Below are 57324 nucleotides of genomic sequence, written 5' to 3' on the forward strand. Positions count from 1 at the left end.
CCTGCCGCTCAATGAAGCCATTGGCCGCGTAACTGAAGGCACAAACAATCAATTTCAGGCCGACATCAAGGCGTTGGGCAATCTTGAGCCTTCTAGCCAGCCACGAGCAACGGAACACCTTGATGATATGCGCAATATTATCGAGAAACTCATTGAGCGCGGCGTTGCCTATGTGGCTGTTGAGCATGTGCTGTTTTCCCCGTCGGCAATGAATGCTTTGGGCGGCGCACGCTATGGCGCACTTTCCCATCGTCCATTCGATGAAATGCTGGCTGGCGCACGCGTCGATGTCGCTTCTTACAAACGCGACGAGATGGATTTTGTGCTTTGGAAGCCATCGCGTAATGGCGAACCGGGCTGGCCGTCACCTGCGGGAATTAAAACACTTGGTCGTCCGGGCTGGCATATCGAGTGCTCCGCCATGTCTATGGCCAAGCTGTTGGCACCGTTTGGCGGCGGTTTGAAATGCGACGATCCGTATAAAAATCAGTTCGACATTCATGGCGGCGGCATTGATCTCGTCTTTCCGCATCATGAAAACGAGCTTGCTCAGTCTTGCAGTGCTTTTGGCACCGAGCGCATGGCCAATATCTGGATGCATAACGGCTTTCTTCAGGTCGAAGGGCAGAAGATGTCGAAGTCTCTCGGCAACTTCATCACCATTCGCGATGTGTTGAATGATGGATTGCCGCAGATAGGGATTTGGGACGACAAGGATGCACGCGATCGCTGGGTTGGTCTTTCTGCCCGTCTTTCGATGCTGCAAACGCATTACCGTGAGCCAATCAACTGGACAGCGCAGCGTCTGGCGGAATCGGCCGAGGAACTGCGTCGCTGGTATGAGCTCCTTCGCGATACAGGCTTTGCAGCGCCATCTAAGCTATCTGCGGTCACTGAGGTTGAAGACGCACTGTCCGATGACGTGAACACCTGGCTTGCGATTACGGCACTGCGCAAGGCATTCAAGGCCAAGGACAGTGCAGCTTTGGGCGAAGGCATGGCACTTCTGGGCCTGTTTGATCCTTATTTTGTGACAGAGCAGGACGTGCCGGTCTTTGCAAAGGCATATGTTGATACTGCTACAGTTGAAGCACTGATTGCTGAGCGTCTTCGGGTAATTGCTGACAAAAACTGGGGAGAAGCCGACCGGATTCGCGATGAGCTTTTGGCGCAAGGCGTGCAGTTGAAGGATGGGAAGGATCCTGCCACCGGCGAACGCATCACGACATGGGATGTGGTAAGCTAACAAGCTTGCGGAGTAGGGAGGATGTCACGATGCTCGATAACAGGCCGTTTTATAGCGGGGGATGCCAGTGTGGTGCGGTGCGCTTTCATGTCGAGGGCGCACTTGGCTCTGCATCCATTTGTCATTGCCGCATGTGTCAAAAAGCCTTTGGCAATTTCTATGCGCCGCTGGTTTCCCTGGGTGAAGCAAAGCTCATCTGGATGCGTGACGAGCCGAAGCGTTTTCAGTCGTCCAATCACGTGAAGCGCGGCTTCTGTGCTGAATGCGGAACCCCGCTCACATACGAAGCACCGGACGGTGTGGCGCTTTCCATTGGCGCTTTCGATGCGCCGGAAGAGATTGAGCCTACAGTGCAATGGGGTGTCGAAGTCAAGCTTCCCTATGTCGATGACCTCGCAAAACTGCCCGGTTTTGAAACCGAGCGAGATGAGGAAAGTATCGAGTTTGTACGAACGATGGTGTCTTACCAGCACCCCGACCACGACACTGAAAACTGAAAAGCCATAAATTATAACGGCATATACCCACCGACAGGCAGGCAAAATGGCACGCGAACGCATCTATATCTACGACACGACTTTGCGGGACGGACAACAAACCCCCGGCGTTGATTTCTCGGTCGAAGACAAAAAAGCGATTGTCATTTTGCTTGAAGAGCTGGGCGTGGATTATGTCGAAGGCGGTTATCCGGGTGCAAATCCGACTGATACGGCCTTCTTCAAAAAGCGGCAGACATCGCATGCGAAATTTGCTGCTTTCGGTATGACCAAACGCGCTGGCGTCTCCGCTTCCAATGATCCGGGACTGACCGCGCTCTTGCAGGCTTCAAGCGATGCAGTCTGTTTTGTTGCAAAGAGCTGGGATTATCATGTGCGGATCGCACTTGGCTGCACCAATGAAGAAAATCTGGAATCGATTACTGCATCGGTGACCGCCGTTCGTATGGCTGGTCGTGAGGCGCTGGTTGATTGCGAACATTTCTTCGATGGCTATAAGGCCAACCCGGAATATGCATTGGCTTGCGCTAAGGCGGCTTACCAAGCTGGTGCACGCTGGGTTGTGCTTTGCGACACCAATGGTGGCACGCAGCCATCGGAAGTAGCTGAGATTATTGATGCGGTTAAAGCTGTCGTTCCGGGTGAAAGCCTTGGTATTCATGCACATAATGATACTGAACAGGCAGTGGCCGTCTCGCTTGCGGCCATTGATGCCGGTGTGCGCCATGTGCAGGGAACGCTCAATGGAATTGGCGAGCGTTGCGGTAATGCAAATCTGATCTCCCTGATCCCGACACTAGCATTGAAGCCTTACTGGTCTGATCGTTTTGAACTGGGCATTAAACCAGATGCCTTGAAAGCCATTACTCGCATTTCGCGTGCTTTTGATGATATTCTCAATCGCTCACCAGTGGAGCAGGCACCATATACTGGGACTTCCGCTTTTGCGACCAAAGCGGGCATTCATGCGTCTGCGTTACTCAAAGACCCGCAGACCTATGAACATGTTCCTCCTGAAACAGTCGGAAACCGTCGTCGCGTTATGGTGTCTGATCAGGGTGGTAAGTCGAATTTTATCGCTGAACTGGAACGTCGCGGCATTATGGTCGCAAAAAATGATGCCCGGCTCGATACTCTGATTTCACTGGTCAAAGAGCGCGAAGCCGAAGGTTATGCCTATGAAGGTGCGGATGCGAGTTTCGAGCTCCTCGCGCGCAACATGCTTTCCCCGCAGCCAGACTTTTTCAAAGTCGATTCCTTCCGCTGTCTCGTCGAGCGCCGGTTCGATGCCAATGGATCCTTAAAAACTGTCTCCGAAGCCGTAGTGAAAGTCGAAGTTGATGGCGAAATGCATATGTCGGTTGCCGAAGGTCACGGTCCGGTGAACGCTCTCGATATTGCGCTGCGTAAGGATTTGGGTCGCTATCAGGATGAGATCGAAGACCTTGAACTGGTGGACTTCAAGGTTCGTATTCTCAATGGTGGCACCGCAGCTATCACCCGAGTTTTGATTGAATCCGGTGATGGAACCGGTGCTCGTTGGCGTACAGTCGGCGTTTCCGACAATATCATCGACGCATCGTTTCAGGCACTGATGGATTCGGTCAATTATAAACTGATGAAGAACCGCTCTCTGGCGGGGCTGGTCGCGGCTGAATAGCTCGCTCCATTCACTAAGATTGATGCTTTGATCAGTTTAATTGAATAGATTTTATGGATTGATCAGCGCATAGCAGTTTGACTATCTCGGCAAAGTTTTTCGCTTCTCCGAGTGATTTCTTAATGCGGAGATGAAAATGAGCGAGCAGACCTTATCCGGAGGCCAGCTTTCAGATGGAAGTCGTGGCTTCATGATGGCTTTGGCCGCTTATGGTCTTTGGGCTGTTTTGCCATTCTACCTCAAGGCGTTGTCACATCTTCCGGCACTTGAAATCGTAGCGCATCGTGTGATCTGGTCAGTGCCCGTCGCGGCTATTCTGCTGGTTTTCATCGGACAATTCCGTACGATCCTTGAGGCATTGCGAACGCCGCGCATGCTGGCAATGGCAGCGCTGACTGCGGCACTCATCACGATCAACTGGTCAGTTTATGTATGGGCCGTTGCGCATGATCAGATCATTGGCGCAGCTCTCGGCTATTATATCAATCCCTTGTTCAATGTGGTTTTGGGTGGCCTGTTTCTCGGCGAACGCTTGACCAAAATTCAATATGTAGCGGTTGGTTTTGCTTTTGCAGCGGTTCTTGTTCTTACCTTCAATGCAGGTGGTCTTCCATGGATTTCGCTGGTTCTGCCGGTGACATTCGGACTTTATGGGTTCTTCCGCAAATCTCTACCAATGCCACCTTTGCAAGGCTTCACGCTTGAAGTTGTTATTCTTTCTATTCCAGCGATCGGATACATAATCTGGTTGTTGGTCAACGGGCAGGACCACTTCTTTTCAGGCTCCGCATCGGACATTTCCCTGCTCTTGTTGGCTGGTCCGTTTACCGCAATTCCTCTGATCCTCTATGCAGGTGGCGCGAAGTTGCTGCGTTATACGACTCTTGGCCTGATGCAGTATTTAACGCCGACATTGCTGTTCATTTTTGCGATTTTCATTTTTCACGAACCGTTCTCAAACGCGCAGCTTGTTGCTTTTGTGCTCATCTGGACCGGCCTGATTATTTACTCTTGGTCGTCTCTGTCCGCCCATCGCAAAACACGTGCCAGCGCCTGATAAACTTAACTCGAGCATTTGTGCTTCTATCTCCGGTGGATGATATCCGCCGGAGCCATAATTTAGCCGCGCTCTGGTCTTCTGGTCCGTTTGTCATTTCAGATGGAATTTGGAGCCGTTCACTGCATGCTGTTTCGCACTGCCCGCAGAGATAAGCAGATTCATGTTGTCGTATCGCCAGATCTTATGGTTCGGTCGGATGGCACGCATAGAACTGCATTGGCTGAGCAAGCAAGACTTGCGCCTCTTTCTCAACGTGTGCTCAAGCCCTTAAAACGCGTCCGTTTTTCAATTCACACACATCGGCGTGCCTGCATTGCGCTTGCATCAGCGACACTTCTTGCAGGTGGTGCAATGACACTGATAACGGCGAGCCTTGTACGTCACGGACATGCTTCCCAACCGGTCATGGTTGATCCGGCCTCGCTTGTTCACAGCCATGCGGCTATGAAAGAAGCACGACTGGTTCCGCAAAACGGCGTTGATGAGAACCAGCGAATTGCTAAGCGCATTGATATTGCCGAAGGCACGGATGATGGTGAGGCGACCCTCTTCACCTATCAGCACGTCATCCTTAATCTGAAAAATGGTCCGAGCGGGCAGGGGCTGCGCAATTCAGCCTCGACACATATCAAAGAGAGTGGTGTTGCAGCCGCTGATCCGGCAGATAAAATTTCGGCGTTGGCCAATCAAAATGGGGTGCCGCTGAATGTGAGCTTTGCCAAGCCCGCGGGCACGCCTCATCCAAAAGCGCATGAAATTGTTCTCGCTCCGCAATCACGCGAGAAACTGGGTGTTCTGATGCAGGCAGCAGATGTTGCTGCTGAAGATGCTGAGCATCTCGAACAGGCATTGGGGCGAAAATACCTCTTTCCCGGTGATAACCTTGTTCTGCTTCTTGATCAGTCTGTCGGCAAGCCTGCGCATATCACTATGGCGCGGTTCAGGCATGGCAGTGCGTCTGATTCTGTTTATGGTCGAACTGACGACGGTGTGTTTCGCGCCAATGATAATCAGCGTCTTTTCGCACGCCTCTCTCGCGATGCAATGCTTTCGGCAACACGTAGGCCAGCCAAAATCCGGACAGATGGATCTGTTCAGTCAGAATTGATTGCAGCCGGTGCACCGCGCACCGTTGCGGATGATGTGAAAAAGCTCGCCGCCGAAAACAATGTATCGCTTCAAAAAGGCAGCAACGGGGTCGATAAAATCGACCTCCTGTTCCGCGAAAGCGTCGATACTGATCCTGAACTGGTATTTGTCGAGTTTACCACGAGTGGTCGCGCCAAGCGACTTTACCGGCATGAGGTTGAAGGAAACGCGGATTATTTCAACGAGGATGGTTCCTCGATGACAAAATATTTGATGCATAAGCCTCTGCCAAATGGCCGTCTGAATGATGGATTTGGCTGGCGTGTGCATCCGGTTTTGCATGTACGAAAACACCACAATGGCGTTGATTATGATGCGCCTATTGGCTCGCCCATCGTCGCTGCGGGTGATGGCGTTGTGGAACTGATTTCGTCACAAAAGGGCTATGGCAAATATGTGCGTATTCGTCATCAGGGCGGCTATAGTACCACTTATGCGCATCTGTCCGGCGAGGCCAAAGGGCTGAAAATCGGCCAACATGTGAAACAAGGTGAGGTGATCGCCTATGTCGGTTCGACAGGCTATTCGACCGGCCCACACCTCTATTACGAGCTTAAAGTGGGCGATCAATATGTCGATCCACTCAAAGCGCAGCTAAATGCTGGTGAGAAGCTCACAGGTTCATCTATGTCGAGTTTCCGCTCGGAAATGGATCACGTCGACAAGGTTTTCAAGCAGATGAATTTGGCGCCAATGGCAAGTGACGCCAAAAATGGGTTGAATCAAACAGGCCGGTAAGCATTCGCCAGTGCGACGAACTCTTCAACGCTCAACGTCTCTGCGCGGCGCGTCCCGTCGATTCCGGTCTTCTCCAGCAGTTCAGCGCCGCTAACAGGTTTCAGGCTCTGACGCAGCATTTTGCGGCGTTGGCCAAAAGCGGCTTGCGTAATCTGCCCCAGCGCGTCTGCACGGCACGGCAAAGGCTCTTCACGTGGCGTGATATGCACAACGGACGACATGACTTTGGGCGGCGGTGTAAACGCCTGAGGCGGTACATCGAATGCAATGCGAGAATGCGTACGCCAGCCCGCAAGAACGCCAAGACGTCCATAATGGTCGGTGCCCGGTGCAGCCACAATACGCTCACCCACTTCACGCTGGAACATCAGCGTCATTGAGGAATAAAACGGTGGCCATGGCTCAGACAGAAGCCAGTTGAGCAGCAACTGCGTGCCAACATTATAGGGCAGGTTGGCGACGATCCGCGGCTTTGGACCTTCGGGAAACAAAGCTTTGAAATCCTGTTCCAATGCATCGCCGAAGATTATGCGTAACCGCCCCGGATAATGCGCTTCGATTTCTGCGAGCGCATCAAGGCAGCGTTCATCGCGTTCAATCGCGGTTACGATAGCACCCTGAGCAAGTAAGGCGCGGGTTAGTCCACCCGGCCCCGGGCCAACTTCGATGACCGGCTGATCCTGAAGGTCGCCAGCCTGACGCGCAATTTTAGATGTCAGATTGAGGTCGAACAGAAAGTTTTGTCCGAGCGACTTTTTCGGCATCAGATCGTGCCGTTCGATGACCTCTCTGAGAGGCGGAAGATTGTCGATGCTCATGATTTCCGCCTTGCTTCGTTTTCTGCAAGTTCCTGCGCTAGCCGGATTGATGCGATGAGACTATCAGGCCGGGCGATGCCCTTTCCAGCAATGTCAAAAGCTGTCCCATGATCTGGCGATGTTCTGATGAAGGGAAGCCCAAGCGTAACATTGACGGTTTCATCAAAGGCAAGCGCTTTTGCCGGGATGAGTGCCTGATCATGATACATGCAAATCGCTACATCATAGGTCACACGTGCTGGCGCATGGAACATGGTGTCGGCTGGCAGCGGACCCCATGCATTGATGCCTTCGCGTTGTAATTCCTCGACCGCTGGTCGAATAATCGCATCATCTTCTTTGCCCAGCGCTCCGCCTTCACCTGCATGAGGGTTGAGGCCGGAAATCGCAAGGCGAGGGGCGCTAATACCGAACCGGTCCGTCAACTCCTGCGCGGTGATATAAGCCACCTCCAGAATATCGTCCTTGGTCAGTAAGCGCGGCACATCAACTAGCGGAATATGGATCGTGACGGGGACGGCACGCAGTTCGGGACCGGCCAGCATCATCACAGGGATCACAGTGCGTCCAAGATACTTGCTGGCAAGTTCGGCGAGAAACTCTGTGTGACCGGGATGTTTGAAACCAGCATCATAGAGCGGCTTTTTGGCAATCGGGCAGGTGACGACAGCCGAAGTTTCACCTTTTAACGTCAGTTCTACGGCGCGTTCTATTGCTTCAATAACGCCGGCAGCGTTTTCTGACAGAGGTTTGCCGGGACTCTCTGTGTGCTTGTTTTCAAGTGCCAAAACAGGAAGCTTCGTATGAAAGATATCAAGAGCTTCTCCTGGAGTGTGGATTTCAGCCAATGGAACATTCAGACCAAGGTGCTTCGCTCGGGCAGTCAGTTGATCTGGATCGGCAATCAATAAAAACGGTGGCAGTGAGAGGCCTCCGCGCTGCAGCCATGCGTTTAGAGCAACGTCCGCCCCAACACCTGAGGGATCGCCAATGCTGATCGCAAGCGGAACAACTGATTGCCTGGTCATATTTTTTGTCTCAATTGATGAAATAAGGGGGCAAAAGCCCCCTCGAATTAAGCACTCAGCTTTGCTGAGAAATGCGCTACATTAAAGCTTAGCGATTGACGATGCTGGCTTTCGCACGAAGCTCTTCAACATACTTCTTGCTCAATGCGTCGGCCTTCTTTTCCTGACCAGCTGCAGAATCAGCGCCTTCCATCGAGAAAACAAGCTGCGCTACACGATCATCGGAAACCTTTCGTGTTCCGCAAACCGTAAGAATCTCGACGCCTTTTTCGGTGTCGCGTGGCGGCGTCGCACGATTAGGGCTGGTCGCCTTCACATCCTTCGCCCATTCACCCGGTAACTGCTGCTCGATGATGCGTCCAAGATCGCGTACCGTGACGTCGATCATACCTTTGGTCAACTGACGCGTCGTATCACAGCTTTGAATGCGCGAACGCAGTGCATTGGCTTCCTGACGACGCTTGGCCAATAGAGCTGGTGAGCGCTTTGCATTTGGCACAACAAAGATAACTTGCTGCAACTGGTATTCGGTTGCGCTTGGTTTCTTTCCACCATCTTTCAGCATGCGCTGAACAGCGTCCTGCTCACTAACCATTCCAGTTGCACGGAAACGCGCAGCTACGAGGCGCCCCCATCCCATCTGAACCATAATGTATTTCTTGAAATGGTCAGGTGTTATGCCAGCCTGATTCAATACCTGATTAAGTTGGGCAACGCTCATGTTGTTGCGCGTTGCGAAGCCCGCATAGGCTTCATCCACTTCCTTGTCAGAAATGTTGATGCCGCGCGTTTTCATCTCAATGCGCTTAAGCATTTCATCCGTCAACTCTTGGCGAGCCGTCTGATTGAGATTGCCACCTTTGCGCTGCAACTTCAGGAAATTCGCACGACGTTGAATGTCACCATTGGTAATTGCATTGCCTGATACAATGATTTTAGCTTCAGCCGAGTTTGATGCGGCGAGTGCAGGGCTCAGACTCGCAGCCGTACCAAGCGCCGTAAAACAAACAGCGGCGCCCATCATGGTAGCGAAAAGAGGTTTTGCAAACATCATCTGTCTTTCCCGATTTCCTTCAGGTCGGCAATGCATAGCTCGCCGTATGTGCCATATTGTTATGCCTCGAAAGTTACGTCCTGCTTAGAGCGCCCCAATCAAATGCCAATCACATTAAGATGACTGTATAAATGAGGCAGTACGGCGAAACAATGACCCTCACGTATTTTACGGGACTAAGCGTGAATAATAACGAAACAAAAGTGATGAAAATTATCGATATGTGAGTAAATAGGACACATCTAAGATGTAAAAAAACCGGAAGAAATCTGGTCTCTTCCGGTTTGCAGCGTTCCTATAAAGGTTGAGAACCGCTTTGAATTTCTCCAAGCGTACGGAACGATATTTTAAAGCCTACTCCGTAAGACGACCTACTCTCGCCGGGATTCCGTGTCTGGGTGTAAGACATTGCATAAGTGAAACATTCGTCATCGTAAGCCAGGCCAGTTGATGCACGAACCAATGTATCAGACACCAGATCGTATGTACCGGAACCAAAGGTACTCCAATTTTTATTGATCTTAAGTGATGCTGTTCCACCGACTTCTTGCCGGATATCTGAATAACCATAAGCTGGCTGAGCAGCGATATAAGCATATCGAGCGGAAACGGTAAGACGTGACCAGTTCTGTCTGGCTTCTAGTTCACCACGTTTGAGGCTCAGATCGTCTTTATCAAACCGCCCGCGCGCTGCCATTGTAAAGCCGGTGGTGTTTGAAGTGCCGATCATGCCGACATAGTCAGAGCGGGCATCCTGCAGGCCAGAATCTGCGCCTACATTGACGAAGTCACTTGTGCCGAACGAGTTCACGCCACCGAGTTGAATGGACTGACCACCAAGCGCGTAGAGGTTCCAATCACTGTTGTCGAAGCTACCAGAATAGCGCAGGCCAAAGTTGGCGCGAGTGCCCCCTTCGACGCGATCATATCCAGAGAACTTGTCACGTGAGAAAAGATTTGTTGCGTCAAAGACGAAGCTTTGTGCGTCCTCATTCGGCAACTGACCAGCATAAGATTCGTTATTGCGCATATAGATTTGGGCGATTGGCTCAAGAATATGCGTAGAACTGGTCGTCGAGAACAGAATTGGCCAACGAAGCTCAAGTCCGGCGGTTGCCATAGCACGAAGAGCTTCAGACTTGACCACTGCATCCGTAAAACCAGCATCGGCTGGATCAAAGTTTGTGTTCACATTAATTGCGTCAGCGCGTAGCGCAAGCAAAGGTGTGATCACTAGACCTGAATCTGTGATGATTGTGCGTTTCCACTCAACCTCACCTGTCAGACGCGTATTGGTGCCGCTAAAGCCTGGAATACGTGGGTATTCAGGGATTAATTTACCCCAAGTACCATCAGGTAGCCGACCATAGGTATAAGCGTAATTCGCGTTCTTGCGGTAAAGCGCCTGCAAGTTAGCGGTAAAATTCAACTCGCCACCATAAACGGGTTCAGGCGCAGTATAAGAATAGTCGAGACTTGGGAAAACCCAAGGCTGCTTCGAATGCATTTCCACATCGCTGTAATCTGATGTAATCGGATAAGATTCCTGCACATTGAAGCGGTAGAAGTTCAGATCGAAGTAATTGCGATTGTTAATTCCGCGCAGATAGATCTTTGAAACCTGCGTTTGACCAGAATAACCCGTCAGGCCGTAGGTGCGGCTGAAATTACGATCCGTCTGGGCCATGATATCCCAGCCAGCGTTCCAGCGTGAATTGATTTCAAAATCGCCTTTTGATGCGACCATTGCACGATTTTCTTTATCGTGATCAATCGTGTTTGAATCAAATTCACCCGGCTTCATTTGATGAATACCGGCAATTTGCAGATTATACGTGCCATTCTCGAGGCGATGACGCCATTCAGCCTGTGTCAGAAAACCTTGTTTCGTATAAGCCGTTGTCGAAAGCGTCAGGTCGTAATTTGGTGCGAGCGCCCAAAAATACGAATTCTTAATGCCAAGACCAAGATGTTTTTTCATCGCAAATTCAGGGAACAAGAATCCGCTTTTACGCTTAACTGTCGGGTCGGCCATCTCAAAAGAAGGGAAATAAGCCAGCGGCATTCCGAACAGCTCGAACTTACCACGCTCGAACCGGACAGTTTTCGTTGCGCTATTCCAAATGATTTTGCGGGCTTTGATCTGCCAGAGAACGGGCTTGTCAGGATCTTTTTCGCATGCCTGACATGCAGTGTAGACACCGTTGTTAAAGGTGGTGATTTCACCGTTACTGCGTTCTGCACTCTCTGCAACAAAGCGAGTATTGTCAGTAGTCTCAACACGCAAGCCATTCACAAAGCCATCGCGGAAACTATCTGTTACGTCTAGGTGATCGGAATAAATCTTATTGCCATCGCGCTCGACAATTTCAACATTGCCAGTCGCAGTCATACGACGGGTTTGCTGGTTATATGTCACCTGATCCGCAACAAGGCGATTCCCGTCATACTCAATGCGAACTTTACCCTGAGCGGTAACGACGTTTGCATCGCGATCATAGACGAGTTCATCCGCCTGCATAAGCATACGCGCATTTGGATCGCTCTGGTAATTTGCCCCCAAAGCATCCTGTGCCTGAACCTGGGAAGGGAAAATTGCAACTGAACTAAAAGGTATAGCAAGGGTGCACGCCAAAGCTGTCCCGCGTGCAAGACGCGTGAACGTGTGGGGCAGAACCATGCGGGCGTTACTCAAACCCACTAACCATCCTCCTTATGCAACAAAAAGGAGATACCAAAGAATGTTGCAATAACAACTGGAACCCATGCGGCAACGAACGGCGGAACGAATCCCGCATTTCCGAATGCCTTCACCAAGACCGAAACGACATAAAGCATGAAGCCAGCAACAACGCCACCCAGAATCATCGCTCCGGACTGTCCAAATCGCACAAATTTTAACGACACGGTTGCAGCAATGAGCGTCATTGCCATCAGCAGTGCTGGCAATGCCAGAAGTGACTGGTATTGCATGTCAAATGCGTTTGCTGAATAGCCAAATGAACGCGCGACTTCGACCTTCTGACGCAATTGCGTAAAGGGAATTGTGTCAGGGGAGGCTAGCTTTTCTTCCACATATTCTGGACGCAGCTGCGTCGGTATCTGGAATGTGCTGAGTTTGACGGGTTCTTTCCCGCGAGCAAATTCAGTGACGTCAGTGAGCTCCCAGAAGCCATTCGTCAGCTTGGCAGTGCGTGCATCGTAACGCACGCCGATATTTTTCTTGTCATCAAACTGAATGAAAGTCGCGTCCGATAGCGTTGCGCCGCGATCAAGAATGCTTTTCGCGCCGATGATTGTTTCGCCTTCATCGGTTTTTTGACGAAGCCAAGGATCACGCAGCGCAGATACATCGGTGACTTTGCCATTTTTCCATACCGATGCGATCTCTTCAGCTTTTGAAAAGCCATAGGCCGCAAAAGGGTTAAGGATAAAAATGGTGGCAAGACCGAAAAGAAAAGCCCCGAAGCAAGCGGGCAGCAAAAATTGCCATGCAGAAACGCCGACCGAACGTGCAACAACCAACTCATATTTCCGATTAAGCGAAATCAATGTCGCCATTGCAGAAAATAGAGCCACAAATGGGATCATTTGCTGCATGATGAATGGAACACGCATGGCAGAAATGCCGAGCGCAGCCCAGACCGAATAGCCCGGTAAGTTGGCAAGCTTGCTAGCGTTTTCTGTAAAATCGAGCAGCATTGCTAGCGCGAAAATTCCGAGCAGAAAGTAGAAGGTTATCTGAACGTAACGGGTAAAGAAATAACGTCCGAGGGTCCAACCAATCATGCTTGACCTCCGGTGTTTTTGCGGTTTCGTCCAAAAATGCGGTCAAAGAAATTTTCTATGCGACGACGCAACTGGTCGAATCCATCGAGGATTTGATCATTCCATTTATCCGGCAGACCAATACGACGTCCGGTCAACAGAGAAAAGCCAGTTATCAGAATGACACCCAAAGGCACCAAATACATGGCTACGATGTAGGTTTCGTCCTTATCAGCTCTGTCTGCCGAAAAATATCCCGCCCAATAAATCAGTAGCGCCGTGCTAATAGCTGAAAATGATGCCGATACGCGTGCTTCTCGGTGCGAGCGGGAGTCGCCAGCGAAGGCAAGGGCGATCATCGCGAACACGATTGGATAGAGCCATTCTGTCAAACGTCGGTTCAACTCAGCCTTATATCGAAGAGGGCGGGTTTGCAGAACGGGGTCGTTAGGATCGGGATTCAACAGATAGCTCAGAGGGCGGTCTTTTGCATAAATCACAAAGTCATCGCCAGCAGAGGTAAACTGACTAAGATCAAAAGCATATGAATTGAATTTAATTATCGAAACCGTGCCATCGGAAACGCTGCGGCGTTGAACTTCACCATTCTGCATCAAAAGCATATCACCAGTAGGTGTACTCGCTATGTTGCCGTCAGCAGCATAATAGATGAGGTCGAGCGAAGGGTCGCGGGAGTCGGCGATGAATAACCCGCCTATACTGCCATCGCCGCGACGCTCGGCTATCTGGATGTAAAGATTATCGGATAGTTTGCGGAAGTTTCCTTCCTGAACGACGACATTCAGCAAGTCAGCACTCGCATTCGCAATCATCGCGCGCATGTTCATTCGCGCATATGGATCAATGTAATTGGCAACAAGAAAGGAAACCACTGAAATGATGGCGGCAAGCATAAGAATGGGGCGCATAACAGCACTGCGCGGTGCGCCAGATGCGTTAATGACGACCAGCTCTGAGTCCTGATTCATTGTGGAAAGCGTCTGTGTGATCGCAATGATCAACGCAAACGGCATGACGAGTGGAATCGCCGACGGAATCAAAAGAGACGTAAACTGAATGATGGTTTGAATTGACTGACCGCTCGTCGTTAAGAAGTCGACGCGTTGCAGCACTTGTACTGTCCACGTAATGCCGACTGCGGCCCCCAGCACCGCGAAGAACATGATCGCCACGCGGCGCAGGATGTACAACTCAATCAATTTCATAGGCGGAGTTTACATCCCGGTTCCGTTGAAGGAGCCTGTCCCGATAGAAACAATGCTCGTAATTAAGATCTAGCGTAATAGCACTTGGCTAAAATTAGCCGAAGAAATTTGGTTAACAGATTACTAAAGATTTCTGACAGATGCCAGCGCTAGGCGGATTTGCGGACGTAATAATTAAAACTGATCGCTTTAGCCATGAGACAGATAGTTCCAGAGTTGAAATCTGCACGTTTTCACCGGAGTTAACGTAAAACTGATTTTGATAACGCAATACCCTTGCTGTTTCGCCATATTCGTCTCACATGAGTAAGGAAAAGTCGCGACACAATCGTGTCATCTCGTAATCTGACTTATTTGGAGTTGTTATGTCGAAACGCCCTTCATTTTCCTTCAATGAATTTTCAGTACCGCAAAAAGGCGTAAGCATAGTTTTGGTTGCCAAAGGTGGAAGCTTTGCGGAAGAGGCAGCTCAAGCTGTTGGTGGTTCTGAGAAGATCACGCGTATTATTGAAGTATCGGATTTCTCAGGCGCTCTTGGCAAAACTGCCGAGGCAATCGAAACCTCTGAAGGTAATATTGATAAAATAGTGCTGGTTGGTGTCGGTGAGCCGGGTGACCTTGGCAATGACGACTGGATCAAAATCGGTGGCGCAGCATTTTCGCGAATCGGTAAATCTGAGCGCGCGACGGTGACGCTGGCTCTGCCTGAAACGACAATTGCTGGTGATGAAGCAGCCGACGTCGCGCTCGGCATGATCCTGCGTTCTTATGAATTTAATCGCTACAAGACCCGCAAGAGCGAAGAAAATGGTGAACCAAAGCATGCTGCCAAGGTTCATATTCATGTGGCCGATACTCACAGCGCGAAGAAGGCGCTCGAAGTTGCTGAGGCGGTCGCCGATGGCGTTTTGAAAGCCCGCGATCTTGTTAACGAACCAGCCAATGTCCTTGGCCCTGTAGAATTTGCTGAAGAAGCGGAAAAGCTTCAAAAATTGGGCGTTAAGGTCGAAGTTCTTGGCGAAAAGGAAATGAAGAAGCTCGGTATGGGTTCGCTTCTGGGCGTTGCGCAGGGATCACCGCGTCCGCCACGCCTCGTTATCATGGAATGGCAGGGCGCGAAGGCTAAAGAAAGGCCTGTTGCTTTCGTTGGTAAAGGTGTGACTTTCGACGCTGGCGGCATCTCGATCAAGCCAGCTGGTGGCATGGAAGAAATGAAGGGTGACATGGGCGGCGCTGCGGCTGTTACCGGTCTGATGCGTGCACTTGCAGGCCGTAAGGCAAAGGTCAACGCCATTGGTGTGATCGGCCTTGTCGAAAACATGCCAGATGGCAATGCGCAGCGTCCGGGCGATATTGTTACTTCAATGTCGGGCCAGACGATTGAAGTCATCAACACCGATGCCGAAGGCCGACTTGTACTGGCTGATGCGCTTTATTACACCAATGACCGCTTCAAGCCGCAGTTCATTATCAATCTGGCGACGCTGACGGGTGCTATTCTCGTGGCTCTTGGCACGCATCATGCAGGCCTTTTCTCCAATGATGATGAATTGGCAGACCAGCTTTACGATGCCGGTCAGGCAACAGGTGAAAAGCTGTGGCGCATGCCGATGGGCAAGGAATATGACAAGATGATCGATTCCAAATTTGCCGACATGAAGAACAGCGCTGGTCGCCATGCAGGCTCGATTACAGCCGCGCAGTTCCTCAAGCGGTTTGTCGGCGATACGCCTTGGGCGCATCTCGATGTTGCCGGTACGGCAATGGGCTCGCCAACCAATGAATATAGCCAGACATGGGCGTCCGGTTATGGCGTTCGTCTTCTTGACCGTCTGGTTCGCGATAATTTCGAAAGCTGAATCTGATTCAGAAACAAAGCGTTGTGGCGAAGATGTGAATCACTTTCTTCGCCACGATGAATGATCTACAGAGAGCGCATGGCTGAAATCCTCTTTTACCACCTGACTGAATCGACGCTTGATGAAGCTCTGCCGGGGCTTGTCGAGCGTTCTCTGACGCGCGGCTGGCGTGTGACTATTCAGGCAGTTACGGACGAGAGGCGCGATTCGCTGGACAGTTTGCTTTGGACGTTCTCCGATACGTCATTTGTCGCACACGGGACGGATCAGGAGCCGCATGCTGAACAGCAGCCGGTTTTGCTGACCACGACGCAGGAAAACTCAAACAGTGCCACCGTCCGTTTTCTCGTTGAGGGCGCTTCACTTGATCAAGTTGCTGCTTACGAGCGTTTGGTTGTGATGTTTGACGGGCATAATCAGGAGCAGCTCGAACATGCGCGGGCGCAGTGGAAGTCGTTTAAGACGGAGAACCACGATTTGACTTACTGGCAACAGACACCAGATCGTCGTTGGGAGCGTAAAGCCTGATGCGCGCTCTATTCGTTGCAATGATTATCGCAGGGTTCAGCATCGCTTTGGGTTATCCCTGGTATATGCGCCATTTTACCGGTGATGAGATTGGTCGCTGGCCGATCCTTGAAAGCCGTCAGGCTGGATTTATTACGCAAGAAATCAAACTCGAAGCAAGCGATGCGCCTGTTCGCATCTTCCTCGATGCAACACCATTGCCGAGCTACGTGCCAGCCGAACGTCGTTCAGCGATAACGCTGGCTGTCAGCCGCGATGGTTTTCCCGTTCTTTCGCAGGGGATGGATTTTGCTTCGAACAGCAGTTCGATCAATATGGACCGGCCACAGGATGGCAGCATTTTGCGCCAGAGCGCTGGTGATATCGATCCCGTATTGTCTGGCACTTATTCCTTCCGAGCTGTTCAAGGCAATACGGACGGTCTGCAACTGTCAAAAGTTGATCTTGTGCTGCGGCGTGGCGCCGAAGAGGCAGACGAGACCTATACAACGATAGGTCTCATTCTCGGTGTGCTTGGTGTTTATGCATTGATGCGAACACGCATTCGGCGTCAACGGATTTGAGGTAAGACGAATAGTCTTCGGGCTTTAGCTGAAGTATAGCGTTATTTAAAATATTGACAGGTACTCTGTAAATCAAATGCATGATATTTAAAATTCTTTCAAATAAATACATTTATATATTATGGTGAAAATATGCCAATTTCATTGAGTGTACCTTTGAATTCATGGATGTCAGCGGTTGATTCAAACAGATCTCTTGCCAAAATGACGATTATGGGAACCCATGACTCTTGCGCCTTCCATGAGATATTGGGAATTGGTAGGTGTCAAACGATCAGCTTGTCGGATCAACTAAATAAAGGCGTTCGCTATCTTGATATCAGATGCTGTGTTTCAAAGGGTTCTTTTGAAATGCACCACGGTAGCATCAATGAAAAATTGAATTTCGATGATGTTATGAATGAACTTCGGAGCTTCCTGAATAAGAATCCAAGCGAAACATTTTTCATGAGGATAAAACAAGAATATTCCAGCGTATCAAATGCAGAGTTCATGAGCATTTTTAATGGGAGATACGGGAATTATCACAGGTTTATGCTATTTATCGATACGCGCAATGGCACGGGTAGTCTTTCAGAGGCACGAGGTAAAATAGTTGTAATTTCGAATGTGGCTACAATGCCCGGTATTCAGTGGAATGATATAATAAAGCAAGACAATGACAGTGAGGATAGTCCCAAGAGAAAATGGGCTGACGTTGTTAGTTTACTTGGTGCGGCTAGTTCGGATCACAAAACGTCGGATAGCCAATATTATCTCAATGGATTCAATGCGCATGATGCGACAGATACTTCATTTTCGATAAAGAGCATGGCTTTTTATATAAAAGACCAGTTTTTAAACTTTCTGAGATCTGATGTCGTTGCCCCAAATTATTATGGAATACTGGCCACGGACTATATCGATTTATATTCAGACGATAATATGAGATACATATTATATAACAATAATTAGTTTATTTGTTTCAATGGCCGAAATTATTATTCAGCCATTGCTTCTTCATATTCGGAAGACATTTCCAGCCATTTGTCTTCCGCTTCCGCGAGCGCCGATTTTGCATCGCTCATTTCTTTATTAATCCTGATCGCTTTTTGCGGTTCCTTTTCATAAAGAGCGGGGTCTTCCAACTGCGTCATTGATGCCTGAATCTGTTTCTGCAGTTTCTGCATCAAGCTCTCGGTTTCCTTGATCTTTTTCAGCAAAGGCGCGAATGTTTCGCGCTTCTGAGCGGCGAGTTTGCGCTGCTCTGCCTTGTTGACCTTCGGACCTTCCTCACGCTCTGAAACCTGATCGCCCTTCGCATCAGCGAGAACAATCTGCCGATATTCATCAAGATCGCCGTCGAAGGCTTTGACGCCGCCTTCACGCACCAGCCACAATCGCTCCATCGTGGCTTCGATCAAGTGACGATCATGCGCAATTAGGATCACCGCGCCGTTGAAGGCATTGAGCGCGTGAACCAGTTCTTCCCGGCTATCAATATCAAGGTGGTTGGTCGGTTCGTCGAGGATTAGCAGGTTAGGGCCGTGGAAAGTGGCAAGGCCCATCAAAAGCCGAGCTTTCTCGCCACCCGAAAGGTCTCGGGCAGGCGTCAGCATCTTCTCGGTCGACAGTCCCATCTGAGCAACGCGTGCGCGAACCTTCGCTTCCAACTCACCCGGCATCAGCTTGCGTACGTGCTCAATGGCGTTGTCTTCCGGAATCAGATCGTCCATCTGATGTTGCGCAAAGAATGCGACTTTGAGGCTTGGCGAAAGCGTTAGCGAGCCTTTTTCAGGCTGCAAACGCCCGGCAATCAGTTTGGCGAGCGTGGATTTGCCGTTACCGTTGGAGCCGAGCAACGCAATGCGATCATCATTGTCGATGCGAAGCGTCACGTTGCGCAGTACTGGCTTACCCGGAACATAGCCGACATCTGCGTTATCGAGCGCGATGACGGGCGATGCAGTCTTTTTGTCTGCGTCAGGAAAGCGGAACGGCTGCACATTGCTTTCAACATAAAGCTCAATGGGCTTTAGTTTTTCCAGCGCCTTCATACGTGACTGTGCCTGACGGGCCTTGGTAGCCTTAGCACGGAACCGCTCAACGAAAGATTCCATATGCTTGCGATGCGCTTCCTGCTTGGCGTGAGCCTTTTGCTGAAGCTCAAGCATCTCATGGCGCTGCCGCTCGAACTGATCGTAATTACCACGCCAGAAGCTAATTTTCTTCTGATCGAGATGCATGATTGACGACGTGGCCGAGTTCAGCAGGTCACGATCATGGCTGATGATGATAACAGTGTGCGGATAGCGCTTCACATAGTCGACCAGCCACAAAACGCCTTCAAGATCGAGATAGTTGGTCGGTTCGTCGAGCAGCAACAGGTCGGGCTCGGAGAAAAGAACAGCGGCGAGTGCCACACGCATACGCCAGCCGCCGGAGAAGGCGGATGCCGGACGGCGCTGTGCTTCGGCATCAAAGCCCAGACCTGAAAGAATCGCGCCTGCGCGTGCTTCTGCCGAATGGGCATTAATATCGGCAAGGCGCGTATGAATTTCGGCAATGCGATGCGGATCGGTCGCAGTCTCAGCCTCTTCGAGAAGTGCTGCGCGCTCTTTGTCCGCCTTCATGACGATTTCAATCAGCGCATCTTCGGTGCCGGGAGCTTCCTGCGCTACCTGTCCGATGCGCGTATTCTTCGGCAGGGATATGCTGCCGCTCTCCGATGCAAGATCACCGGTAATCACGCGGAAAAGTGTGGACTTTCCGGTGCCGTTACGGCCAACAAAACCCGTCTTCGATCCCGCTGGCAGTGTGACACTGGCGTGGTCGATCAGAAGGCGCCCGGCGATGCGTACAGAGATATCGTCAAGAATAAGCATGATGAGAAGGCTTTTGCACGGCTTCCAATATTTGCGCAAGTATCAACTGATCGAATATCAGGCGAAGCGGCGTCCCGCTTCGTTACGCTGAAACTGAATAAGATCGAGCGAGGGAGCATCCGCACTCAAACGGGTGAGTGCCGCATGAATTTGTCCGCGATGGTGCGTCTGATGATTGAACAAATGACCCAGTGCTGGCGCAAGCCGTTGGCTGATGGTTCGCACATTGGTCGTTGTCATATAGGTGAAGCGGCCTGCAAGCCGTTCGGCATTCATGCTTTCAATATATTTGCAGATACGCTCATCTTCAGCTTTTCGCAGGTCGCGTAGTTTGATGAAGTCATCGGTTATAATGGCATCAAGCTTGTTTGGATGATCGCCTTCGCCGGTGAAACGTTTCATCCAGATACGGTCTGTTACGAGGAGATGATTAAAGGTTCGATGGATCGAGCCGAAGAAAAGGCCGAGGTCGAGCCTGTAATCCACATCGCTCAAATCGGCAGCTGCGGAATACAGCAACTCATTGGCCCAGCGATTGTAATAGGCGAACATTTGAAAGTGCTGTTCCATGAGTCCCCGCATTGGAATCGAATTATCCATCTATGCAGTCAATTTTCTGTCGTCTCAAGCTGATAAGCGACATACCCAAGGGCGCTGCCCCTTGGCAATCGGGCCTATCAACGCTATAGAGCCTCACTTTCCGAATTTTCCATCATACAAGGTGTCATAATGGCAATCGAACGTACTTTCTCCATGATCAAGCCTGACGCAACTCGCCGCAACCTGACCGGCGCGATCACCACCAAGCTTGAAGAAGCTGGTCTGCGTGTTGTTGCTTCCAAGCGCGTTTGGATGAGCACCCGTGAAGCTGAAGGCTTCTACGCTGTCCACAAAGAACGTCCTTTCTTTGGTGAACTGGTTGAATCCATGTCGTCCGGCCCAACAGTCGTTCAGGTTCTCGAAGGCGAAAACGCCATTCTCAAGAATCGTGAAATCATGGGCGCAACCAACCCTGCAAACGCAGACGCTGGTACCATCCGCAAGGAATTTGCTCTGTCGATTGGCGAAAACTCGGTTCACGGTTCGGACGCTCCTGAAACCGCTGCTGAAGAAATTGCTTACTGGTTCTCCGGCACCGAAATCGTCGGCTAATTGCTGATAGATGAATTGAAAAAGCCCGGTCGCGAGACCGGGCTTTTTTGTATTGATATTTCTTAGTGTTAAAGGCTTTGAGCAAGCCTTGCTAATTCGTCGCCGCCTTCATCAATCAGGACGAGTTTTCCAGCATCCATTTTATACGAACGTGTCTTTTCGAGTATATCTAGGAACTTGCGCTCCTGATTCATGAGGGCAGGCGGGCATTGCATATAAGTGGAGCCGATTTCGGCAAAGGAGATTTTGCTGCCTGAGATTGTCGCCTTACTCATAAAGCGGTTGCATCCGCCTGAACCGCTCACAGTGCCATCCGAGTCGACAAGGAGTGTGGTTTGCGCAGTATCTACGACTCCACCACCTTGTATGTCTTCAGCGAGCCAGTCTTTGCCTTCAATCCCAATGGCGGTTGATTCATCCGAGCTTTTGCGAACCATTACAACTTTAATCTCAATGGAATCGTCGGGCTTCTTCGGGTCAATCGAATAGCGCTCATCATTCACAAACCATAATGTATCACCGGCGACGATGCGCGCCTGCAAAGCGTAATTATGGCTTGGTTCAATCTCGTCAGTGTCGAAGCTAATTGCGAAAGGGATGGGTACGCCCTGCAATGTATTAACCGTTGTTTCAGCAATAATCTTTGACGGTGCATCAGCAAGGGAAACATCTGTGAGCTGCACGATCAGGTGTGCTTCCGGAGGAAGTGCAATGCGCTCACGATACATCACTTTGCCACTGATTGTCTTTTCAGCAGCAACACTTGCCGTTGGCATGGAGGTTGTCACAAACATGGCCGCTGCACCGAATGCACCCAGTCCAGCAGTAAGTGCTGCCACGATTGAAAGAGTTTTCGTCAGTCCTTTTAGCATTGCCAATTCGAAACTTTCGTTCCCCCAAACTTTTTGTTTCATACTTTTAGCTGCTCAGACAATCTTTTGATTGTCACATTCGCTCACTCAAAAGCATCAACAGTCACTGCGCAAACAATAAGCGCGGCATCATGTGAAAATTGTGGCAGCGTAGTCACACACCTTACAAATTAGCCTATATTTTAGGGGGTTAAATAGTTAATTCGGCATTAAATTAGAACCGAGAAACTCTTTGTATGCGAAAAAGAATTTTATCTGCGGCATCGTGTTGAAACAAATGCTGCATTCAGCGCTTCTGCCAGCGCTCACGGCTGTGGTCGTCTGCCACCTTTGATTCGACCCAATTACCCTTGTTGCCGTCGAGTAAATGTTCCCGTTTCCAGAACGGCGCATCAGTCTTCATGAAGTCCATAAGGAAGGAGGCTGCTTCAAAAGCGGCCTGTCGATGAGACGATGCGGTTACAGCAAGGACGATATTTTCTCCCGGTTTTATCAACCCATAGCGATGAATGATCGAAACGCCGGACAAGGGCCACCGTTTGATCGCTTCGTCAGCAATGCTTTGAATTGCAGTTTCAGCCATGCCTGGATAATGTTCAAGTTCAAGCGCAGAAAGCGTGCCACCTTCATCGCGACAAAGACCAGTAAAGCTGACAATCGCGCCGATGTCCTTGCGACCTTCGCCAAGTTTCCTTATTTCCTCGGTAAGATCGAAGTCAGTGCTCTGTACGCGAATGCAGAGATAGCAGTCATTGCTTTTGGTCATGTCATCCGCCTGTCATAGGCGGAAAAAGCCCAACCTCATTGCCATCTCGAATGATTTCATCATGTTCGGCATGTTCTTGGTTGATCGCAGCACGAATGACGTTTTCATGCTCGAATGCTGCTTCATATTCTTCGCCAAGCGTTTTCAGATGAGCAATAAGGTCGCTAACGCTGATCGTCTGGTGTGGAAGCTCAATAACTTCCTCGCCCTTGCCGATTTTTTCACGCACCCAAGCAAAATAGACGAGCTTTATGTGCATGATCTTAGTCCATGACGTGCTTGAGGCCAGCGCGGAAGTAATCCCAGCCGGTGTAAAGCGTTAGAATCGCCGAAATCCAGAGCAGAATAATGCCGATTTCTGTAGTGAAGGGCAGGATTTTCTCGCCGGCAGGACCAGCGAGCAGGAACGCCAAAGCAACCATCTGCGCAGTGGTTTTCCACTTTGCTAATTTTGACACTGGAACACTGACTTTGAGTTCAGCAAGATATTCGCGCAAGCCAGACACAAGAATTTCGCGGCAAAGAATGATAATCGCGGCCCACAGCGTCCATCCAGCGATGGTGCCATCAGCTGCCAGCAACAGAAGGCAGGCCGATACCAGAAGCTTATCGGCAATCGGATCAAGCATACGGCCAATCGTTGACGTCTGTTGCCAGATACGTGCGAGATAGCCATCGAAAAAGTCTGTAATGCTGGCAATTGCAAAAATTGCCAGTGCGGCCCAACGCGAATTATCACTCGATTGAAGTCGTCCCTCTACGAAGAAACATAAAACGACAAGCGGCACGGCAATAATCCGAGCGTAAGTCAGTATGTTTGGTAGGGAGAGAGTGTGATTTTTCCGCATTGTACCGCCGTATCCGTTGCTGGTGCACAACATCAGGGATGACTAAGAAAATCAACACCTGCTCATGTGTTCTTTATGGACGTAATGACGCCTGTGGAGAATTACTCGCCCAAACCCGGACAAAATTACGTCATCGATCATGAAAATGATCGTGAATGGTCTTTGCCATAGCCTCTGAAATACCTTCAATCTGCATGAGGTCTTCAACGGCAGCTCGGGATACCGCTTTTGCAGTCCCAAAATGATGAAGCAACGCGCGCTTGCGCGACGGACCGATTCCCGAAATCTCATCAAGCGGATTGGCCACAAAATCCTTCTTTCGCTTTGCACGATGCGTACCGATTGCAAATCGGTGTGCTTCGTCACGCATGCGCTGGATGAAGTAGAGCACGGGGTCACGCGGCGGCAATGTGAATGGCGGCTTACCTTCAATGAAGAAACGCTCGCGCCCAGCTTCACGGTCCACGCCTTTTGCAATGCCGATGGCCGTAACAAGGTGGCCGATGCCGAGTTCGCTTAAAATCTGCCTGACAGTACCGACTTGTCCTTGACCACCATCAATCAGAATGAGGTCAGGCCATGCTGGGAAAGCATCGTTGCTTTCGACATCGCTTACAGGCTCTGGTTCGCCATGCTCCTTGACCAGTCTCGAAAAACGCCGCTCAATCACTTCTCGCATCATGCCAAAGTCATCGCCGGGCGTAATGTCTGTCGATTTGATATTGAACTTGCGATACTGATTTTTGACAAAGCCTTCCGGCCCAGCCACGATCATTCCGCCCACGGCATTGGTGCCCATGATATGCGAGTTATCATAAACTTCGATGCGACGTGGAACTGTTGGCAATTCGAAAGCTTCGGCGAGCCCCTTGAGCAAGCGTGTTTGCGAGGATGTTTCCGCCAAACGACGGCCAAGCGCTTCGCGCGCGTTCGTCAAAGCATGATCAGTGAGCTCTTTCTTCTCGCCGCGCTGCGGAACGTTGACATGCACACGGTAGCCCGCCCGCGATGAAAGCGCTTCTCCGAGCAACTCCTGATCTTCGATGCTTTCCGATAGAAGAATGAGTTTTGGACAAGGTTTGTCATCGTAAAACTGGGACAGGAACGCACCAAGCACTTCGGCAGCGCTAAGCGAACTGTCGGCCTTTGGAAAATAAGCGCGATTGCCCCAGTTCTGGCCCGTACGAAAGAAGAAGACCTGAATGCATGTCATGCCACCATCCTGATAAATGGCAAAGACGTCCGCTTCCTCAACGGTTTGGGGATTGATACCCTGATGTGACTGAACATGCGAGAGTGCGGCAAGACGATCCCGATAAACAGCCGCATGTTCGAAATCGAGATCGGCCGATGCTGCTTGCATTGCTGCGGCGAGGTGGTCTTTCACCTTCTGGCTCTTACCAGAAAGAAAGGCCTTCGCTTCATCGACCAACTCAGCATAGTCCTCGTCGCTGACCTCATGCGTACATGGACCAGAGCAACGTTTGATTTGATAAAGCAAGCAGGGGCGGGTGCGGGTTTCAAAAACCGAATCTGTACAAGTGCGCAACAAAAAGGCGCGCTGAAGCGCGTTAATGGTTCGTGTGACAGCTCCGCCAGATGCAAATGGTCCGAAAAACTCACCTTTGCGTGTGCGTGCGCCACGATGCTTAAAAATGCCCGGTGCACGGTGGCCGCCAGTCAGCAAGATGTAAGGAAACGATTTGTCATCACGGAGCAAAACATTAAAGCGCGGCCGCAAACGCTTGATGAGATTCGCTTCAAGAAGCAGCGCTTCTGTTTCAGTTCGCGTGACGACAAACTCCATTGTCACGGTTTCGCCGATCATGCGGGTAATGCGGTTGGAATGCCCGACACCGCGGGCATAATTTGAAACGCGTTTTTTCAGGCTGCGGGCTTTGCCGACATAAAGCACGTCGCCCGCGCTGTTGAACATGCGATAAACGCCTGGATTATTCGGCAGGTGCTTAACGAAAGCGCTGATAATGTCTGCGCCACTCAGACCTGTCGTATCCGGTAAACCGTCCGATGAATCCCATTGAATAGAATCAGCAACTGAAGCGACAGCGGGCGTCTCATCTAAAGAATCATCATCGTCGATATCCGCATCATCCATGACAATATCTGCCACATCCTGCTCACTATCAGAAAGCAGGTGCGAAGAAGCATCATCATTGAATTTGCGTGGTGTGGTCATTCTTTAATTCCTGCTATGTCCGGCGTCTCCCATGCCAGATGCTGGCCGCCATCAAGTGCGATCATCTGGCCTGTTACGGAGCGGTTTTCCCAGAAATAGCGAATAGTGCGTCCAAATTCCGACAGGTCGGGTGCACGTTGCAGCGGTAAACGGCTGACCTGTAATTCAAAGTCTTCCACATTTTGGCGTTCACTCGGCAAAGTGGGGCCGGGGGCAATAGCATTGACACGGATACGCGGTGCAAGCGCCTGTGCGAGTGTTTTTGTAGCATTCCAAAGCGCAGCCTTTGAAAGCGTGTAAGAGAAAAACTGCGGATTGAGCTTCCAAACGCGCTGGTCGATCACGTTGATCACAAGCCCATCCAGATTCTCCGGTAGCGCTTTTGCCATTTCCTCGGCAAGCATAACCGGCGTTTTAAGATGAATAGCAAAGTGGCGATCCCACAATGAAATATCAAGACTGCCAACACGGTCGTCTTCAAAGAGTGACGCGTTATTAACAAGCAGACGAATCGGTCCAAGCTGTGTTGATGCCTGTTGCACCAATCCGCGCACGTCATCTTCGTTCGCGAGATCAGCAGTCACAACACAGGCTTTTCCGCCATTCGCCAGAATCTCCCCTGCAAGTTGTTCGCCGTCTTTAACCGAGCGATTACAGTGAATCGCCACTGGAAAGCCATGCGCTGCTAAATCATGAACGATCGCTTTGCCGATGCGTCGCGCACCGCCGGTCACAAGAACAGGGCAATTTGCAAGCGAAATGGTTTGCGGAGTTTCCAACAGGGTAAACACTTCCTTATCGTGATTCATTGTCGTTATTCATGCCATTTTGCCGGAAAAAAGTAGCGGAAAATAGTGGGGCTCACACAGACTGCTGACAAAAGACTAATAAATTCAGTGGTTTCAGTTGGCGACTATCCCGTAAATTTCTAATTATCTTAAGCCTCCCGATTTATATAGGGGTGGTATGAGGGCGTTGCCAGAATGCAACATCGCAATTTTGCCATGTTCTCGACAGGTTCTCTCCACACGACGGAGCAGATCGTGCCGCAATTATCGTCGATATGTCGTTCCTGTCAGCGCGGCATGGGTCAACTGCTCCCCAAGTTGCTGCCCGCCCGATAAGGGACCGCGCTAAAGGTAATTTAATGAAGGAGAATGCAATGCGCACTCTTAAGTCTCTCGTAATCGCCTCGGCTGCGCTGCTGCCGTTCTCTGCAACTGCTTTCGCAGCTGACGCAATCATGGAACAGCCTCCTGTTCCTGCTCCAGTTGAAGTTGCTCCTCAGGCAAGCTGGGCTGGTGGTTACACCGGTCTGTACCTCGGCTACGGCTGGAACAAGTCGAAGAACGAAGTTCCTGGCGGCAACATCACTGTTAAGCCTGACGACTGGAAGGGTGGCGCTTACGCAGGCTGGAACTTCCAGCAGGACCAGTTCGTATACGGTGTTGAAGGCGATGCAGGTTACTCGGCAGCTAAAAAATCCCGTGATGGTCTTCAGGTTAAGCAGGGCTTTGAAGGCTCGCTCCGTGGCCGTCTTGGTTATGACATGAACCCAGTTCTGCCATACATCACCGCAGGTGTTGCTGGTTCGCAGGTTAAGCTTTCGGGCAATAACGATGACGAAAGCAAGTTCCGCGTTGGTTGGACTGCAGGCGTTGGTATGGAAGCTAAGCTGACCGAAAACATTCTTGGTCGCGTAGAATACCGCTACACCCAGTTTGGCAACAAGAACTACGATCTTGGTGGTACGACTGTTCGTGACAAGCTGGACACGCAGGACATCCGCGTCGGTATCGGCTACAAGTTCTAATTACTATGTAATTGAACAAAAAACCGGGCAGGAAACTGCCCGGTTTTTTGTTGTCTGAGTTTTTAGCCTTGCGGTAAAAGCTTGACCAATTCTGGATGTAGTTCGTCGAATCGCTTCATCCACCGCTTGAGCTTTGGGCGACCGCGCTCCCACTTATCTCCAAAGCGTAGAGTGAGATAGCTAAGCGTTGCAGCTACGGCCAGATGGCCGCCGTGAAGCTTGCCAGCAAGACGTGGCGGAGCTTCATTCAGAAGGTCCAGCGTCCGTTCTGCCTTGCGCCATTGCAGGCCAAGCCATGGCTGGTGCACTTTTTCTTCAGGGCGCGCGCGACGCTCATAAACATGGGCCAGCAAAACATCAGCCAGACCATCAGCGATTGCTTCATAGCGCTCCGCGTCAGTGCGCTTTTCAGCATTGCGCGGAAAAATCTTATTTCCGGAAACACGATTGAGATACTGCATGATCGCACGGCTGTCGAAAACCGATTTACCATCATCGGTAATTAAGGTTGGTATTTTGCCGAGCGGATTGGCATTGACCAGATTCTCTGGCTCAGCCGAGGTGGTCACGACCACGCTTTCAAATGGAATGTCAGCATAAGTCGCTGCCATGCGTACCTTGGCGCTGTAGGGTGAGGCCGGCGAATAAAGGATCTGGGTCATCATTATTCCTGAGGTTTAAGATTATCTTGTTGCTGGCAGCATAACCGAACGGCTGCGGCACGCATTCGCATTTATCTGCTCACACGCGCGGAATTTGAGATCCTTTGTCATGCAGATTCGAACTTCCTGAAGATAGTTGCGCTTGCAGGAAACAGATATGCCGTCCGGCTTCATTCCGGGATTGGCTGTAACAAATGCTTTTTCTACCAGCATCGGATCGACTCGTCTGCTGGAAGTCAGATTACGCAGGCTTGGCGGAATATTTACGCGCTCATAGCCCTGACGAACTGTTGCGAAATAATCGTTTTGGGACAGGCCAGAGCAGCTTCCATGTTTGCGCCATTGGTGCGCGACCAAACCGGTTGACGGCATAATGTCGGAAACGCTTGAGATGATTGGACGAGGGACAAAGCTGCCTCGGCTGCGTGCATTGTCAAACTGGCAATTAGCGGGATAACCCCATTCATTTTGTGGCCAAAGACCATGAACAACGAAGCCATAGGGCCGGGATGAGCTACATTGCTGTTTGTTCGCGCGCGGTCCTTCTAAAGCACAATAGCTTGGTGACCATGACAGCGACAACACATAGAAATCGAAATTGCCGGGGCGGATATCGCCCCGATCTTGCGCCATTGTTGGGAGTACTGCGAAAGAAGCTGTAAGAATGGCGGCTGAAGTCACCGCCAGTTTACGCAACATCGGGGCTATCAACGCAGAACGCGGCAGCTTGCGTCAAACACATACCAGCGGTCGAAACCATCGACACAGAATTCGACATTGCTGCCGACGCCAGCAAAGCCCTGACCTTCTTCAACCATGTACCAGACCGGACGGTACTGACCATCGCTGAGTACAGCTGTTGCCTTACAATAAGTACGTTCAATCTGAGCTGAATTGTTCTTCGGTTCATAGCGGGTGAGGCGAACATCGCTCATCGCTGAGATTCCAACCTGCGGCAGGTGTGGAACATGACGAACCTGATATCCAAAATCAGAAACCACGCGACGCAAAACGCTCTGCTGATTGCAAAGGCCGGCATCGCCAGCTGCCACTGGTGCAGTTCTCAGATAATCGGCAGCGCTTGCTGGCATAGAAGCGAACGTCAGAGGAAGAACCGATGCAGCCAGAAGTGCTGCTCGAGAAAACTGTCCGATGCGATCCAACTTGCGTTGCATGTCTCTATCCTGTCTCACAATTCGAGCATGAAGCTCGTTTCATTAAATTGGCTTAGGTGCAGTTTCATTCAGCAAGGGGCGACGGTCAAGTGCGATCCGCTTCACCACGTATCCATTGCATGCTGAAATTGCCTCCCTTTTCTTCGCTAAGCAATTTGGTAAGGCAGGGAAGCAGGATTTGCATCTCACTTTCGAGTGTGTAGGGCGGATTGACGACGATCATTCCAGTTCCATCAAGCCTTGGTTCTAATGAAGGCGCGCGAATCGAAAGCTCAATCCGCATGATCTTGGCAATCTCCGTTTCGCGAAGGCTTCTTGCAAAACGCTCAATTTCCTTGCGATCCTTGACCGGATACCAGAAAGCATAGGTTCCGCCGGGAAAGCGCTTATAGGCCTTGACCAAACCATCGACGAGACGATCAAATTCTCCCGCAATCTCAAATGGCGGATCAACCAGAACCAGCCCGCGCTTTTCCTTGGGTGGCATATGTGCGCCAAGCGACAGCCATCCATCAAGCTCGATGACACGTGCTTGATAATCGCCATCAAAAAGCTTGGAGAGCTTTTTGGCGTCCTGCGGATGGAGCTCTATAGCTGAAAGACGATCCTGCTTACGCAAGAGATGGCGCGTGAGGAGGGGCGAGCCGGGATAATGCCGCAGTCCACCTTTTGGATTAACCGCGCGCACAGCGTCGAGATAGGGCTGAAGCAGTTCGATTGCCTGTGGCGGGATTTCGCCTTTGTCTAACGCGTCGAATACGCGGCGGATACCGCCGCTCCATTCGTCTGTCTTTTCAGCTTCAATACCACGCAGATCATAAAGTCCGATCCCCGCATGGGTATCGATCACGCGAAAAGCCTGATCCTTGCGCTTGAGATATTCGACGATGCGGGAAAGGATGACATGTTTGACGACGTCAGCGAAGTTTCCGGCGTGATAGGCGTGGCGATAATTCATGTCTGCGCTTGTTTCATGCCTTGTCGCTTTCGGCAATATCCCCGCTTCATCAAATATGACATATAAGTTTCATCATCTGCTCTTGCTTGAGTCGTGTCTTCTATGTCCGGTACTGTTCTGCTGATTGTCCTTTGTGGCGCATTTTTTCATGCGAGCTGGAACGCTATCGTTAAGGGAGGCAGTGATAAATTCTTTGCCGCCGCATGCGTGGTCGGATTTGCAGGACTTATAGCACTGTTTTTTCTACCGTTTCTGCCGCTGCCACATCCATCAAGCTGGAAATTTATCGGGCTGTCCACGATCACGCAGATATTCTACATGTCGCTGGTTGCGGCCGCTTATAAATCGGGTGACATGAGCGAAGCTTACCCGATCATGCGCGGGACACCGCCTTTGCTGGTGGCAATTGTTAGTTTTCCGCTTATCGGCGAGGCAATGGGTTGGGGGAGCTGGCTTGGTATCGTTCTGATTTGCGCTGGCGTGCTTGCCATGGCGCTGGAGGCGCGTCGGCGCAATGGCGGTACGTCGAGCAAAACGGCGTTGCTGGCGCTTGCCAATGCTGGTTTCATTGCGGCTTACACTATTATCGATGGTGTTGGAGTCCGGGCATCGGGCCATACATTATCCTACACGCTTTGGCTGTTTTTGATAAACGCCTTTCCGCTCGGATTCTGGGCGCTGTATCGTGAGCCGGATCGCTTCATCCAATATATTCGCAACCATTGGCGACCATCGCTGATCGGCGGCATAGGCACGTTGCTGTCTTATGGTTTAGCTCTTTGGGCGATGACCATGGCGCCCATTGCTGTTGTCGCAGCGCTCAGAGAGACGGCAATTCTGTTTGGTATTCTAATTTCCGCGTTCATTCTCAAAGAGAAGGTTGGCTTGCCGCGTGTTCTCGCTGCTGGTTTGATCGTCCTCGGCGCAATTACCTTGCGGCTTTCATAAAAATCTATTTCGTCGCAGGCGGCGCAAATCATCAGAAATTCGTTTCTGCCAAACAGCGATTGCGCTAAAAAAGTATTATGAGCCAGACGTCCGCCAAATCAAATATCACCATTGGTCATTCCGCCTGTCCGCATGATTGTCCATCCACCTGTGCGCTCGATATTGAGCTGCTGGATGAACGCACAATCGGTCGTGTGCGCGGTGCGAAAGACAACAGCTACACCGCTGGCGTTATCTGCGCCAAAGTTGCGCGTTATGCTGAACGCGTTCATCACCCGGATCGTTTGAAACATCCGCTTATTCGCGCCGGACGTAAGGGTGATGGTGAATGGAAGCAGGCATCATGGGAAGCGGCGCTTGATCTGATCGCCGAGCGCTTCATCAAGGCTGAAGAGCAATATGGCAGCGAAAGCGTGTGGCCCTATTATTACGCTGGAACGATGGGACTGGTGCAGCGCGATTCCATCAACCGTTTGCGTTATGCCAAGCGCTATTCCAACCAGTTCGATAGCTTCTGCACCAATATGGCATGGACCGGCTATTTTGCCGGAACTGGCAGTCTGACTGGTCCAGATCCCCGCGAAATGGCAAAGGCTGACGTTGTCGTTATATGGGGAACCAATGCTGCGGCCACACAGGTCAATGTAATGACCCATGCCGTGCGAGCGCGCAAAGATCGTGGTGCGAAGATTGTCGTTATCGACATTTATGCCAATGCGACGGTGCGACAGGCAGATATGGGCATTGTGCTGAAACCCGGCACAGATGGCGCTTTTGCTTGCGCTGTCATGCATGTGCTGTTTCGCGATGGACTTGCCGATTGGGATTATCTCAACCGTTATACGGACGATCCAAAAGGACTGGAAGCGCATCTTGCCTCCCGCACACCAGAATGGGCTGCTGAGATTACCGGCTTGAGTGTCGAGGAAATCGAAGCTTTTGCGCATCTGGTTGGCAAAACCAAGCGCACCTATTTCCGGCTTGGTTATGGCTTTACCCGCCAGCGCAATGGTGCTGTGAACATGCACGCTGCCGCATCAATTGCGTGTGTTACCGGCGCGTTCCAATATGAGGGTGGTGGTGCGTTTCACTCCAATGCTGGCATCTTCAAGATGGACAAGCGCGAGATCGAAGGCAGCGCAATGCAGGATAAAAGCCTGCGTTTTCTCGATCAATCGAAGATCGGGCGTATTCTGACAGGCGATAGCGAAGCGCTTTATGGTGGTCCGCCCGTCATGGCGATGCTTATCCAGAACACCAATCCGATGAACGTAACGCCGGAACAGCGCCTTGTGCGCAAAGGCTTTGCACGAGAAGACTTGTTCGTCGCCGTGCACGAGCAGTTCATGACGGATACGGCTAAAATGGCTGATGTTGTGCTACCCGCGACTACTTTCCTCGAACATGATGATATTTATCGTGGCGGTGGCCAACAGCATGTGGTGCTTGGCCCAAAGCTGATCGAACCGCTTGCCGAAGCGCGTCCTAATATCTTTGTCATCAACGAATTGGCTGATCGACTGGGCGTCGCGCATCTACCCGGCTTTCATGTCGACGAGCGTACGCTCATTGACAATATGAATGCCAACAGCGATCTGCCGCATTTCGATGAACTTAAAGAAAAGCGGTTTGTCGATTTACAGCCGCCCTTTGAAGAAGCGCATTACATCAATGGTTTCAAATGGCCTGATGGCAAGTTCCGTTTCAAACCGGATTGGACGGGCAGTCCATCACCCAATAAGCCGCCGGAAGTGATGGGGCTGCAAGGTCCACATCACAAAATGCCCGAGTTTCCGGACCACTGGAATGTGATCGAGGCTGTGGACGCAGAGCACCCATTCCGCCTTGCGACTTCTCCGGCGCATAATTTCCTGAACTCGACCTTTGCCGAAACCGCAACGTCACTTGCCAAGGAAATCAGGCCAGAGCTTCTCATTCACCCGGATGATGCGGCTCAACTTGATATTGCGGACGGTGAACGGATCGAAATTGGCAATCATCGCGGGGAAGTAGTTCTTCACGCCGTGCTGCGGGCTGGTCAGAAGCGCGGTGTCGTTGTGTCCGAGGGAATTTTCCCGAATTCGACATTTGAGCGCGGTGAGGGGATCAATACGCTGATCGGTGCTGAACCTGCCGCCCCTTATGGTGGTTTGGCGGTTCACGACACGAAAATATGGGTGAGAAAAGTCGCTTAAAGCGCATCCCGAAAAGTGAGAATCGGTTTTCCGGATGCGCGTTAAATATCTAAAACAAAGCCCGCGCCGAATTTATGTTCGACGCGGGCTTTGAATTTACAGAGCTGAATTAGCCTGCGTAGTTCAGCTTGAGCTTCGAAAGACCTACAGCCGCGTTAAGACCCTTCTGGCCCTGTAACGAGATCGGCTGAAGCGAAATTGTCTTCCACGAACCGCCAGTCAGAACGTTGGTACCGGCACCAATGCCGATAGCTGCGTTAGCTGATGCGCCGACATAACGGCCCTTCAACGCGCCTTCTGGACGAACGGTTGGAGCCCAAACAGCCCATGCAAGCTGGCCGCCATTTACAAAGCCAACATCAACGCCGAGCTTTGTGATGTTGCCGGTGTAGCGTTCCACTGGCCCTTGACCGCGAACTGGCTTGAACACGCAATCAACATCTTGCTGACTACCGATGATGACACCGATCGCAGGTGAAAGCTCGCAGGACAGTGTGCCGACTTCGGAGCGCGGCTGTGTGCGCGCCGATGAAGGCGAAGCAACATAATCAGCTGCAATGGCAGGAGCAGTCATTGCGATAGCTGAACCAACAGCCATGGCCGACAGGAAGGAAGTCGAAAAACGGAGAGACATGATGTTGTCCTCTAAAAATAAACACATATTGGAAGAGACGCTTATGCGAATCTCAAGGGCTGCCGAAGCAGCTTCCCTTACGAACCTCAATTAGGGCATTTTCGCGAGAATTAAAGTTTTGTTAACAAAAAAATTAGGGTGTGATGAAATTACCGCTTATTTATGCTGATAAGCTAAGCGCTGATAACCATTGCATCTTGTGACAAGCCAGTTTCTGCGTCGCCACTGGCAAATTTGCTGAGCGCAAGTGCGTAAAGCTTATGCTCTGCCTTCAAGACGCGCGCCGCAAGCGCGCTCTCAGTGTCGCCTTCGATAATTGGTACAGCGGCCTGCGCCAGAATAGGGCCTTCGTCCATGCCTTCCGTCACCAGATGCACGGTGCAGCCCGCGAGTTTCATGCCAGCATCAAGCGCACGCTGATGTGTGTGAAGCCCGGCAAAAAGCGGCAGCAGAGAAGGGTGGATATTGAGGATACGGCCCTCATAAGGCGCAATAAACTTAGCTGACAACAGTCGCATATAACCTGCTAGGCAGATAATATCGGGGTTGAGCAGCGCAAGCGCCTCAAGGATTGCATCTTCATGTGCATCCTTGGAGGCATAATCTTTGCGGCTGAAAACCTGTGTTGCGATGCCCGCGGCCTGCGCTTTCGCAAGGCCACCTGCATCGGGCTTATCAGAGAAAACCGAGACGATCTCAGCTGGAAAATCGGGCGCCTGAGCAGCGCGGATCAGCGCCTCCATATTGGAGCCGCCGCCCGAGATGAAAATGACGACCCGTTTGCGGCTCATAGTTTCAGTGTGCCCTGATAAACAACGCCTTCGCCTTCGCGCTTGACCATACGACCCAGCGCGACGACGTTTTCGCCTTCAGCTGCGAGTGCTGCAACGACTTCATCAACCTTGTCTGGCGAGACAACGGCGATCATGCCAATTCCGCAATTGAAAGTGCGCAGCATTTCAAGCGGCTCAACACCGCCGGTCTTGGCAAGCCAGGAGAACACGGCAGGAACGTTGATTGCATTGAGATTGATTTCAGCAGCCAAGCCTTCCGGCAGCACGCGTGGAATATTGTCTGGAAAACCGCCGCCAGTGATATGTGCAAGCGCCTTGATGCCATCTGATGCTTTGATTGCAGCAAGCAGCGGCTTCACATAAATGCGGGTCGGCGTCAGAAGCGCTTCGCCGAGTGTCTCGCCTTCTGCGAACGGCGCATCGGATTTCCAGCCAAGACCAGAAATTTCAACAATGCGACGTACAAGCGAGAAACCGTTAGAGTGAACGCCTGAAGACGAAAGACCAAGAATAACGTCGCCTTCTGCAACATCACCCTGTGGCAGCAAACGATTGCGCTCAGCGGCACCAACAGCAAAACCCGCAAGATCATAATCGCCATCACGATACATGCCCGGCATCTCAGCGGTTTCGCCACCAATCAGCGCGCAACCAGCTTGCAAACAACCTTCCGCAATTCCGGAAACGATGGCTACACCCTGATCAGGTGACAGCTTGCCGGTTGCAAAATAGTCGAGGAAGAAAAGTGGCTCTGCTCCCTGAACGACAAGATCATTCACGCACATGGCGACGAGGTCGATACCGACAGTGTCGTGCTTGTCTGCATCAATAGCAATTTTGAGCTTGGTGCCGACGCCGTCATTCGCAGCAACCAGAACAGGATCGCTAAAGCCTGCGGCTTTCAAATCAAACAGGCCACCAAAACCGCCAATTTCGCCATCAGCGCCGGGACGGCGTGTGGAGCGAACAAGCGGCTTGATCTTGTCGACCATCAGGTTGCCCGCATCAATATCGACACCGGCCTCCGCATAGGTCAGTCCATTTTTTGGGGTGGAGTTATTTTCAACGGTCATGACCTGCTCCTGAAACTGGGAGTGGATATTTAAGGGCGCAATGACATGAGATGGCTTATCCTGCAAGGCCACAGAGCCGGAAAAGCGCAAAACAGCGTAGGAATCTGCGGAAAATTACTGCCGTGAGGATTTATAGTCACCACACCCGTTTGCACTGGAACTTGTCTCTTGCATGTGCATTGCATTGTTTGTGCGTTGGACCGACTATCTTTCTCAGCCATCGTTCAAAAATAGTAATATAGCTATATGATCAAATAGTGCTACCGGCCTGTCTTTGCAGAGAATGGATTAACATGGTCAAGAAACCCGCGGCCCTAAGCGCGAAAACGAGCGATACAGCGAGCAAATCGATACAGCAGTCCAAAGCTGTAGCGCGTGATGGCGATATTCACGTCAATGTCGAAGTTGGTGGTTTCACCGGCTCTAGCGTGCGTCGTCAAGCCATGTTCTGGACTGGAACGCTGATCATTTTCCTGTTGTTTCTGGTCGTTTTCAGCCCGGTTTTGCTCCCTTTCGTGGCTGGTATGGCGCTGGCCTATTTTCTTGATCCTGTCGCAGACAGGCTTGAAAAACTAGGGCTTTCGCGATTAGCCGCAACCATCCTCATTTTGTTGCTGTTCCTGATGATACTCGTCGTTGGTTTGATGATCATCATTCCGATCCTTGCGACGCAGCTTGTGGATTTCATCGCCAAACTGCCGGATTACATCTCTCAGCTTCAGGCACTTATGGCGAATGAAAACTCGCAATGGCTCAAACGCTACATCGGGATTGACAGTTCCACCATCCAGGAAAACCTCAGCGCACTGCTTCAGCAAGGGGCTGGTTTTCTATCCACATTGCTTCAGTCCCTGTGGAATTCGGGGAAATCTCTGATTGATATTGCGGGTCTTTTCATCGTTACGCCGGTGGTCGCGTTCTACATGCTTCTCGACTGGGATCGCATGGTTGATCGCATCGATTCATGGGTGCCGCGCAAGCAGCTTTACACCGTTCGCGGCATCGCGCGTGACATGGACGCAGCGGTTGCCGGCTTCGTTCGAGGGCAGGGTACGTTGTGCCTCATTCTTGGCACTTATTATGCCATTGGCCTGACCTTGACGGGACTTAATTTCGGCCTGCTGATCGGCTTTTTTGCCGGTCTAATCAGCTTTATTCCCTATATTGGTTCCTTCGTCGGACTGGCGCTCGCAATCGGTGTTGCACTGGTGCAGTTCTGGCCGGATTGGATCATGATCGTCGCTGTCGCAGGCGTGTTTTTCCTGGGGCAATTCGTGGAAGGAAATATCCTTCAGCCGAAGCTCGTTGGCTCTTCCGTAGGGCTGCATCCAGTCTGGCTGATGTTTGCTCTGTTCGCCTTCGGTTCTCTGTTTGGTTTCACCGGAATGCTGGTTGCTGTGCCTGCCGCGGCGGCAGTTGGGGTGCTTGTGCGTTTTGCGTTGAATCGCTATCTCCATTCTCCGATGTATGATCCGGTTTATAAGCGCTCTGAACCCGATGAGGGGCTGCTGATTGAAGCTGGCGACAATGCAGGCAAAGAGAAATGAAATTAGAACGTAACCGGGTGAGATTTTCAGGAGAAAGCGATGAGTGACGCACCGCGTCAGATTCCGCTCGCTCTTGAGCATCAGCCCGGTTATCACCGTGAAGACATTATGGTCACGGGGTCAAATCGCGCGGCGGTAGACCTTATTGATCGCTGGCCTAATTGGGTGTCGCCGGTGGTGATTTTGGCTGGTCCGACGGGCGCAGGAAAAACACATCTCGCGGAAGTCTGGCGTGCTGCTACAGGCGCGCTGTTAGCTGATCCAAAATCCATCAGTGAGACAGTGGTACATGGTGCCGCTGAATATCCTGTGCTGATTGATAATGTCGGTGGTGCACGTTTTGATGAAACCGGCCTGTTTCATCTCATTAATAGCGTTCGTCAGAACGCGGCTCTTGGTCCGGGACCATCGCTGCTAATGACATCGCGTCTTTTGCCAGCCAATTGGAAAGTCAAACTTCCAGATCTTGCATCGCGCCTTAAAGCTGCAACGGTTGTTGAGATTGCAGAGCCGGACGATATGTTGCTTGGCGGCGTCATTCACAAGCTTTTCGCTGATCGTCAGATCAGTGTAGAGCCGCATGTGGTGAGTTATCTGGTTAGCCGCATTGAGCGTTCGCTTTTGTCTGCGATCCAGATTGTTGATCGACTTGATCGTGCGGCGATGGAGCAAAAGACCCGTATCACCCGCACGCTTGCTGCACAGGTTTTATCAGAATCTGGTCACGATAAGGCATGAAAGTAGCTGTCACCGGAGCCAGTGGATTCATCGGTGGCGCTGTTGTTCAGCAGTTGATGGGCGAGGGGCATGAGGTTGTCACGCTTTCGCGCCATGATTTGTCTGAACCCAATTTCACGGATGTTGATACCGTTATTCATTGTGCTGCTCTGGCGCATCGAACTGGTGCCGAACGCCCGCAGGCGGATGAATTTGATGCCGTCAACCACCGCCTGACCATTGCGCTCGCAGAGAGAGCGAAGCAATGCGGTGTTCGTCGTTTTATCTTCGTATCGACAATCTACACAATCGCAGGCAATCCATCGCCGCTGATGCCGGATATGCCATTATTACCGCGCGACGATTATGGCCGTGCCAAAGCAAGAGCAGAAGCTACGCTCCTAACTATGACGGACATAGAGGTCGTCATCGCGCGACCTGTGCTTGTGTACGGGCCAGATGCGCGTGCTAACCTTCTAGCGTTGATGAAGCTCTGCGACACAGCTTTGCCGCTGCCATTTGGAGCGGCCAATAATCGGCGCAGCTTTGTGTCGCTTGAGAATGTTGCTCGCGCACTCGCATTTCTTACCACCGCGCAATCAGAGCAGGTCTCAGGTAAAATCTTTCATTTGGCCGAGCCAGAACCGCGTTCAACGCGCGAACTGGTTTCAAAAGTCCGCGAAGCGCTGGGCCGTCCCCCAAGACTGATTTCTGTACCAGCCTTCATGATGAAAACATTGCTGACGCTGGTCGGCAGAAAAACGCTTTATGAACAATTGTTCGGCGACATGGTCGCCGATACGTCGTCATTGACTGCAATTGGGTTCAAATACTTGCCGGGTGACGCGCAAATCGCTGCCATGGCGAAGGCCGCCAGAAAAAATTAGTTCTTCTGACCAACGGCCATTGGTGGCTGAATGCGAGCCTTCTGGGTCAGAACCTGTACGGGTGCTGCTGGTTCTGACTTCTTCGTCACCGAACCTGTCGTCATCATTTGCGCAGTATCTGGTTTGTTGCGGCCACCGCGCAACTCGTCTTCATGCACCCAGCCAATCATATTGGTTGATGGGACGACAACACGATGCCACTTGCCTGTCTTGCCATAGGAGCGCATTTCGCGCCCGCTTTCGACAGTACCGATAGCGGGTGATTTATCCCACGCATTTTTATGAATGGTGAGTTTTGTGCGGGCGTAGATCACAGATGGCGAATGCGCTGGCGTATTTGTGCCGCGCGGCGGCATTGGCAATGCACGAGCAGACGCCGGAGGTGGCGGTGGAGGCGCTACTTTTTGCGTCGGCATTGGTGGCTTTGGAGCTTGGATCGCGGCTTGCTGAACAGGCTTAGACTGAGAAGGCGCAACAGCAACTGCGGGGCGCGGGACAGGTCCAACAGCACCAGCATAATCTTTAGCGGGATTTTTTTTATCGACAGGTTGTCTGGCTTCGGTTTTGGCCGGAGCAGATGGAGTGGCTTTTGGGGCAGGCCGCTGAAAAAGAGCAGTGAAAGCAGCTTGCGGGCTCTTATGCTGTGCCGTGGCCCACAGGCTGAAAGCACCCAGCCCAAGAATGGCGCCAAGTGCCAGAACTGGCGCGGATGAACCTGAATTACCCTTGCCTCTGGTCGAACGCCCGGTAGAGCGTTTTGCAGGGCGGGAACTCCGTTTCCGTGTTGCCATATGTCTTGTCCCCTGTCCGAATCGCTACAGGAAGACACTAATATGTCTTCCTTGGCATTTGGTTACCGGGGGCTAATATCAAACAGAACGCGTTAGGCCACCATCCACGCGCAGGTTCTGGCCAGTGATATAAGCAGCACCTTCTGACGCAAGAAACGCGACAGTTGCGGCGATTTCTTCGCTTTTGCCATAGCGCTGTAAAGGCACGCTGTCGCGGCGTTCTTCAGTTGCGGGCAGGCTGTCGATCCAGCCTGGAAGCACGTTGTTCATCCGGATGTTGTCCGCAGCATAGGTATCTGCAAATACCTTGGTGAACGAAGCAAGGCCAGCACGGAACACGGCTGATGTCGGGAACATCGAGCTTGGCTCAAATGCCCATGCCGACGAGATGTTGATGATTGTACCGGATTTCTGCTTTTGCATGTATGGCACTATGAGACGGCTCGGGCGAACGACATTCAGGAAATAGGTGTCGAGACCTTTGTGCCAGTCTTCATCGGTAATATCGAGAATCGGTGCGCGGGGTCCGTGACCTGCGCTGTTAACGAGCGTATCAATACGCCCCCATTTTTCGACTGTCAGATCGACGAGCTTTTTGACATCATCAACCGACTGATTAGAGCCTGTTACGCCAATGCCACCCAGCTCTTTGGCCAAGGCTTCACCTTTACCTGATGACGAAAGGATAGCAACGGCAAAGCCGTCTGCCGCCAGACGCCGGGCTGAGGCTGCACCCATGCCGCTGCCGCCTGCTGTGATGATTGCTACTTTTTTCTCTGACATTTCCTGATCCTAAGGTGATGAAATTGTTTCAGTATGGAGCAAGTAGCGGAGGCTATTAAAATCCCAAATGAATTTTCTTGAATTTAAGATTTCATGGCGCTGTTCGGCCAATAAAAAAACGCCGCAATCGCGGCGTTTTTGAATGAAAGTGCTAAAGCAGTCTATTCCTGTACGGATGGCTTTTCCGTCGAGAAACTTACGCTCGAAGCAGAAGCGACGCGTTTCTCACTGGCTTCTTTTTGCTGCAACGCATTGCGGACTGCCGCCCACTCATTTTCGTGACGGCGATAAAGTGCATCTGAAGTCTGGATGTCCATTCGATCCTCCATTGGCTTGGCAGGCAAATAACATGGAGTGCGAAGAATCGTTGCATCACAAACCGTAAGCATTTGAAATCTTAATCGGTTTATATGTTTACAACCGATTTAGACTCACAACTTTTCGCAAAATTGCCGCGTCTTTCTCATTCTAAAGGATTAGTTTTCCTGAATGGAAACGCCGCCTTCACCGATTTTCATTTCAATACCGGAAGGCTTGGTTTCCTCCTGATAGGTGTAAACAGCAAAACCCGCCACCACGACGATAAGAGCACCAATAATAAGATAAAGACCGTTGCGATTCACTCTGGAACTCCTGAAATTCTAACGATGCCCTTAAAACGCTTAAGCGAATTGTTGGTTCCTCACGCATGCTGAAATGTTAACAAAGGCCCGTAACAAGCTGTGTGTGAATAAAGATCTGTGTTTTTCCTTTTAGCACTTGCTTTATGTGCGCTGATTATCTAGGGAAGAGCCGCTTACAAAGCATCGGAGTGTAGCGCAGTCTGGTAGCGCATCTGGTTTGGGACCAGAGGGTCGGGAGTTCGAATCTCTCCACTCCGACCATTTTTCAAGAGAATTTATCAAGTAACAATGTCGCATCTCAATGCTGTGACGTGCGCCTTTATCGCGTTGACATGGTATGACGTGTGAACTATTCCGTTGTTAAAATTACTGCCCGTCATCGGGCTTAAGAATATAGATCAAGGTTCTTCAAATGGTTGCGCGTATTTACCGTCCAGCTAAAACAGCGATGCAGTCTGGTAAAGCCAAAACGGATAACTGGCTTCTGGAATATGAACCAGAAAGCGCTCGCAAGGTTGAGCCGCTTATGGGCTACACGTCTTCGGGTGACATGAAGAGCCAGATTCGCCTGTCCTTCGATAGCCGCGAAGATGCGATTGAATATGCTACCCGCAATGGTATCGCTTATCGTGTGATTGAACCGCATGAAGTGAAGCGTCGCAAAGTATCCTATTCGGATAATTTTAGTTTCTATCGTTCACAGCCTTGGACGCATTAACAGCTTTTACCGGCCTTATGCTTTGTGCTATGGCCGGTTTCTGATGGTGAGGTCCCGTAGCTCAGCTGGATAGAGCACCGGCCTTCTAAGCCGTAGGTCACTGGTTCGAATCCAGTCGGGATCGCCATCAAAACAATGACTTAGCGTCATTAATAATCTAAATTTTCAATTCATAATTTTTGACCTCAAAGAGTTCTGTCGAACTGTTTCAAAAAGCGACTGCGCTTTCGCGGACGGCTTTTATCAAAATTACATAATTCAGAATTGAAAAACGCCGCATGATCTGCGGCGTTTTGTTTTTTCAAGTGTTTATTTTCCTCGTGGTCCATTTCCACGATCGCTGGAGTTTGATCTCCATCTTTGACCACGGTCACGATGAGGGCGATCCCAGTTTCCGCGTGGACGGTCCCAATGGCGACCTCGGTTCCAGTTTCGGTTGCGATCCCAGCGGCCCCGATCCCAATGTCGACGGTTGTAGTCGCGGCGATCCCAACGATCGTTTCGATCATTGACAGCTGCGCCAATAGCTAAGCCTGCGATAAGAGGAATACCAATAAGCGCTGCGTCGCGGCTAAAATTATCAGAGGACGCTTTGCTACCACCCTCCCGCATCGCGAGGTAGCGCGAAGAGGCCCAGCCAGACAAGCCGCCATAGCTGACTTGGCACCATCCGTAACCCGAGGTGCAGCCCTGCACGTTAACAGGGGCGCGGCTTGGAATGCTGCCTAGCGAGGCATAGCCCGTTCCGGGACCAGTTCGCACATTCAGACTTGTTGTGACGATTGCGTTTGCTGCTTGAGCAGCGCCTGCGGAGAATACACCCAAGGCTATAAGTGCTGCTTTGAACGTAAGTTTCATCCGGGTTCTCCTGAACAACTTCATTGGTTAATAAACGATGAACAGGGCACGTAAGTTCCGTTGTTTGTAAAATCTATTTGGATTTGCGATGACGAAGAATGACAGCAATAGCGAGCCCAGCGAGGCCGATAGCAATAAAGCCTTGCAATACAAAAACCCAGTTCATCATAGCAGTTTCCTTTGGTGCAAAACGCACCTGAAGTCAGAATGTAATTCGCTGAATGGATATTTAACGCATTTCACGCTCAAGCGAAATGGACAAGTGAAGGTGCCAGACTTCAGGTGTTGGTTTATTCTTCTGGTCCGAAATATTTCACTTTCAAAGCATTCAAAGTTTCATTTTCTTGAAGGCTGATGATCGCCACGGAGGCAGGTTTTACGAGATCGCTCTGGCGTGGAAAAGCGAAGCCATACTTATCAGGGCTGAACGTGTTTCCAACCACCTCAATGGGTTCACTCGGATTTTTATGCGCGTAATATGCTAGCACTGGACTATCACCAACAATCGCTGAAATTTCATCATTTGTGAGCGCGGAAACAGCTTCTGGCAGGTGATCAAAAGTGACTGTAGAAATGGATCGGGATGTAAGCATCTGTTGTGCAATGCTCCCGGTACGCACGCCAACAGTTTTATTTTGAAGGTCTGCGAGGTTAGCGATTTTGTTGGATATATGCGTAACCGTCATTACGCTCGTGACCGATGATGTGACATAGGCGACCACGGCAATGCCGAAGACGAGCCAGAATGCTTGCCATATTCGACCGGCCCAACCGAAGAGATTTTTACGCGAGCTTTTCCCCGACGTCGCAAGTGAAACGACATGATAAAAGCTTTCGGCGAGACCCTCTACCCAACGGCGCGGGAAATGCTCGTCAAATCGCCTGTCAAAAAGAGTAAGAGCGATTGTGGCGATCAAAATAACAATGCCAATCCAAGCATAAGTTGCCAGATGCCCGGCATCCTCAAGCCCGCCGATAAGATCGCCCCACTCGTTCCCCGCCTCGGTATGAATTAGAATACGTAGCCCGGCATCGAACCAGGGATGCGTGAAGTCAACGACTTCCGCACGGCTTTCTGTGATTGTGAGATTGGTTACGGCCGCGTCGACTTGATTTTCAGAAACCGCCTTAACCAGTTCTGTGTAATTTGGATATTCGACAAACTGTGAAACCAATCCAAGACGTGTGCCAATGTCGCGCCAAAGATCAACCGCCATACCGTTATAGGTATCACCTTCTTTGATGACGAAAGGTTCGCTGACATAGACGCCCACTTTGACCTGTCGAAGTGGGGCATCCTGTGCACTTGCTGGGTTCAGTGAAGCGGTCAGGACGAAAAAAGCAAGGATAGCTTTCAGAAAAGAGCTGAAATGATTTCTGATAAAGTGACGAAATTGCACTGTCCCAAGCCGTTTTCTATTGCCGATAGCCTCAAGTATAAATGTTTAAGGGGGCAAGGGAAGCCAATAAAGCACTATCATTGCACGCAAATTATTATTTAATATCAAGTAATATCTAATAGAAACCCATCGCGATCAGTATCGACTGCGATGGGTTCGTTTTATCGTGTCGCAGATGTGGCTCAGATCGCTGCAAAGCCTTTTTCCAGATCGGCAATCAGATCTGGCACATCTTCAAGTCCGATCTGCAAGCGAATAACCGGACCAGGATAATCGTCCTTAGCGACGGTGCGGTCTTTCAGCCCGACCTCATTTGCGAGGCTCTCATATCCGCCCCACGAATAGCCAAGGCCGAAAATTTCAAGCGCATTCAAAAATGCATGAGCTTGCGCCCGTGAACCGGTCTTCAACACGAAAGCGAAGACACCTGATGAGCCTTTGAAATCACGTTTCCAGAGTTCGTGGCCCGGATGGCTCTCAAGGGCAGGGTGCAAAACGCGGTCAACTGCTGGATGGCTTTCGAGCCAATGAGCAACTTCGAGCGCGCTTTTACGATGATGTTCAAGACGTACACCCATCGTGCGCAAACCACGCAGGATTTGATATGCATCATCAGGAGCTGCACAAAGCCCGAGTGTTCCGTGGGTCTCAAGCAGTTGTGGCCAGCATTTTTCATTTGCTGAAATCGTACCGAACAAAATATCTGCATGACCCGAAGGATACTTCGTGGAGGCATGAATGCTGATGTCGACGCCAAAATCCAATGGCTTGAAGTAAAGCGGTGTCGCCCATGTGTTGTCTATCATTACAATGGCGCCAGCTGTGTGCGCCGCTTCGACAATGGCTGGAATATCCTGAATTTCGAAAGTGTTGGAAGCAGGCGATTCTGTGAACACGACTTTGGTGTTGGGGCGCATAAGTGCTGCTATGTTCGCACCGATTTCAGGATCATAATATTCGACTTCAATTCCCATGCGCTTGAGAATTGTATCGGCAAAATGACGCGTTGGATTATAGATTGAATCAACAAACAACGCGTGATCGCCAGGCGACAAAAAGCCAAGGAGTGGAACTGTGACAGCTGCTAGGCCTGATGGCACGCACACAGTTCCTGCTGAACCTTCCAGTGCATCAATAGCTTTGCATAATGCTTCACTGGTCGGCGTTCCGCGCGTACCATAGGTATATTTCTGATTTCCAGTTGCCATGGTCTGGGCGTCGGGAAAAAGAACTGTGGATGCGCGCACAACGGGTGGATTGATGAAGCCGTGATAATCGCGTGGATCATAACCATCCCGCGTCAATCGCGTGTTTATGCCCAGCTTTTCTTTCTTGTCCTGTTTGTTAGTCACGAAATTGCCTCCAGGCCATGTTGCATGCTGATCCATCAAATCTCTTTCAGAGATTTCTGCAAGTTTGCTGATCAAATTTGCAAAAACAGGTTTCGTGTCCGTTCTGATGGATGGTCCTAATGAATTGGATAAGGCCCGTATGTTGCGGATGCAATATGCAGCTTTGTTACAGTGATAATGTAAACCAGAGGAAGTGTAATTCCGGTATGCCTGATTTGAATGAGCGTAAGGCCACAAACACGATTTTCTATCCGGTCCGCGCGGCATTAGAACTCATAAAAGCACTCCTAAAACCGGCATATCCCGGTGCGCCGTCGAGCTGGACAATGGAAATGACAGCGCTCGTGGTGTTGATGCCGTTTGTGCTTCTAGTGCTTCATATTTGGGATGCGCAGATCGTTCGCTCGGCAATGAACAGCGATTTCTTCGTCATGGAAATTCTTCGGGTGATCACCGATTTGATTCGCACCATTGTATGGCTCGGCGTGGCAATGGCTGTCTGGTTGGTAACCGCTTTTCTGCTTTCCCCGTCAATGCGCCTGGTCGTGCACGAGAAGCTTGTTCGCTTTCATAGCTGGGCTACACTGGTCTTGGCCTCTATCGTTGTTGGCAGCTTTCCAACAGAAATCGGCAAATTTGTCATCGGGCGTGCACGTCCGCTGCTGCTGGATGATCTCGGTTCTGCGTATTTCGCGCCTTTTCGCGGTGAACATTCCTATGAAAGCTTTCCGTCAGGACATTCTATGATGGCGGGTATCATGCTCGCATCGCTATGGATTTTCCTCCCGCGCTGGCGTTTTTTAACTGTCCCCGTTTGCTTACTTTTTGTCATCAGCAGGCTCGCAGCAGGGGCTCATTATCCAACAGATGTCGTTGCAGGACTGGCAATTGGCTTTATCGCGACATGGTGGGTTGCTCGCTTTATGGCGACGCGAAATATTATTTTTTCGCTTGAGGGTGACAAGTTGATGCCACGCGTTTGAAATAGCTAAAATTGTAGTTTTTAGCCCGATTGTTAAAACACTAAACTATCGATAATATATTGATATAATTATAGAATTTATAAGAATTAGTTTTGTGGCTAATGCTGTTCATCTTATTGAACAGCATTAGCCGAAAATTGGGAAATCATGTAAAAACGCGCATGTTAGAATAGGTTATTTTTGCCGTTCCGACTTTTTCCTCAACGTTAATCCCTTGACCAAAGCCAAAATTTCGCCTTCGATAGGGTTGTGAAGGCGCCAGATATCGCTGACCTATAAAATATAGAAAGCCGATAACGGCTTCGGGTGAGCGACAGTCTGCGTAATGCGTGGGTTGGGGAGGAGCTAAGCTCTTATTTTTCAACTTATTGCTAAAAATAAAGCAACAGAGACGCTCAGAATATTTCTGGTGATCTCAGGGAACATAAAAGGTTGCAGGCCAGATGAAAAAGACTGTTTTGACAGGGGTATTGGGTGCGGCGGCGTTGTTTTGCGCGGCTTCGGGAGCGTCGGCTGACACGCTTTCTGATGTAAAGAACAAGGGCTTTTTGCAGTGCGGCGTCAACACCGGTTTGTTGGGGTTTGCCGCTCCAAATGACAAAGGCGAATGGTCTGGCTTTGATGTTGACTATTGCCGTGCTGTGGCCTCGGCTATTTTCGGTGATCCGACAAAAGTGAAATTTACGCCTTTGAACGCCAAAGAGCGTTTTACAGCGTTGCAGTCGGGTGAAGTTGATGTCCTGATCCGCAATACGACGTGGACCATTAGCCGCGACACAGCGCTTGGCCTCGACTTCGCTGGTGTCAACTATTTTGATGGCCAAGGCTTCATGATTAATTCGAAGAAGCTGTCAGGTATCAATTCCGCACTCCAATTGTCGGGTGCATCTATCTGTGTTCAAGCCGGTACGACGACTGAGCTTAACATGGCCGACTATTTCCGCTCCAACAAAATGGAGTACAATCCCGTTGTCTTTGAGAAGATCGAAGAAGCCAATGCGGCTTACGACTCCGGTCGTTGTGACGCTTACACGACGGACCAGTCCAGCCTTTACGGGGTTCGTTTGGCGCTTGCCAATCCAGATGATCACGTCATCTTGCCAGAAATCATCTCCAAGGAGCCCTTCGGTCTGACCGTTCGTCAGGGAGACCCTAAATGGGCAGATGTCGTCCGCTGGACCCATAATGCACTGCTTAACGCCGAAGAATACGGGATCACGCAAGCCAATATCGAAGAAATGAAGAAGTCCGACAACCCGGATATCAAGCGTCTTCTTGGTGTGGAAGCGGATACGAAGATCGGCACCGATCTTGGCCTTGACAATGATTGGGTGGTGAAGATCGTCAATGGCGTTGGCAACTACGGCGAGATATTCGAACGGAATATTGGCGCCAGTAGCCCGCTCAAGATTGCACGTGGTATCAACGCCCAGTGGAACAAGGGTGGTCTACAATACGGCATTCCTGTGCGTTAACGGGTCTTGCTGCTCAGACTGATTTTCGGCGGGTGCAGCAGCACTCGCCGGATTTGTCGGCTCTTGGATTGGTCACTGATCTTCTGCATTACCAGAAACCTTTGTATGCGGAAGTCATACCAATCGCTCGTATCGGATAGTTTAATGAACGCTCTGTCTCGGACGGTCAGAGCCTCAATCTTCGGTAATCTCTGCGACGGCTCTAAAATGGTTTTCCGATTGGGGCGGGATCGTTAGCTATTTTAAAGCAAGAACAGTGGCCGAGAGAAAACAGGGAACATATGGCTTCCTATTCTTCAACTGACAAACGCCGAAACGACAATGGCACATCACTCCTTTATGACCCGCGAGTGCGCGGCGTTTTTTATCAGGTCGTGGTGTTTGTCGTCGTTATCGGTTCGATCTATTGGATCGTAGGAAATACGATCACAAATCTTCAGCGCGCGAATATTGCTTCCGGTTTTGGCTTTTTAAATGGGCGTGCAGGCTTTGATATCAGCCAGACGCTCATTCCCTATAATAGCGATTCCACCTATGGCCGCGCTCTTCTGGTTGGCTTGCTCAACACGCTTTATGTTGCGAGTTTGGGTGTAATTCTGGCGTCAATTATCGGTTTTCTGGTTGGCATTGGAAGACTTTCGCGCAACTGGCTGATTCGTAAAATCTGCACGGTTTACGTTGAAGTATTTCGCAATATTCCGCCGCTGCTCGTTATCTTCTTTTGGTATTTTGGCGTTCTTTCGGTTTTACCACAGGCGCGAGATAGTCTCTCCTTGCCACTTGGGACCTATCTCAACAATCGTGGGTTCTTCATGCCGTCGCCTATTTGGGGCGAGGGCGCATGGTTGCTACCTGTTGCTTTGGTCCTCGGGATTGTTGCCTCGTTTTTTGTAGCGCGCTGGGCTAAGCGTCGGCAAATTATGACAGGCCAGCCGTTCCATACGGTACGTGTGGCTGCTGCCCTGATCATAGGCTTACCCATACTGGCTTTGATCGTAACAGGATTTCCGGTCTCGTTTGATCTGCCAAAGCTGGGAACGTTCAATCTGACGGGGGGGACGCAGGTTAAGCCGGAATTTCTGGCGCTATTGTTGGCTTTGTCGTTTTATACTGCCTCATTTATTGCGGAAACCGTTCGGGCAGGTGTTCTGGGTGTAAATAAAGGCCAGACAGAAGCGGCCTATGCTGTTGGTTTGCGGCCCGGTCAAACGATGCGCCTGATCGTGGTGCCACAGGCTCTGCGCATTATCATTCCACCGCTTTCGAGCCAATATCTCAATCTGATCAAGAATTCATCGCTGGCCATTGCAATTGGTTATCCTGATCTGGTTGCAGTTGGTGGTACGATCCTTAACCAGACGGGCCAAGCCGTTGAAGTCGTTGCTATTTGGATGGTGATCTATCTCAGCATCAGCCTGATCGTTTCCGGCCTGATGAACTGGTTTAATGCGAAAATGGCATTGGTGGAGAGATGAGCATGGAAAACACAAATCTCCATTATGTCCGAACACAAATGGTCGAGGGGGAAAAACCGCCAAGTTCAGTGCAGGGCTTTTCGCATTGGCTGCGCGTCAATCTTTTTGCCACACCTACAGATGCAGCACTGACGATTTTTGGTCTGGCGATTGTTGCGTGGTTTTTGCCACCAATGATCCAGTGGCTGTTTATCAATGCTGCATGGACGGGTACTGATCGTACAGCTTGCCTAACCGTCGTGCAGGGTGGGGTTCAGCCTGAGGGCTGGTCAGGTGCTTGTTGGGCGTTTGTAAATGCGAAGTATCAGCAGTTCATTTATGGGCGCTATCCGTTTGAAGAGCGCTGGCGCGTTGATCTGACTGCGGCATTGTTCGTGATTTTGCTTGTTCCTCTGCTGATTCCGAAAATTCCGCACAAGATCATCAACGCCATTCTGTTCTTCTTTGCGTTTCCGGTTATCGCATACTTCTTGTTGGTTGGCGGTTCTTTCGGCCTGCGTTATGTTGAAACATCCCTTTGGGGAGGGCTGCTGGTAACACTGGTCTTGTCATTTGTCGGTATTGCGGTTTCCCTGCCTTTGGGGGTTGTTTTGGCCTTGGGGCGGCGATCCAAGCTGCCTGTGATCAAGACGATGTCGATCATCTTCATCGAAACGGTACGTGGTGTTCCGCTGGTTACGGTCCTGTTCATGGCCAGCGTTATGCTGCCGCTTTTCCTTCCACCGGGCGTCACTTTCGATAAGTTGCTGCGCGCATTAATCGGTGTGGCATTATTTGCGTCAGCTTATATGGCAGAAGTTGTTCGCGGCGGGTTGCAAGCTATTCCACGCGGGCAATATGAGGGTGCCGATGCACTAGGTCTGGGCTACTGGCAGAAGACCAACCTCATTATCCTGCCACAAGCGTTAAAGCTGGTTATACCCGGCATCGTGAACACATTTATTGGTCTGTTTAAAGACACCAGCCTTGTTTATATCATCGGTATGTTTGACCTTCTGGGCATTGTCCGACAGAACTTTTCTGATGCAAACTGGACGTCTCCACAGACACCTGCAACTGGATTGGTCTTTGCGGGCTTCGTTTTCTGGATTTTCTGTTTCGCCATGTCGCGATACTCTATATTCATGGAACGACGGCTCGACACGGGTCACAAACGATAAGAATAAAGGGAATAATTTAAATGAGTGCACAAAGCGCCCTCCCGCAATCTGAGCCTGGTGTCGACATCGACCGTTCAAAACTGGAAGTCTCGAAGACCGAAGTGGCTATCGAGATCAAGAACATGCACAAGTGGTATGGCGAGTTCCACGTGCTGCGTGATATTAATCTGAAAGTCATGCGTGGCGAACGCATCGTCGTTGCTGGCCCTTCAGGCTCCGGCAAATCAACGATGATCCGTTGCGTCAACCGTCTGGAAGAACACCAGAAAGGGCAAATCATCGTTGATGGCATTGAGCTCACCAATGATTTGAAGAAGATTGATGAAGTGCGTCGCGAAGTCGGGATGGTGTTTCAGCACTTCAACCTCTTCCCGCATCTGACCATTCTGGAGAATTGCACGCTGGCCCCTATCTGGGTGCGTAAAATGCCAAAGAAGCAGGCCGAAGAAGTGGCCATGCATTATCTGAAGCGCGTGAAAATTCCGGAACAGGCCAATAAATATCCGGGCCAGCTTTCCGGTGGCCAGCAGCAGCGTGTGGCAATTGCCCGTGCGCTGTGCATGAACCCGAAAGTGATGTTGTTTGACGAGCCGACTTCAGCACTTGACCCGGAAATGGTCAAGGAAGTGCTTGATACCATGGTCAGCCTTGCTGATGAAGGCATGACCATGATCTGCGTGACGCATGAAATGGGCTTTGCGCGTCAGGTTGCAAACCGCGTCATTTTCATGGATCAGGGCCAGATTGTTGAACAGAATTCACCGGCTGAGTTCTTCGACAACCCACAACACGAGCGAACCAAGTTATTCCTCAGTCAGATTCTGCACTAAGCAATGTGATCGCTTTATTAAGAACACCCGCCGCTAATAACGGCGGGTGTTTCCTATTTTTTGTCCGACTTTTCGCAAGGCTGAACGCGGTTGCCGAACATTTCAAAGTTGCAAGAGGTTTACGGTTCTTAAGGAGGAGGCTAGCGTGACACAATGTCATTGGTCTGAAAATTTACCATCGGAGGCTCGACGCGAATTTTATGACTTTTACAGCAAAGAATGGTGGACCGCAGCGCGATCATTTGAAGATGTCGTACATATGTTGGACCACTGCGACCTGACGCTTTTTTGTTATGATGCAGAGGGAAGCATAATCGGCTTTGCACGCGTATTAAGCGACTTCACCTTCAAGGCGATGATCTTTGATGTGATCGTCGCAGAAAAAACGCGCGGTCATGGACTTGGAAAAACAATTATTCAACGCATATTATCGCATGAAAAGTTGCGACGTGTGAAAAGTTTTGAGCTTTATTGCCCCGAAAGACTGGTGCCTTTTTATGAGAAACTAGGTTTTGTAAAAGGAACGTCTTCGTTGCTTTTTAATCAACCACGCACAGCCTGAATGGCATCATAACCATAAAGCCAGTCCAGATCTTTCAGAAAGCTATCTGGGCTGCGCATGGTGAAAAGCATATTTCGACCGAGCGCTAAAACACCCGTTGCATGATATGCAAAGCGGTTCATCTGTCCGCGTTTGGCGACTGCTGCAATCCGCTCTTTTCGTACAGAATCAAACCGCTTCAACGCTGATTGTTGATCCTCGTTATCCAATGCTTCTGCGAGAGCAGCAGCATCCTCGATGGCCATTGCAGCACCTTGGGCTGCAAAGGGCGTGACGGCATGAGAGGCATCCCCAAGAAAAATCGTTCTATCACGGCCAACAAATTGTGCATCGCCCATTTCAAACAGCGGCCAAAAAGTCCATTCATCTTCAACGTTCAAAACATCACGAACGGGCTTACTCCAGTTTTCATAGATGGATTGCAGCCGTGAACGCTCACCAGCCTTCGACCAAACCTCACCCGGATTTTCACCCGTCGTAATGGCAACAAAGTTGAAGAACTCTCCGCCCTTTACCGGATAAGCAATGAAATGCGCTTTCTGTCCAAGCCAGGCAGAAACGGACTTTTTTTCCGGTACGGCGCCGCTGAAACTTGAGGGTAGGGCATCCGCTGCAAGTGTTGTACGCCATGCGATATGACCGCTGAAACGTGCTTTATCATATCCGGCCGTGGCGCGCTGCGCAGACCAAACACCATCGCAAGCAACCAGATAGGCCGCTGCAATATCTTCACCTGCTCCACCACGTCTGAGCGTTGCGGTGAGGCCGTTTTGATCTGCTTTATGGCCAATAATCTCAGCATCGAGATTAATCTCGATATTTGGATTCTCAAGGCAGGCATCTAACAGCGCTGTTTGCAAATCAGCACGATGGCAAACGATATAAGGATGACGCCAACGTTTGAATGCCTTGTCGCCGAGTTGCATGGTGAGCAGTGGGCGAGCCTTACGCCCATCTATGAGATAGAGTGCTTCTGGCGTAACGGCTCGTGAGGAAAGGCGGTTTGCAACGCCGAGGCGTTCAAGGTGGCGCATCGCATTCGGTGCCAGCTGCAAACCTGCGCCAACTTCCGACAGGGATTTTGCTTTTTCAACCAGCTGAACAGTCCATCCGCGCGCTGCACATTCAAGCGCGGCACTCAGACCGGCAACACCGGCCCCTGAAATCAATATGCGTCCCTTGACCAAGCTGCTCATAATATCAGCGGCACGAATGCCGTCATTTATGTTTAGGCAGCTTTATCCGCAGGCGCATCATAGACGCAGCCGGCAGGTAGAGTTTCATCAGCGTGAAGCTGTGGGTTGTAGCGATAGAGCGTCGAGCAATAAGGGCAGACAGATTCGCTTTCATGTCCCATGTCGAGGAAAACATGCGGATGATCGAAAGGCGGATTGGCGCCGACGCACATGAATTCCTTTACGCCGATTTCGATGGAGTTATGTCCAGCGTCGTTCTGGAAGTGCGGGATGATGTGATCGGACATGATATGCTCCGGAGCTTGTGGGTCGCGGCATCAAATTTTAGAAAGCTATTTTTCAAGCATTTACCGCGTACGACTTGTTTCTGGAAGCGTTTTCATCAATTCTGGAGACAATTCAAGCGGTTTGCTATCAAACTGTCATATGACAGACATAGGCTTATGGTCGCACCGGGATTTTCCGGTGAAAGCCGGGACAGGAAAAATGAACGAAAACAGCATTATGGCACCACATACGACTGATCTGACCATTCAGCCAGCCAATGATCTTTCAACGGACAAGAATCTTGGAAAAGATCAGAATGCTCACGAAGCTTTGATTGATGATAGGATTTCTGAACTGATGCAAAGCCCGGAACGCTTTGTCAATCGTGAGTTTTCGTGGCTGCAGTTCAACCGTCGTGTTCTGGAAGAAGCTGGCAATACACGCCAGCCGTTGCTTGAGCGTCTGCGCTTCCTGTCAATTTCTGCAGCCAATCTCGATGAATTCTTCATGGTGCGTATTGCGGGTCTGGCGGCACAGGTGCGTGCAGGTGTTGCCATGCGCAGCGCCGATGGTCGCACTCCACAGGAACAGCTAGATTTTGTTCTCGAAGAAGTCAGCCGCCTTCAGGAAGGTCAGCAGGACCGTCTGCGTATACTTCGCGAAGAGCTTGAAAAAGAAAATATCGAGATCGTTCGACCGGCAGCTTTGTCTAAAGATGAAAAAGACTGGCTGGAAAACCACTTCCTTGAAACCATTTTCCCTGTTCTGACGCCGCTTTCGATCGATCCTGCGCATCCGTTCCCATTTATTCCCAATCTTGGGTTCTCTATGGCGCTGCAATTGGCACGTCGTCTCGATAGTCATCCGATGACGGCACTGTTGCGCATTCCTGTTGCTCTGAAGCGTTTCATCCAGCTGCCGAATGAACAAACGAATGCATTCCGCTTCATCACAATTGAAGATGCGGTGAGCTTGTTTATCGGTCGTCTGTTCCCGGGTTATGAAGTGCGCGGCGCAGGCACATTCCGCATCATTCGCGACAGCGATATTGAAGTGGAAGAAGAAGCCGAAGATCTCGTCCGTCTGTTTGAGACCGCATTGAAGCGCCGCCGTCGCGGTCAGGTGATCCGTATCGAGTTTGATGCAGAAATCCCGGAAGCCTTGCGCGTGTTCGTCGCAACGGAACTCGGCGTTTCCGAAAATCGTATCAGTGTTCTGGAAGGCCTTCTGGCGCTGAACATGATTTCGGAAGTTGTTTCGATTCCGCGGGATGATCTGAAATTCGTGTCTTACAATCCACGTTTCCCGGAGCGTATCCGCGAGCATGGGGGCGATTGCTTTGCAGCGATTCGCGAAAAGGACATCGTTGTTCACCATCCTTATGAATCATTTGACGTTGTGGTGCAGTTCCTGCGCCAGGCGGCCGCTGATCCTGATGTGTTGGCGATCAAGCAGACGCTTTATCGGACTTCTAATGACAGCCCGATTGTTCGTGCGCTGGTCGATGCTGCCGAAGCTGGCAAGTCAGTCACTGCGCTGGTCGAGCTGAAGGCGCGTTTTGATGAAGAGGCCAATATTCGGTGGGCGCGTGATCTGGAGCGTGCAGGTGTTCAGGTTGTCTTCGGCTTTATCGAACTGAAGACGCATGCGAAGATGTCGCTGGTTGTGCGCCGCGAAGATCAGAAGCTGCGCACTTATGTCCATTTGGGCACGGGAAATTACCACCCGATCACGGCGCGCATTTATACTGACTTGTCGTTCTTTACGTCAGACGCCGACATTGCGCGCGATGTGGCACATATCTTCAATTTCATCACAGGCTATGCGCAGCCAGCCGAGGAAATGAAGATCGCTATTTCTCCGCTGACGCTGCGTGCGCGAATCCTCAAGCACATTGAAGATGAGATCAGCAATGCGAAAGCTGGTAAGCCTGCTGCCATCTGGATGAAGATGAACTCGCTGGTTGATCCACAGATTATTGATGCGCTGTATAAAGCCAGTCAGGCGGGCGTTGATGTGGAACTGATTGTGCGTGGTATTTGTTGTCTACGTCCGGGTGTGCCGGGTCTCTCGGATAACATTCGTGCGAAGTCAATTGTCGGGCGTTTTCTCGAGCATAGCCGCGTCTTCTGCTTCGGAAATGGGTATGATCTGCCGTCTGACAAGGCAATTGTCTATATCGGTTCAGCCGACATGATGCCTCGCAATCTTGACCGGCGTGTCGAGACTTTGGTGCCAGTAACGAATGCAACTGTACACCAGCAGATTCTTTCGCAAATTATGTTTGCCAACATAATTGATAACCAACAGAGCTATCAGCTACTTGCGGATGGCACCTCTCGCCGGATAGAAAAAGCGGACGGAGAAGAAGCCTTCAACGCGCAGGAATATTTCATGACAAATCCAAGCTTGTCTGGTCGCGGAAAGTCACCGAAATCATCTGCCCCACGCCTGACTGCACATCGCAGACGTGCACAGGCGGAAAGAAAAACGACTTCATGAGTCCAGCAATAGCACAAGGCCGATTGAAGGGCCTCAAGCCCGTCGCGGTTATCGATATCGGATCAAACTCGATCCGTGTCGTTGTTTATGAAGGCATTGTCCGCTCGCCGACAGTGCTTTTCAATGAAAAGCTTCTCTGCGGTCTTGGCAAAGGATTGGCCAAGACTGGAAAGCTCAATGAGAAATCCGTTGATATTGCTCTTCGCGCATTGAAGCGTTTTCGCGTGCTGGCTGAACAAGCCGGCGCGATTTCCATCCATGCGCTGGCAACAGCGGCTGCACGCGAAGCCAAGAATGGCCCTGATTTTATTTCTCAGGCCGAGGCTATTCTTGGACGGCACATTGAAGTTCTGTCCGGCAAGGAAGAAGCCTATTATTCGGCACTTGGCATCATTTCGGGTTTCTATAAGCCGCAAGGCGTGGCTGGCGATCTCGGTGGCGGCAGTCTCGAACTGGTCGATGTGAATGACCACGATGTGGGTGAGGGACTCACGTTACCTCTGGGCGGTCTGCGTTTGCAGGACATGTCAAACGAGCAGCTTCCAGAAGCAGCGAAAATCACCCGTACTGAGCTTGCTCGTGCGACGCTTCTTGAAAAGCATCAGGGGCAGGTGTTTTATGCTGTCGGCGGCACATGGCGAAATCTCGCCAAGCTGCACATGACGGCAAAACACTATCCGCTGCATGTCATGCATGGCTATGAGATGGATCCGGTGGAAGCGAAAAGCTTCCTCACGCGTGTCGCCAAAGGAAACATTGATACAATGCGCGGCATTGAAGCGGTTTCCAAAAACCGTCGTCAGCTGCTTGCCTATGGCGCGACAGTTCTTCTCGAAACCATTCGCCGAATGAAGCCATCAAAGATTGTCTTCTCAGCGCTTGGTGTTCGTGAAGGCTATCTTTATTCACTGCTGCCCAAGAACGAACAGCGACTTGATCCGCTTCTGGCTTCGGCAGAAGAGCTTGCAATCCTGCGTTCGCGTTCGCCGCGTCATGCGCGAGAATTGGCAACATGGACCACGTTATCGTTGCCGGTGCTTGGGTTTGATGAAA

General features: G+C 50.7%; 55 protein-coding genes and 2 tRNA genes (2 of these 57 running past the window's edge). 27 read left to right on the forward strand and 30 right to left on the reverse strand.

All coding sequences use genetic code 11. The features are described 5' to 3' along the window. The 5 genes from cysS to RI570_RS09905 form a co-directional block, all read left to right on the forward strand. A protein-coding gene (gene cysS / locus RI570_RS09885; RefSeq protein ID WP_313828249.1) for a cysteine--tRNA ligase crosses the window boundary here: on the forward strand, positions 1 to 1246 show its 3' portion. Its footprint begins 272 nt before the window's first position; 1246 of the gene's 1518 nt are visible here — the last part of the coding sequence; its start codon lies off the left edge, out of view; its stop codon occupies positions 1244 to 1246. 29 nt (positions 1247 to 1275) lie between these two features. Further along, positions 1276 to 1743, forward strand: coding sequence for a GFA family protein (locus tag RI570_RS09890; protein ID WP_313828250.1), 468 nt, complete (start codon positions 1276 to 1278; stop codon positions 1741 to 1743). Between the two features lie 46 nt (positions 1744 to 1789). After that, positions 1790 to 3403, forward strand: a complete 1614-nt coding sequence (gene cimA, locus RI570_RS09895; protein WP_313828251.1) for a citramalate synthase — start codon at positions 1790 to 1792, stop codon at positions 3401 to 3403. Between the two features lie 136 nt (positions 3404 to 3539). Continuing rightward, positions 3540 to 4460, forward strand: a complete 921-nt coding sequence (gene rarD, locus RI570_RS09900) for an EamA family transporter RarD (RefSeq protein ID WP_313828252.1) — start codon at positions 3540 to 3542, stop codon at positions 4458 to 4460. Between the two features lie 186 nt (positions 4461 to 4646). Beyond that, positions 4647 to 6350, forward strand: a complete 1704-nt coding sequence (locus tag RI570_RS09905) for a M23 family metallopeptidase (protein WP_409558656.1) — start codon at positions 4647 to 4649, stop codon at positions 6348 to 6350. On the opposite strand, the gene rsmA is transcribed toward RI570_RS09905, so the two are convergent. The 6 genes from rsmA to lptF form a co-directional block, all read right to left on the reverse strand. Further along, a complete protein-coding gene (gene rsmA, locus RI570_RS09910; protein WP_313828254.1) occupies positions 6335 to 7168 on the reverse strand; it encodes a 16S rRNA (adenine(1518)-N(6)/adenine(1519)-N(6))-dimethyltransferase RsmA in 834 nt (277 codons plus the stop codon). The two genes, RI570_RS09905 and rsmA, sit on opposite strands and share 16 nt — an antisense overlap. Beyond that, complete coding sequence (pdxA, locus tag RI570_RS09915) at positions 7165 to 8196, reverse strand: 4-hydroxythreonine-4-phosphate dehydrogenase PdxA (RefSeq protein ID WP_313828255.1); 1032 nt, start codon at positions 8194 to 8196, stop codon at positions 7165 to 7167. The genes rsmA and pdxA overlap by 4 nt, the downstream gene beginning before the upstream one ends. 88 nt (positions 8197 to 8284) lie before the next feature. Then, the gene (locus tag RI570_RS09920; RefSeq protein WP_313828256.1) at positions 8285 to 9250 is read right to left on the reverse strand and encodes a SurA N-terminal domain-containing protein; all 966 of its coding nucleotides are present in this window, start codon (positions 9248 to 9250) and stop codon (positions 8285 to 8287) included. A 295-nt stretch (positions 9251 to 9545) separates the two neighbouring features. Continuing rightward, positions 9546 to 11930, reverse strand: a complete 2385-nt coding sequence (locus RI570_RS09925; RefSeq protein WP_313828621.1) for an LPS-assembly protein LptD — start codon at positions 11928 to 11930, stop codon at positions 9546 to 9548. A gap of 20 nt (positions 11931 to 11950) precedes the next feature. After that, positions 11951 to 13039 carry an LPS export ABC transporter permease LptG gene (gene lptG, locus RI570_RS09930; RefSeq protein ID WP_313828257.1) on the reverse strand — a complete coding sequence of 363 codons (1089 nt, stop codon included), beginning with the start codon at positions 13037 to 13039 and terminating at the stop codon, positions 11951 to 11953. Beyond that, positions 13036 to 14244, reverse strand: coding sequence for an LPS export ABC transporter permease LptF (gene lptF / locus RI570_RS09935; RefSeq protein ID WP_313828259.1), 1209 nt, complete (start codon positions 14242 to 14244; stop codon positions 13036 to 13038). Before lptF ends, lptG begins: the two co-directional genes overlap by 4 nt. A gap of 365 nt (positions 14245 to 14609) precedes the next feature. On the opposite strand from lptF, the gene RI570_RS09940 reads away from it, so the two are divergent. From RI570_RS09940 to RI570_RS09955, 4 genes are all read left to right on the forward strand, one after another. Then, positions 14610 to 16103, forward strand: coding sequence for a leucyl aminopeptidase (locus RI570_RS09940; RefSeq protein ID WP_313828260.1), 1494 nt, complete (start codon positions 14610 to 14612; stop codon positions 16101 to 16103). 78 nt (positions 16104 to 16181) lie between these two features. Beyond that, positions 16182 to 16631, forward strand: coding sequence for a DNA polymerase III subunit chi (locus tag RI570_RS09945; protein ID WP_313828261.1), 450 nt, complete (start codon positions 16182 to 16184; stop codon positions 16629 to 16631). Continuing rightward, on the forward strand, positions 16631 to 17194 hold the full coding sequence (gene bspB, locus RI570_RS09950; protein ID WP_313828263.1) for a type IV secretion system effector BspB: 564 nt from the start codon (positions 16631 to 16633) through the stop codon (positions 17192 to 17194). Before RI570_RS09945 ends, bspB begins: the two co-directional genes overlap by 1 nt. 168 nt (positions 17195 to 17362) lie before the next feature. After that, entirely contained in the window at positions 17363 to 18148 is a 786-nt protein-coding gene (locus tag RI570_RS09955; RefSeq protein WP_313828264.1) for a phosphatidylinositol-specific phospholipase C domain-containing protein, read from the forward strand. A gap of 26 nt (positions 18149 to 18174) precedes the next feature. Here the strand turns inward: RI570_RS09955 and RI570_RS09960 are convergent, their stop codons facing one another. Continuing rightward, on the reverse strand, positions 18175 to 20058 hold the full coding sequence (locus RI570_RS09960; RefSeq protein WP_313828265.1) for an ABC-F family ATP-binding cassette domain-containing protein: 1884 nt from the start codon (positions 20056 to 20058) through the stop codon (positions 18175 to 18177). 57 nt (positions 20059 to 20115) lie between these two features. Further along, positions 20116 to 20628, reverse strand: a complete 513-nt coding sequence (locus RI570_RS09965) for a DinB family protein (RefSeq protein WP_313828266.1) — start codon at positions 20626 to 20628, stop codon at positions 20116 to 20118. 159 nt (positions 20629 to 20787) lie between these two features. Here RI570_RS09965 and ndk point away from each other — a divergent pair, with 159 nt between their 5' ends. Further along, positions 20788 to 21210, forward strand: coding sequence for a nucleoside-diphosphate kinase (ndk, locus tag RI570_RS09970; RefSeq protein ID WP_313828268.1), 423 nt, complete (start codon positions 20788 to 20790; stop codon positions 21208 to 21210). A 68-nt stretch (positions 21211 to 21278) separates the two neighbouring features. On the opposite strand, the gene RI570_RS09975 is transcribed toward ndk, so the two are convergent. From RI570_RS09975 to RI570_RS10000, 6 genes are all read right to left on the reverse strand, one after another. Continuing rightward, complete coding sequence (locus RI570_RS09975; RefSeq protein WP_313828622.1) at positions 21279 to 22082, reverse strand: META domain-containing protein; 804 nt, start codon at positions 22080 to 22082, stop codon at positions 21279 to 21281. Positions 22083 to 22368: 286 nt separating this feature from the next. Next, positions 22369 to 22848: a molybdenum cofactor biosynthesis protein MoaE gene (locus RI570_RS09980; protein WP_313828270.1), complete on the reverse strand. Its 480-nt coding sequence runs from the start codon at positions 22846 to 22848 to the stop codon at positions 22369 to 22371. Position 22849: 1 nt separating this feature from the next. Further along, complete coding sequence (gene moaD / locus RI570_RS09985; protein ID WP_313828271.1) at positions 22850 to 23107, reverse strand: molybdopterin converting factor subunit 1; 258 nt, start codon at positions 23105 to 23107, stop codon at positions 22850 to 22852. 4 nt (positions 23108 to 23111) lie between these two features. After that, complete coding sequence (gene pgsA / locus RI570_RS09990) at positions 23112 to 23696, reverse strand: CDP-diacylglycerol--glycerol-3-phosphate 3-phosphatidyltransferase (protein ID WP_313828272.1); 585 nt, start codon at positions 23694 to 23696, stop codon at positions 23112 to 23114. Positions 23697 to 23826: 130 nt separating this feature from the next. Then, positions 23827 to 25893, reverse strand: a complete 2067-nt coding sequence (gene uvrC / locus RI570_RS09995) for an excinuclease ABC subunit UvrC (protein WP_313828273.1) — start codon at positions 25891 to 25893, stop codon at positions 23827 to 23829. Beyond that, the gene (locus RI570_RS10000) at positions 25890 to 26702 is read right to left on the reverse strand and encodes an SDR family oxidoreductase (RefSeq protein ID WP_313828274.1); all 813 of its coding nucleotides are present in this window, start codon (positions 26700 to 26702) and stop codon (positions 25890 to 25892) included. The genes uvrC and RI570_RS10000 overlap by 4 nt, the downstream gene beginning before the upstream one ends. Before the next feature lie 353 nt (positions 26703 to 27055). Between RI570_RS10000 and omp25 the strand changes: the two genes are divergently transcribed. Then, complete coding sequence (gene omp25 / locus RI570_RS10005) at positions 27056 to 27706, forward strand: outer membrane protein Omp25 (RefSeq protein WP_313828276.1); 651 nt, start codon at positions 27056 to 27058, stop codon at positions 27704 to 27706. A gap of 62 nt (positions 27707 to 27768) precedes the next feature. Here omp25 and RI570_RS10010 read toward each other — a convergent pair whose 3' ends face one another. The 4 genes from RI570_RS10010 to RI570_RS10025 all read right to left on the reverse strand — a co-directional run bounded on the left by RI570_RS10010 (position 27769) and on the right by RI570_RS10025 (position 30501). Next, entirely contained in the window at positions 27769 to 28368 is a 600-nt protein-coding gene (locus RI570_RS10010) for a glutathione S-transferase (RefSeq protein WP_313828624.1), read from the reverse strand. Positions 28369 to 28389: 21 nt separating this feature from the next. Next, positions 28390 to 29067, reverse strand: a complete 678-nt coding sequence (locus RI570_RS10015) for a ribonuclease T2 family protein (protein ID WP_313828277.1) — start codon at positions 29065 to 29067, stop codon at positions 28390 to 28392. Between the two features lie 8 nt (positions 29068 to 29075). Continuing rightward, a complete protein-coding gene (locus RI570_RS10020; RefSeq protein WP_313828279.1) occupies positions 29076 to 29543 on the reverse strand; it encodes a phage portal protein in 468 nt (155 codons plus the stop codon). Positions 29544 to 29628: 85 nt separating this feature from the next. Next, entirely contained in the window at positions 29629 to 30501 is an 873-nt protein-coding gene (locus RI570_RS10025; RefSeq protein WP_313828281.1) for a 23S rRNA (adenine(2030)-N(6))-methyltransferase RlmJ, read from the reverse strand. A gap of 102 nt (positions 30502 to 30603) precedes the next feature. On the opposite strand from RI570_RS10025, the gene RI570_RS10030 reads away from it, so the two are divergent. Together RI570_RS10030 and RI570_RS10035 are read left to right on the forward strand one after the other, a co-directional pair. Continuing rightward, the gene (locus RI570_RS10030; RefSeq protein WP_313828282.1) at positions 30604 to 31449 is read left to right on the forward strand and encodes a DMT family transporter; all 846 of its coding nucleotides are present in this window, start codon (positions 30604 to 30606) and stop codon (positions 31447 to 31449) included. Between the two features lie 77 nt (positions 31450 to 31526). Continuing rightward, positions 31527 to 33644 (forward strand): molybdopterin oxidoreductase family protein, encoded by a 2118-nt coding sequence (locus RI570_RS10035; RefSeq protein WP_313828283.1) that lies wholly within the window; start codon positions 31527 to 31529, stop codon positions 33642 to 33644. A 109-nt stretch (positions 33645 to 33753) separates the two neighbouring features. Here RI570_RS10035 and RI570_RS10040 read toward each other — a convergent pair whose 3' ends face one another. The 3 genes from RI570_RS10040 to purM all read right to left on the reverse strand — a co-directional run bounded on the left by RI570_RS10040 (position 33754) and on the right by purM (position 36145). Then, on the reverse strand, positions 33754 to 34278 hold the full coding sequence (locus RI570_RS10040; protein WP_313828284.1) for a DUF992 domain-containing protein: 525 nt from the start codon (positions 34276 to 34278) through the stop codon (positions 33754 to 33756). 173 nt (positions 34279 to 34451) lie between these two features. Beyond that, complete coding sequence (gene purN, locus RI570_RS10045; RefSeq protein WP_313828285.1) at positions 34452 to 35069, reverse strand: phosphoribosylglycinamide formyltransferase; 618 nt, start codon at positions 35067 to 35069, stop codon at positions 34452 to 34454. Continuing rightward, positions 35066 to 36145, reverse strand: a complete 1080-nt coding sequence (gene purM / locus RI570_RS10050; protein ID WP_313828286.1) for a phosphoribosylformylglycinamidine cyclo-ligase — start codon at positions 36143 to 36145, stop codon at positions 35066 to 35068. Before purM ends, purN begins: the two co-directional genes overlap by 4 nt. 293 nt (positions 36146 to 36438) lie before the next feature. Here purM and RI570_RS10055 point away from each other — a divergent pair, with 293 nt between their 5' ends. The 3 genes from RI570_RS10055 to RI570_RS10065 are packed head-to-tail and all read left to right on the forward strand — an operon-like array spanning position 36439 to position 39296. Then, positions 36439 to 37692 carry an AI-2E family transporter gene (locus RI570_RS10055; protein ID WP_313828287.1) on the forward strand — a complete coding sequence of 418 codons (1254 nt, stop codon included), beginning with the start codon at positions 36439 to 36441 and terminating at the stop codon, positions 37690 to 37692. Positions 37693 to 37731: 39 nt separating this feature from the next. Further along, positions 37732 to 38430: a DnaA regulatory inactivator HdaA gene (gene hdaA, locus RI570_RS10060; RefSeq protein WP_313828288.1), complete on the forward strand. Its 699-nt coding sequence runs from the start codon at positions 37732 to 37734 to the stop codon at positions 38428 to 38430. Then, positions 38427 to 39296, forward strand: coding sequence for an NAD-dependent epimerase/dehydratase family protein (locus RI570_RS10065; protein ID WP_313828289.1), 870 nt, complete (start codon positions 38427 to 38429; stop codon positions 39294 to 39296). The genes hdaA and RI570_RS10065 overlap by 4 nt, the downstream gene beginning before the upstream one ends. Here the strand turns inward: RI570_RS10065 and RI570_RS10070 are convergent. The 4 genes from RI570_RS10070 to RI570_RS10085 form a co-directional block, all read right to left on the reverse strand. Next, the gene (locus RI570_RS10070; RefSeq protein WP_313828290.1) at positions 39293 to 40087 is read right to left on the reverse strand and encodes a hypothetical protein; all 795 of its coding nucleotides are present in this window, start codon (positions 40085 to 40087) and stop codon (positions 39293 to 39295) included. The genes RI570_RS10065 and RI570_RS10070 overlap by 4 nt on opposite strands. Before the next feature lie 78 nt (positions 40088 to 40165). Then, positions 40166 to 40870: an SDR family oxidoreductase gene (locus tag RI570_RS10075; protein WP_313828291.1), complete on the reverse strand. Its 705-nt coding sequence runs from the start codon at positions 40868 to 40870 to the stop codon at positions 40166 to 40168. Between the two features lie 161 nt (positions 40871 to 41031). Beyond that, entirely contained in the window at positions 41032 to 41187 is a 156-nt protein-coding gene (locus RI570_RS10080) for a hypothetical protein (RefSeq protein ID WP_313828292.1), read from the reverse strand. Positions 41188 to 41346: 159 nt separating this feature from the next. After that, the gene (locus tag RI570_RS10085) at positions 41347 to 41493 is read right to left on the reverse strand and encodes a hypothetical protein (RefSeq protein WP_250039559.1); all 147 of its coding nucleotides are present in this window, start codon (positions 41491 to 41493) and stop codon (positions 41347 to 41349) included. A gap of 184 nt (positions 41494 to 41677) precedes the next feature. On the opposite strand from RI570_RS10085, the gene RI570_RS10090 reads away from it, so the two are divergent. From RI570_RS10090 to RI570_RS10100, 3 genes are all read left to right on the forward strand, one after another. Then, a tRNA-Pro gene (locus tag RI570_RS10090) sits at positions 41678 to 41754 on the forward strand. 151 nt (positions 41755 to 41905) lie between these two features. Then, positions 41906 to 42211 (forward strand): ETC complex I subunit, encoded by a 306-nt coding sequence (locus RI570_RS10095; protein WP_313828293.1) that lies wholly within the window; start codon positions 41906 to 41908, stop codon positions 42209 to 42211. Positions 42212 to 42261: 50 nt separating this feature from the next. Next, positions 42262 to 42338, forward strand: a tRNA-Arg gene (locus RI570_RS10100). A gap of 182 nt (positions 42339 to 42520) precedes the next feature. Here the strand turns inward: RI570_RS10100 and RI570_RS10105 are convergent. The 3 genes from RI570_RS10105 to RI570_RS10115 all read right to left on the reverse strand — a co-directional run bounded on the left by RI570_RS10105 (position 42521) and on the right by RI570_RS10115 (position 45857). Next, entirely contained in the window at positions 42521 to 43069 is a 549-nt protein-coding gene (locus tag RI570_RS10105) for an SH3 domain-containing protein (RefSeq protein ID WP_313828294.1), read from the reverse strand. A 290-nt stretch (positions 43070 to 43359) separates the two neighbouring features. Continuing rightward, positions 43360 to 44469 (reverse strand): transporter substrate-binding domain-containing protein, encoded by a 1110-nt coding sequence (locus RI570_RS10110; protein WP_313828295.1) that lies wholly within the window; start codon positions 44467 to 44469, stop codon positions 43360 to 43362. 182 nt (positions 44470 to 44651) lie between these two features. Further along, positions 44652 to 45857: a cystathionine beta-lyase gene (locus RI570_RS10115; protein ID WP_409558635.1), complete on the reverse strand. Its 1206-nt coding sequence runs from the start codon at positions 45855 to 45857 to the stop codon at positions 44652 to 44654. Positions 45858 to 46027: 170 nt separating this feature from the next. On the opposite strand from RI570_RS10115, the gene lpxE reads away from it, so the two are divergent. The 6 genes from lpxE (at position 46028) to RI570_RS10145 (ending at position 52306) form a co-directional block, all read left to right on the forward strand. Then, positions 46028 to 46804 (forward strand): lipid A 1-phosphatase LpxE, encoded by a 777-nt coding sequence (lpxE, locus tag RI570_RS10120; RefSeq protein ID WP_313828297.1) that lies wholly within the window; start codon positions 46028 to 46030, stop codon positions 46802 to 46804. Between the two features lie 443 nt (positions 46805 to 47247). Next, positions 47248 to 48279, forward strand: coding sequence for an amino acid ABC transporter substrate-binding protein (locus RI570_RS10125; protein ID WP_313828298.1), 1032 nt, complete (start codon positions 47248 to 47250; stop codon positions 48277 to 48279). A gap of 281 nt (positions 48280 to 48560) precedes the next feature. Then, on the forward strand, positions 48561 to 49754 hold the full coding sequence (locus RI570_RS10130) for an amino acid ABC transporter permease (protein ID WP_313828299.1): 1194 nt from the start codon (positions 48561 to 48563) through the stop codon (positions 49752 to 49754). A gap of 2 nt (positions 49755 to 49756) precedes the next feature. Beyond that, entirely contained in the window at positions 49757 to 50914 is a 1158-nt protein-coding gene (locus RI570_RS10135) for an amino acid ABC transporter permease (RefSeq protein ID WP_313828300.1), read from the forward strand. 20 nt (positions 50915 to 50934) lie between these two features. After that, entirely contained in the window at positions 50935 to 51744 is an 810-nt protein-coding gene (locus RI570_RS10140) for an amino acid ABC transporter ATP-binding protein (protein ID WP_313828301.1), read from the forward strand. Positions 51745 to 51889: 145 nt separating this feature from the next. Next, positions 51890 to 52306 carry a GNAT family N-acetyltransferase gene (locus RI570_RS10145; RefSeq protein ID WP_313828302.1) on the forward strand — a complete coding sequence of 139 codons (417 nt, stop codon included), beginning with the start codon at positions 51890 to 51892 and terminating at the stop codon, positions 52304 to 52306. Here the strand turns inward: RI570_RS10145 and RI570_RS10150 are convergent. After that, a complete protein-coding gene (locus RI570_RS10150; protein ID WP_313828625.1) occupies positions 52288 to 53493 on the reverse strand; it encodes an FAD-binding protein in 1206 nt (401 codons plus the stop codon). The genes RI570_RS10145 and RI570_RS10150 overlap by 19 nt on opposite strands. Before the next feature lie 41 nt (positions 53494 to 53534). After that, on the reverse strand, positions 53535 to 53789 hold the full coding sequence (locus RI570_RS10155; protein WP_313828303.1) for a zinc-finger domain-containing protein: 255 nt from the start codon (positions 53787 to 53789) through the stop codon (positions 53535 to 53537). Positions 53790 to 54006: 217 nt separating this feature from the next. Between RI570_RS10155 and RI570_RS10160 the strand changes: the two genes are divergently transcribed. Both RI570_RS10160 and ppx read left to right on the forward strand, forming a co-directional pair. Beyond that, complete coding sequence (locus RI570_RS10160) at positions 54007 to 56271, forward strand: RNA degradosome polyphosphate kinase (protein WP_409558657.1); 2265 nt, start codon at positions 54007 to 54009, stop codon at positions 56269 to 56271. After that, a protein-coding gene (gene ppx, locus RI570_RS10165) for an exopolyphosphatase (protein ID WP_313828305.1) crosses the window boundary here: on the forward strand, positions 56268 to 57324 show its 5' portion. It continues 485 nt past the right edge of the window; the window shows 1057 of its 1542 coding nt (coding positions 1–1057); its start codon is at positions 56268 to 56270; its stop codon lies off the right edge, out of view. The genes RI570_RS10160 and ppx overlap by 4 nt, the downstream gene beginning before the upstream one ends.

Origin of the sequence: Brucella pseudogrignonensis (assembly GCF_032190615.1) — a bacterium.
Taxonomy (GTDB): domain Bacteria; phylum Pseudomonadota; class Alphaproteobacteria; order Rhizobiales; family Rhizobiaceae; genus Brucella; species Brucella pseudogrignonensis_B.

Bases quoted from the DNA above. Each gene is read 5' to 3' on its own strand.
- uvrC (WP_313828273.1), bottom strand. From the start codon at position 25,893: ATGACCACACCACGCAAATTCAATGATGATGCTTCTTCGCACCTGCTT.
- RI570_RS10160 (WP_409558657.1), top strand. From the start codon at position 54,007: ATGGCACCACATACGACTGATCTGACCATTCAGCCAGCCAATGATCTT.
- RI570_RS09980 (WP_313828270.1), bottom strand. From the start codon at position 22,848: ATGACCAAAAGCAATGACTGCTATCTCTGCATTCGCGTACAGAGCACT.
- hdaA (WP_313828288.1), top strand. From the start codon at position 37,732: ATGAGTGACGCACCGCGTCAGATTCCGCTCGCTCTTGAGCATCAGCCC.
- RI570_RS09925 (WP_313828621.1), bottom strand. From the start codon at position 11,930: ATGGTTCTGCCCCACACGTTCACGCGTCTTGCACGCGGGACAGCTTTG.
- RI570_RS09965 (WP_313828266.1), bottom strand. From the start codon at position 20,628: ATGGAACAGCACTTTCAAATGTTCGCCTATTACAATCGCTGGGCCAAT.
- RI570_RS10080 (WP_313828292.1), bottom strand. From the start codon at position 41,187: ATGGACATCCAGACTTCAGATGCACTTTATCGCCGTCACGAAAATGAG.
- RI570_RS10155 (WP_313828303.1), bottom strand. From the start codon at position 53,789: ATGTCCGATCACATCATCCCGCACTTCCAGAACGACGCTGGACATAAC.
- RI570_RS09975 (WP_313828622.1), bottom strand. From the start codon at position 22,082: ATGCTAAAAGGACTGACGAAAACTCTTTCAATCGTGGCAGCACTTACT.
- RI570_RS10130 (WP_313828299.1), top strand. From the start codon at position 48,561: ATGGCTTCCTATTCTTCAACTGACAAACGCCGAAACGACAATGGCACA.
- RI570_RS10035 (WP_313828283.1), top strand. From the start codon at position 31,527: ATGAGCCAGACGTCCGCCAAATCAAATATCACCATTGGTCATTCCGCC.
- RI570_RS10075 (WP_313828291.1), bottom strand. From the start codon at position 40,870: ATGTCAGAGAAAAAAGTAGCAATCATCACAGCAGGCGGCAGCGGCATG.
- cimA (WP_313828251.1), top strand. From the start codon at position 1,790: ATGGCACGCGAACGCATCTATATCTACGACACGACTTTGCGGGACGGA.
- purM (WP_313828286.1), bottom strand. From the start codon at position 36,145: ATGACCGTTGAAAATAACTCCACCCCAAAAAATGGACTGACCTATGCG.
- purN (WP_313828285.1), bottom strand. From the start codon at position 35,069: ATGAGCCGCAAACGGGTCGTCATTTTCATCTCGGGCGGCGGCTCCAAT.
- rsmA (WP_313828254.1), bottom strand. From the start codon at position 7,168: ATGAGCATCGACAATCTTCCGCCTCTCAGAGAGGTCATCGAACGGCAC.
- lptG (WP_313828257.1), bottom strand. From the start codon at position 13,039: ATGATTGGTTGGACCCTCGGACGTTATTTCTTTACCCGTTACGTTCAG.
- RI570_RS09890 (WP_313828250.1), top strand. From the start codon at position 1,276: ATGCTCGATAACAGGCCGTTTTATAGCGGGGGATGCCAGTGTGGTGCG.
- RI570_RS10115 (WP_409558635.1), bottom strand. From the start codon at position 45,857: ATGGATCAGCATGCAACATGGCCTGGAGGCAATTTCGTGACTAACAAA.
- RI570_RS09945 (WP_313828261.1), top strand. From the start codon at position 16,182: ATGGCTGAAATCCTCTTTTACCACCTGACTGAATCGACGCTTGATGAA.
- RI570_RS10030 (WP_313828282.1), top strand. From the start codon at position 30,604: ATGTCCGGTACTGTTCTGCTGATTGTCCTTTGTGGCGCATTTTTTCAT.
- RI570_RS09960 (WP_313828265.1), bottom strand. From the start codon at position 20,058: ATGCTTATTCTTGACGATATCTCTGTACGCATCGCCGGGCGCCTTCTG.
- RI570_RS10010 (WP_313828624.1), bottom strand. From the start codon at position 28,368: ATGACCCAGATCCTTTATTCGCCGGCCTCACCCTACAGCGCCAAGGTA.
- bspB (WP_313828263.1), top strand. From the start codon at position 16,631: ATGCGCGCTCTATTCGTTGCAATGATTATCGCAGGGTTCAGCATCGCT.
- RI570_RS10070 (WP_313828290.1), bottom strand. From the start codon at position 40,087: ATGGCAACACGGAAACGGAGTTCCCGCCCTGCAAAACGCTCTACCGGG.
- ndk (WP_313828268.1), top strand. From the start codon at position 20,788: ATGGCAATCGAACGTACTTTCTCCATGATCAAGCCTGACGCAACTCGC.
- RI570_RS09955 (WP_313828264.1), top strand. From the start codon at position 17,363: ATGTCAGCGGTTGATTCAAACAGATCTCTTGCCAAAATGACGATTATG.
- RI570_RS09940 (WP_313828260.1), top strand. From the start codon at position 14,610: ATGTCGAAACGCCCTTCATTTTCCTTCAATGAATTTTCAGTACCGCAA.
- RI570_RS09920 (WP_313828256.1), bottom strand. From the start codon at position 9,250: ATGATGTTTGCAAAACCTCTTTTCGCTACCATGATGGGCGCCGCTGTT.
- pgsA (WP_313828272.1), bottom strand. From the start codon at position 23,696: ATGCGGAAAAATCACACTCTCTCCCTACCAAACATACTGACTTACGCT.
- RI570_RS10065 (WP_313828289.1), top strand. From the start codon at position 38,427: ATGAAAGTAGCTGTCACCGGAGCCAGTGGATTCATCGGTGGCGCTGTT.
- RI570_RS10105 (WP_313828294.1), bottom strand. From the start codon at position 43,069: ATGAAACTTACGTTCAAAGCAGCACTTATAGCCTTGGGTGTATTCTCC.
- RI570_RS10020 (WP_313828279.1), bottom strand. From the start codon at position 29,543: ATGCAACGCAAGTTGGATCGCATCGGACAGTTTTCTCGAGCAGCACTT.
- RI570_RS10095 (WP_313828293.1), top strand. From the start codon at position 41,906: ATGGTTGCGCGTATTTACCGTCCAGCTAAAACAGCGATGCAGTCTGGT.
- rarD (WP_313828252.1), top strand. From the start codon at position 3,540: ATGAGCGAGCAGACCTTATCCGGAGGCCAGCTTTCAGATGGAAGTCGT.
- RI570_RS10135 (WP_313828300.1), top strand. From the start codon at position 49,757: ATGGAAAACACAAATCTCCATTATGTCCGAACACAAATGGTCGAGGGG.
- RI570_RS10140 (WP_313828301.1), top strand. From the start codon at position 50,935: ATGAGTGCACAAAGCGCCCTCCCGCAATCTGAGCCTGGTGTCGACATC.
- RI570_RS10000 (WP_313828274.1), bottom strand. From the start codon at position 26,702: ATGAATCACGATAAGGAAGTGTTTACCCTGTTGGAAACTCCGCAAACC.
- pdxA (WP_313828255.1), bottom strand. From the start codon at position 8,196: ATGACCAGGCAATCAGTTGTTCCGCTTGCGATCAGCATTGGCGATCCC.
- RI570_RS10040 (WP_313828284.1), bottom strand. From the start codon at position 34,278: ATGTCTCTCCGTTTTTCGACTTCCTTCCTGTCGGCCATGGCTGTTGGT.
- RI570_RS10125 (WP_313828298.1), top strand. From the start codon at position 47,248: ATGAAAAAGACTGTTTTGACAGGGGTATTGGGTGCGGCGGCGTTGTTT.
- RI570_RS10015 (WP_313828277.1), bottom strand. From the start codon at position 29,067: ATGTTGCGTAAACTGGCGGTGACTTCAGCCGCCATTCTTACAGCTTCT.
- lpxE (WP_313828297.1), top strand. From the start codon at position 46,028: ATGCCTGATTTGAATGAGCGTAAGGCCACAAACACGATTTTCTATCCG.
- RI570_RS10055 (WP_313828287.1), top strand. From the start codon at position 36,439: ATGGTCAAGAAACCCGCGGCCCTAAGCGCGAAAACGAGCGATACAGCG.
- RI570_RS10025 (WP_313828281.1), bottom strand. From the start codon at position 30,501: ATGAATTATCGCCACGCCTATCACGCCGGAAACTTCGCTGACGTCGTC.
- moaD (WP_313828271.1), bottom strand. From the start codon at position 23,107: ATGCACATAAAGCTCGTCTATTTTGCTTGGGTGCGTGAAAAAATCGGC.
- RI570_RS09905 (WP_409558656.1), top strand. From the start codon at position 4,647: ATGGTTCGGTCGGATGGCACGCATAGAACTGCATTGGCTGAGCAAGCA.
- lptF (WP_313828259.1), bottom strand. From the start codon at position 14,244: ATGAAATTGATTGAGTTGTACATCCTGCGCCGCGTGGCGATCATGTTC.
- omp25 (WP_313828276.1), top strand. From the start codon at position 27,056: ATGCGCACTCTTAAGTCTCTCGTAATCGCCTCGGCTGCGCTGCTGCCG.